The organism is Pseudomonas sp., from assembly GCF_051660785.1.
Lineage (GTDB): Bacteria > Pseudomonadota > Gammaproteobacteria > Pseudomonadales > Pseudomonadaceae > Aquipseudomonas.
Genome location: NZ_JBOFQE010000044.1, coordinates 55,699 through 102,765 on the forward strand (window position 1 = coordinate 55,699; position 47,067 = coordinate 102,765).

The 47,067-nt window shown below is 61.5% G+C and carries 37 protein-coding genes (1 of these 37 only partly in view); 16 read left to right on the plus strand and 21 right to left on the minus strand.

What is annotated here, in order from left to right:
• Both ACRC4F_RS10960 and ACRC4F_RS10965 read right to left on the minus strand, forming a co-directional pair.
• On the minus strand, window positions 1–121 hold the start of the coding sequence (locus ACRC4F_RS10960) for an SDR family oxidoreductase (protein ID WP_438659329.1). The gene continues 764 nt to the left of window position 1, outside the view; only the first 121 of its 885 coding nucleotides appear in the window; the start codon lies at window positions 119–121; its stop codon lies beyond the left edge, outside the window.
• A gap of 12 nt (window positions 122–133) precedes the next feature.
• Window positions 134–1,936 carry an acyclic terpene utilization AtuA family protein gene (locus ACRC4F_RS10965; protein WP_438659330.1) on the minus strand — a complete coding sequence of 601 codons (1,803 nt, stop codon included), beginning with the start codon at window positions 1,934–1,936 and terminating at the stop codon, window positions 134–136.
• 178 nt (window positions 1,937–2,114) lie between these two features.
• Between ACRC4F_RS10965 and ACRC4F_RS10970 the strand changes: the two genes are divergently transcribed.
• From ACRC4F_RS10970 to ACRC4F_RS10980, 3 genes are all read left to right on the plus strand, one after another.
• Window positions 2,115–2,741: a TetR/AcrR family transcriptional regulator gene (locus ACRC4F_RS10970; RefSeq protein WP_438659331.1), complete on the plus strand. Its 627-nt coding sequence runs from the start codon at window positions 2,115–2,117 to the stop codon at window positions 2,739–2,741.
• Between the two features lie 91 nt (window positions 2,742–2,832).
• The gene (locus ACRC4F_RS10975) at window positions 2,833–3,627 is read left to right on the plus strand and encodes a substrate-binding periplasmic protein (protein WP_438659332.1); all 795 of its coding nucleotides are present in this window, start codon (window positions 2,833–2,835) and stop codon (window positions 3,625–3,627) included.
• Between the two features lie 99 nt (window positions 3,628–3,726).
• Window positions 3,727–4,740, plus strand: coding sequence for a GNAT family N-acetyltransferase (locus ACRC4F_RS10980; protein ID WP_438659333.1), 1,014 nt, complete (start codon window positions 3,727–3,729; stop codon window positions 4,738–4,740).
• A 153-nt stretch (window positions 4,741–4,893) separates the two neighbouring features.
• Here the strand turns inward: ACRC4F_RS10980 and ACRC4F_RS10985 are convergent, their stop codons facing one another.
• Window positions 4,894–5,442, minus strand: a complete 549-nt coding sequence (locus tag ACRC4F_RS10985; protein WP_010461205.1) for an RNA polymerase factor sigma-70 — start codon at window positions 5,440–5,442, stop codon at window positions 4,894–4,896.
• Between the two features lie 367 nt (window positions 5,443–5,809).
• On the opposite strand from ACRC4F_RS10985, the gene ACRC4F_RS10990 reads away from it, so the two are divergent.
• Together ACRC4F_RS10990 and ACRC4F_RS10995 are read left to right on the plus strand one after the other, a co-directional pair.
• Complete coding sequence (locus ACRC4F_RS10990; RefSeq protein ID WP_438659334.1) at window positions 5,810–18,793, plus strand: non-ribosomal peptide synthetase; 12,984 nt, start codon at window positions 5,810–5,812, stop codon at window positions 18,791–18,793.
• A 200-nt stretch (window positions 18,794–18,993) separates the two neighbouring features.
• Window positions 18,994–19,806, plus strand: coding sequence for an alpha/beta fold hydrolase (locus ACRC4F_RS10995; RefSeq protein WP_438659335.1), 813 nt, complete (start codon window positions 18,994–18,996; stop codon window positions 19,804–19,806).
• A gap of 114 nt (window positions 19,807–19,920) precedes the next feature.
• On the opposite strand, the gene dsbG is transcribed toward ACRC4F_RS10995, so the two are convergent.
• The 4 genes from dsbG to ACRC4F_RS11015 all read right to left on the minus strand — a co-directional run bounded on the left by dsbG (window position 19,921) and on the right by ACRC4F_RS11015 (window position 24,071).
• Complete coding sequence (dsbG, locus tag ACRC4F_RS11000; RefSeq protein WP_438659336.1) at window positions 19,921–20,691, minus strand: thiol:disulfide interchange protein DsbG; 771 nt, start codon at window positions 20,689–20,691, stop codon at window positions 19,921–19,923.
• Window positions 20,667–21,533 carry a prolipoprotein diacylglyceryl transferase family protein gene (locus ACRC4F_RS11005; RefSeq protein WP_438659337.1) on the minus strand — a complete coding sequence of 289 codons (867 nt, stop codon included), beginning with the start codon at window positions 21,531–21,533 and terminating at the stop codon, window positions 20,667–20,669. Before ACRC4F_RS11005 ends, dsbG begins: the two co-directional genes overlap by 25 nt.
• Window positions 21,533–23,266 (minus strand): protein-disulfide reductase DsbD, encoded by a 1,734-nt coding sequence (dsbD, locus tag ACRC4F_RS11010; RefSeq protein ID WP_438659338.1) that lies wholly within the window; start codon window positions 23,264–23,266, stop codon window positions 21,533–21,535. The genes ACRC4F_RS11005 and dsbD overlap by 1 nt, the downstream gene beginning before the upstream one ends.
• Window positions 23,267–23,393: 127 nt before the next feature.
• Window positions 23,394–24,071 (minus strand): hypothetical protein, encoded by a 678-nt coding sequence (locus ACRC4F_RS11015; protein ID WP_438659339.1) that lies wholly within the window; start codon window positions 24,069–24,071, stop codon window positions 23,394–23,396.
• 335 nt (window positions 24,072–24,406) lie between these two features.
• Between ACRC4F_RS11015 and ACRC4F_RS11020 the strand changes: the two genes are divergently transcribed.
• The 5 genes from ACRC4F_RS11020 (at window position 24,407) to ACRC4F_RS11040 (ending at window position 29,101) form a co-directional block, all read left to right on the plus strand.
• Window positions 24,407–25,090, plus strand: a complete 684-nt coding sequence (locus tag ACRC4F_RS11020; RefSeq protein ID WP_438659340.1) for a response regulator — start codon at window positions 24,407–24,409, stop codon at window positions 25,088–25,090.
• Window positions 25,087–26,412, plus strand: a complete 1,326-nt coding sequence (locus tag ACRC4F_RS11025) for an ATP-binding protein (protein WP_438659341.1) — start codon at window positions 25,087–25,089, stop codon at window positions 26,410–26,412. The genes ACRC4F_RS11020 and ACRC4F_RS11025 overlap by 4 nt, the downstream gene beginning before the upstream one ends.
• A 404-nt stretch (window positions 26,413–26,816) precedes the next feature.
• Entirely contained in the window at window positions 26,817–27,302 is a 486-nt protein-coding gene (locus ACRC4F_RS11030; protein ID WP_438659342.1) for a GNAT family N-acetyltransferase, read from the plus strand.
• Between the two features lie 77 nt (window positions 27,303–27,379).
• Window positions 27,380–28,792, plus strand: coding sequence for an aspartate aminotransferase family protein (locus ACRC4F_RS11035; RefSeq protein ID WP_438659343.1), 1,413 nt, complete (start codon window positions 27,380–27,382; stop codon window positions 28,790–28,792).
• Window positions 28,793–28,873: 81 nt separating this feature from the next.
• Complete coding sequence (locus tag ACRC4F_RS11040) at window positions 28,874–29,101, plus strand: MbtH family protein (RefSeq protein ID WP_010461182.1); 228 nt, start codon at window positions 28,874–28,876, stop codon at window positions 29,099–29,101.
• 203 nt (window positions 29,102–29,304) lie between these two features.
• On the opposite strand, the gene ACRC4F_RS11045 is transcribed toward ACRC4F_RS11040, so the two are convergent.
• From ACRC4F_RS11045 to ACRC4F_RS11080, 8 genes are all read right to left on the minus strand, one after another.
• A complete protein-coding gene (locus tag ACRC4F_RS11045) occupies window positions 29,305–30,204 on the minus strand; it encodes a metal ABC transporter substrate-binding protein (RefSeq protein WP_438659344.1) in 900 nt (299 codons plus the stop codon).
• A complete protein-coding gene (locus ACRC4F_RS11050; RefSeq protein ID WP_003226663.1) occupies window positions 30,205–31,104 on the minus strand; it encodes a metal ABC transporter permease in 900 nt (299 codons plus the stop codon).
• Entirely contained in the window at window positions 31,104–31,862 is a 759-nt protein-coding gene (locus ACRC4F_RS11055) for a metal ABC transporter ATP-binding protein (protein WP_438659365.1), read from the minus strand. Before ACRC4F_RS11055 ends, ACRC4F_RS11050 begins: the two co-directional genes overlap by 1 nt.
• Before the next feature lie 74 nt (window positions 31,863–31,936).
• Window positions 31,937–32,863 carry a metal ABC transporter substrate-binding protein gene (locus tag ACRC4F_RS11060; protein WP_438659345.1) on the minus strand — a complete coding sequence of 309 codons (927 nt, stop codon included), beginning with the start codon at window positions 32,861–32,863 and terminating at the stop codon, window positions 31,937–31,939.
• 35 nt (window positions 32,864–32,898) lie between these two features.
• Complete coding sequence (locus ACRC4F_RS11065; RefSeq protein ID WP_438659346.1) at window positions 32,899–33,471, minus strand: DUF6162 family protein; 573 nt, start codon at window positions 33,469–33,471, stop codon at window positions 32,899–32,901.
• Window positions 33,468–33,791 (minus strand): hypothetical protein, encoded by a 324-nt coding sequence (locus tag ACRC4F_RS11070; protein WP_109633514.1) that lies wholly within the window; start codon window positions 33,789–33,791, stop codon window positions 33,468–33,470. The genes ACRC4F_RS11065 and ACRC4F_RS11070 overlap by 4 nt, the downstream gene beginning before the upstream one ends.
• The gene (locus tag ACRC4F_RS11075) at window positions 33,788–34,330 is read right to left on the minus strand and encodes a thiamine pyrophosphate-binding protein (RefSeq protein ID WP_438659347.1); all 543 of its coding nucleotides are present in this window, start codon (window positions 34,328–34,330) and stop codon (window positions 33,788–33,790) included. The genes ACRC4F_RS11070 and ACRC4F_RS11075 overlap by 4 nt, the downstream gene beginning before the upstream one ends.
• Window positions 34,327–35,523: a PepSY-associated TM helix domain-containing protein gene (locus tag ACRC4F_RS11080; RefSeq protein ID WP_438659348.1), complete on the minus strand. Its 1,197-nt coding sequence runs from the start codon at window positions 35,521–35,523 to the stop codon at window positions 34,327–34,329. The genes ACRC4F_RS11075 and ACRC4F_RS11080 overlap by 4 nt, the downstream gene beginning before the upstream one ends.
• Before the next feature lie 427 nt (window positions 35,524–35,950).
• Here ACRC4F_RS11080 and leuC point away from each other — a divergent pair, with 427 nt between their 5' ends.
• Together leuC and leuD are read left to right on the plus strand one after the other, a co-directional pair.
• On the plus strand, window positions 35,951–37,372 hold the full coding sequence (gene leuC / locus ACRC4F_RS11085) for a 3-isopropylmalate dehydratase large subunit (protein WP_438659349.1): 1,422 nt from the start codon (window positions 35,951–35,953) through the stop codon (window positions 37,370–37,372).
• Window positions 37,369–37,983, plus strand: a complete 615-nt coding sequence (gene leuD, locus ACRC4F_RS11090; RefSeq protein WP_438659350.1) for a 3-isopropylmalate dehydratase small subunit — start codon at window positions 37,369–37,371, stop codon at window positions 37,981–37,983. Before leuC ends, leuD begins: the two co-directional genes overlap by 4 nt.
• Window positions 37,984–38,110: 127 nt before the next feature.
• Here leuD and ACRC4F_RS11095 read toward each other — a convergent pair whose 3' ends face one another.
• The 3 genes from ACRC4F_RS11095 to ACRC4F_RS11105 all read right to left on the minus strand — a co-directional run bounded on the left by ACRC4F_RS11095 (window position 38,111) and on the right by ACRC4F_RS11105 (window position 40,634).
• Window positions 38,111–39,061 (minus strand): LysR substrate-binding domain-containing protein, encoded by a 951-nt coding sequence (locus ACRC4F_RS11095; protein ID WP_438659351.1) that lies wholly within the window; start codon window positions 39,059–39,061, stop codon window positions 38,111–38,113.
• A gap of 18 nt (window positions 39,062–39,079) precedes the next feature.
• A complete protein-coding gene (locus tag ACRC4F_RS11100; protein ID WP_438659352.1) occupies window positions 39,080–39,955 on the minus strand; it encodes an alpha/beta fold hydrolase in 876 nt (291 codons plus the stop codon).
• A 220-nt stretch (window positions 39,956–40,175) separates the two neighbouring features.
• Window positions 40,176–40,634 (minus strand): VOC family protein, encoded by a 459-nt coding sequence (locus ACRC4F_RS11105; protein ID WP_438659353.1) that lies wholly within the window; start codon window positions 40,632–40,634, stop codon window positions 40,176–40,178.
• 254 nt (window positions 40,635–40,888) lie between these two features.
• Here ACRC4F_RS11105 and ACRC4F_RS11110 point away from each other — a divergent pair, with 254 nt between their 5' ends.
• The 3 genes from ACRC4F_RS11110 to ACRC4F_RS11120 all read left to right on the plus strand — a co-directional run bounded on the left by ACRC4F_RS11110 (window position 40,889) and on the right by ACRC4F_RS11120 (window position 43,610).
• Window positions 40,889–42,103, plus strand: coding sequence for an SfnB family sulfur acquisition oxidoreductase (locus ACRC4F_RS11110; protein ID WP_438659354.1), 1,215 nt, complete (start codon window positions 40,889–40,891; stop codon window positions 42,101–42,103).
• Between the two features lie 3 nt (window positions 42,104–42,106).
• Window positions 42,107–42,772 carry a methionine ABC transporter permease gene (locus ACRC4F_RS11115; protein WP_438659355.1) on the plus strand — a complete coding sequence of 222 codons (666 nt, stop codon included), beginning with the start codon at window positions 42,107–42,109 and terminating at the stop codon, window positions 42,770–42,772.
• 67 nt (window positions 42,773–42,839) lie between these two features.
• Window positions 42,840–43,610, plus strand: coding sequence for a MetQ/NlpA family ABC transporter substrate-binding protein (locus ACRC4F_RS11120; protein ID WP_438659356.1), 771 nt, complete (start codon window positions 42,840–42,842; stop codon window positions 43,608–43,610).
• Between the two features lie 112 nt (window positions 43,611–43,722).
• On the opposite strand, the gene soxR is transcribed toward ACRC4F_RS11120, so the two are convergent.
• On the minus strand, window positions 43,723–44,178 hold the full coding sequence (gene soxR, locus ACRC4F_RS11125) for a redox-sensitive transcriptional activator SoxR (RefSeq protein ID WP_438659357.1): 456 nt from the start codon (window positions 44,176–44,178) through the stop codon (window positions 43,723–43,725).
• A gap of 95 nt (window positions 44,179–44,273) precedes the next feature.
• On the opposite strand from soxR, the gene ACRC4F_RS11130 reads away from it, so the two are divergent.
• Window positions 44,274–44,639 (plus strand): antibiotic biosynthesis monooxygenase, encoded by a 366-nt coding sequence (locus ACRC4F_RS11130; protein WP_438659358.1) that lies wholly within the window; start codon window positions 44,274–44,276, stop codon window positions 44,637–44,639.
• Here ACRC4F_RS11130 and ACRC4F_RS11135 read toward each other — a convergent pair.
• Window positions 44,636–45,739 (minus strand): sigma-54 interaction domain-containing protein, encoded by a 1,104-nt coding sequence (locus ACRC4F_RS11135; RefSeq protein WP_438659359.1) that lies wholly within the window; start codon window positions 45,737–45,739, stop codon window positions 44,636–44,638. The two genes, ACRC4F_RS11130 and ACRC4F_RS11135, sit on opposite strands and share 4 nt — an antisense overlap.
• A gap of 24 nt (window positions 45,740–45,763) precedes the next feature.
• Complete coding sequence (locus ACRC4F_RS11140; RefSeq protein ID WP_438659360.1) at window positions 45,764–46,951, minus strand: acyl-CoA dehydrogenase family protein; 1,188 nt, start codon at window positions 46,949–46,951, stop codon at window positions 45,764–45,766.
• Window positions 46,952–47,067: the final 116 nt, after the last annotated feature.

Here is a 47,067-nt window from a genome sequence, read left to right on the forward strand (position 1 = left end):
CATGGGCACCGAGTGCCGCCAGTTCATGGGCGGTGCACCGGCCGATGCCGCTGCCGCCACCGGTGACGATGATGTTTTGGCCTGCAAACAGATCGGCTTTGAAAATCGAATCGTACGCCATGGCGACAGTCCTCTAGTTGACCTGGTCGGCGATGCGCTGGGGCACCGGAATCTGGATGTCCAGCAACTGCTGGGCAAAAGCCTTGCCTTGCGGATCGATTCGCAGGCTGGCCACGCCGCCACCACCGAGGGCGTTCTCCAGGAGAAAATTGAAGCTGTGAGTACCGGGCAAATACCAACGCTCGACACGTCCATGAACCGGGTCGAGGACGTGGCTCATCCAGTCGACCATCACTTCGGGCGTCAGGGCTTCAGCGATCCATGGCAGGTACTCGGGCTCCCGGGCCATGACGCCGATGTTGCTGTGATTGCCCTTGTCGCCGGAGCGCGCCACGGCGAGTTTGATCAGAGCTACGCTGGCATCGGCGCGGCCGGTGGGTTGCGGTGGATCGTATGGAACCGGCAAGTCGTTTGGGTCGAGTACATCGACGGCGGGCTGGGGGCACGGATGGCGCTGGCCTTTGATATCAATTTCCAGCGTGCAGGCGCTTTTGTCGACGAGGAACGAGAACAGCCGGATCAGCGGATACACCGTCGGCCGTCCGCCGACAATCCCGGTCAGCCCCGGCGCCATGCCGGTGGCGGCCTGGGCGATTTCCCGGGAGAACACGATCAATGCCTGCTTGCTCGGATGGCGCACCGCGAGTTTGATCACCACTTCGCGGCTGTCCTGGCGTTGGCCATGGGGGCCGTAAGTGGCTTCGCTGCCGAGCAATTCGATGTTCACTTCGCTGTAGGGCGCCCAGCCGCGCTGGCTGAAGATGTCCGAGGTCTTGTTGAGGATTGCCTGGCTGACCCGTTCGGCCTTGGCCACCGCATCGATCCCGGCGATCAGGCAACTGGCGGTGCAGCGGAAACCGTCCGGGTACGTGGCGCTGACCTTGTATTGATCGGTCGGCGGCAAGCCTTTGGCGCCATGCACCTGCACCGCGTTTTTACCTTGTTGCACGAGTTTGACCTGGGTGAAATCGCAGACCACGTCAGGCAGCAGATAGGCCTGGGGGTTGCCGATTTCATAGAGCATTTGTTCGCCAACCGTCAGTGGAGTGACCAGGCCGCCGGAGCCTTCTGGTTTGCTGACGATGAACTGGCTGTCGACGCTGACTTCAACGATGGGGAAACCGATGTGTTCGAAATCGGGCACGTCGCGCCAGTCGGTGAAATTGCCGCCGGTGCACTGGGCGCCACATTCGATGATGTGTCCGGCCAATGCGGCCTGGGCCAGTTTGTCGTAGTCATGCCAGGACCAGCCGAACTCATGCACCAGCGCGGCACTGACCACCGCACTGTCGACCACGCGTCCGGTGATGATGATGTCAGCACCCAGGCGAAGGGCTTCGACAATGCCCGGTGCGCCGAGGTAGGCATTGGTCGAGACGCACATCGATGGCAGGGGCGCGCCGCTGAACATTTCATGAATGCTGCGGCTGCTCAACTGTTTGAACTGCGGTTGCAGGTCGTCGCCCAGCAGCACGGCGATCTTCAGCGAGACGCCAGCCTTGTCGCACGCCGCTTGCAGGGCTGCGGCGCAGGCCTGTGGATTGACCCCGCCGGCGTTGCTGATGACCCGGATTTTCTGTTCGGCGAGTTGCCCCAGCAGTGGGCTGAGGACTTCGATGAAGTCGCCCGCATAGCCCGCCTGAGGATCTTTCATCCGTGCGCCGGCCATGATCGACATTGTGATTTCGGCAAGATAATCGAAGACCAGATAGTCCAGGCGTCCGCCGTCCACCAGTTGCGCGGCGGCGGTCGAGGTGTCGCCCCAGAACGCGCTGGCGCATCCGATGCGGATTGTTTCAGGCGCAGCCAATTCCATAACTACCTCCGACAGAAGTGCATCGAGACTACCAAGCAAGCGCTTGGTTTGTAAACGGCTGAAATATCTTCTTCCCGAGCGCTTGCTTGGTTGCCGTCGCCAGCTTAAATTGCCCGCGCAACCCCGCTGTTTTAGCGGCGGGCGACGCATTTGATTGATCGACTGTAGGAGAGAACGGGTGGACGAGCAAAAAGCCCTGGGGGTCATGCGCGAATTGGTCGACAACGGCCAATTGACCGACCCTGACAGCGCCCGCGGCAAACTGCTGCAAGTGGCGGCTCACCTGTTCCGCAACAAAGGCTATGAACGCACCACCGTGCGCGATCTGGCCGGTGCCGTGGGCATTCAGTCGGGCAGCATTTTTCATCACTTCAAAAGCAAGGACGAGATCCTGCGTGCGGTGATGGAAGAGACCATTCGCTACAACACGGCGTTGATGCGTGCAGCCCTGGCCGAGGCCGGCAACGTACGCGAGCGGGTGCTGGCGCTGATTCGCTGCGAATTGCAGTCAATCATGGGCGGCAGCGGCGAGGCCATGGCGGTGCTGGTGTATGAATGGCGTTCGTTGTCCGAAGACGGGCAGGCGCAGGTGCTGGCGCTGCGCGATATCTATGAAGCGCTGTGGCTGCAGGTACTGGGCGAAGCCAAGGACGCCGGTTTTATCCGTGGCGATGTGTTCATCACGCGTCGCTTTCTCACGGGCGCTTTGTCCTGGACCACCACCTGGTTTCGGGCCGGTGGCAGCATGAGCCTTGATCAATTGGCCGATGAAGCCTTGATTCTTGTCCTCGAAGAGAAGCAATAAGCAGGTATGAATCAGCAGGAAACTGGCTAAGTGGCCGAAACCGCCTAGCTTGAATGCATTGATGCGTATTTTTTGGGGAGTGGGTTGTTTGATGTCTTCGCCAATTTGGACGGCCGCGCGGCTTTTGCTGGCGTCGCTCGTGGCAGTCTGGGTGTTGCCGTCCCAGGCTGCGCAACTGGTGCGGGTCGGTGCCGCACATTTCCCGCCGTATACCGTGCGCCCCGAATCCGGTGCCGACACAGGCCTGCTGCCGCAATTAGTGGAAGCCTTGAATCGATTGCAGAGCGACTACCAGTTCGTTTTGGTGCCGACTTCGATTCCCCGACGATTCGGTGATTTCAAGCAAGGTCGGGTCGATATGGCCATTTTCGAGAACCCGGACTGGGGCTGGAAGGACATTCCCCACACCAGCGTCGACATGGGCCTGGAAGACGCCGAGATTTTCGTCGCGCAACGTGCACCCGATCGCCAGCAAACCTATTTTGCCGACCTCACCGGCAAGCGCCTCGCTCTGTTCAGCGGCTACCACTACGAGTTCGCCAACTTCAACGCCGACCCGAAGTTCCTCGCGCAAAACTACGACGCCACGTTGACCTATTCCCATGACAGCAATTTGCTGATGGTGCTGCGCGGGCGGGCAGATGTTGCCCTGGTGACGCGCTCCTACCTGAGTGATTACCTGCTGCGCAACGAGAAGGTCGCGGAGCAGTTGCTGGTGTCCCAGCGCATCGATCAGGTCTATCACCACTACGCGATCCTCAGCCCGAAAGCCCCTATCAGCGGCGAGGCGTTCGGCAAGTTGCTGCAAGGGTTGCGGGACAATGGCCAGATGCTGAAGATTTTCGACCCGTACAAGATTGCGGTGGTGCCTGTGCCCAAACCCTGAAGGACGCCGCAGGTCGCGTCATTCGCGACTTCTCTTAAATTTCCTGCCCCGGCTCACGTCACTTGGTTGAACTGTCGACGATTATCGTGAGCCCGACCCATGCCCAATCTGAATGACCTGACTGCTTTGGCGTTGCCCAACGGAAGCCGTCTTGTAGCTGATGAAACCGAAAATCGCCTGCACCTCAGGCTGGAAGGGCAGCCCCTGATCGAGCTGCGCCTGACTCGCGAACCCGAAATGACGGTGCAGGTACAACAGCGCTTCGACACGTCTGAAAGTCAGGCGCTATGGGCGGCCTGTTACTGGCTGTTTGCCCGTGATCCGGCGTGTCAGCACCTGACGTTCGAACTGCCGCAATCACCTACCGACGCCTTGGCGAGCGGATTGCTGATTCCCACCGACACCACCGGCCAATACCGCTGCGAACGCACGCTGTTCTGGCAGTTGCCTCAGCCGTGGCTCAGCCAGACGCTGACCGCCAGTTATCCGCAGCAAATGGTCATCAGTGGTGGCAAGCGCCATCCTCTGCGCCCGCTAAAACCAAGGGGTGAAGTCTATCGGCGTTTCGATGCGCGACTCGGTGCCTGGATTTCCCTGCGTACGCTGGACATTGATCTGGACGTGGCGCGCTTCAATCGCTGGCAGAACAGTCCGCGGGTCGCCAGTTTCTGGCAGGAGGAAGGCAGCCTCGAACAGCACCGTGAATACCTGGGCAAACTCGAAGCCGACCCGCACACCCTGACGCTGATCGGCTGTTTCGATGATCAGCCGTTTGCCTATTTCGAAGCCTATTGGGCCAAGGAAGATCGCATTGCCCCGTTCTATGACGCCGGCGATTACGACCGCGGTATCCACATGCTGGTGGGCGAAGAAAATCACCGCGGCCCGCACAAGGTGGCGAGCTGGTTATCGGCGTTGACGCATTTCCTGTTTCTCGATGACCCGCGCACTCAGCGCGTGGTGGCCGAGCCTCGCGCCGACAACGGGAAGATGATCGGGTACATGCAGAACCAGGGTTACCACTGCGAGAAAGAATTCGACTTCCCGCACAAGCGCGCGGCGTTGATGGTGTTGGGGCGTGAGCGGTTTTTTGATCGGTGCAAGTTGGCTTGATGCGTAAGGCTCAAGATCTGTTGCGGTTTTGAGTGCCCCATCGCGAGCAGGCTCGCTCCCACAGTTGATCTCGGGTGTTCACAGATTTGTGTTCACTGAAGATCCAGTGTGGGAGCGAGCCTGCTCGCGATTGGGGCGACGCAAATTCCAGATTTAACGACGGGCAAAGGTATCCACACGATTGCCCGACACCTTGCGGCAGTGCACCAGCGCATCGCGAATCATGAAGTTCACCAGGGTCGGCGAAACGCCGAGTTCCTTGGCGATGTCCTTTTGCGGCACGCCGTGCAGGCGGTACATCTCGAAAGCGTAGCGGGTGCGGCTCGGCAACTCCGTCAACGCATCGGCAATGTTTTCCAGGGTCGAGAAATTGATGTGCGAGGTTTCCGGCGAAGCGCCCTGAATCACCACATTCAGACCTTCCTCTTCCGGCCCGGAATACTTCTGCTCCAGCGCCTGTTTGCGATAGTGGTCGATCGCCAGGTTGCGCACGATCTGGAACAGATAACTGAGCTGAGCCTTGAAGGACGACGTGATTTGCGGCGCCGATTGCAGCCGGAAAAACGCATCCTGGACCACGTCTTCAGCACGCGACCGGCAGCCGGTAATCCGCGCTGCAATTTTGACCAGAATCAGTCGGTTGTCGACGAAGGCCTGAAGTAGCGGTGAATCGCACCTGCTTGTGGATACTTGTTCCGTCATGGAAATCACCTTGCTGCCAATAGGTTTGGTGGGAGGCCGAGGGGGTGCCGTCCTACACATCGAGCGACAAATTATGCTGAATGATAATGATTGTCAATTGAGAAAGAGAACTAATGCTCCGCAAAGGTGCAGAGTGAGAACTGCGACACGCTGCCGCATGCCAGCCCCGTTGGCGATCAAGCCTGCCGACTAATTATTTCAAGACGTCATCCGTTCTCATTGGTGAAAGGTGCCGGGTAAATCCCGGCCAAAACCGCATTCCCAATGCCTTGCGCAGTCGGCGAAGACTGCGTCCTGCACGCCCTCCTGTGGGCGTGGCGTAAGAAAACCGATTCCATTTGCAAGCCGAATTCAGGCAGGAAACCTCATGACCGACGCGTTCGAACTCCCAAGCAATCTGGTCCAAGCCCTCCAGCGCCGCGCGGCCCTGACGCCGGATCGGGTGGCCTTGCGGTTTCTCGCCGACACCCCGGATCAGGCTGTGGTCCTCAGTTATCGCGAGCTGGATCAGCGGGCGCGAACCATTGCCGGTGCGTTGCAGGCCGAGGCTGAATTCGGCGATCGCGCCGTGCTGCTGTTCCCCAGTGGCCCGGATTACGTCGCGGCGTTTTTTGGTTGCCTGTATGCCGGGGTGATCGCGGTGCCGGCTTATCCGCCGGAGTCGGCCAAGCGTCATCACCAGGAACGTCTGCTGTCGATCATCAGCGATGCCGAGCCGCGCCTGTTGCTGACCAGCGCCGGCCTGCGCGACGCCTTGCAACAGATTGAAGGTGCGCCACCGCTGTTGTGTGTCGACACTCTCGACGGTGCCTTGGCCGACCGCTGGGTCGCGCCGAACCTGGACGACGACCACATCGCCTTCCTGCAATACACCTCCGGTTCCACCGCGTTGCCCAAAGGCGTGCAAGTCAGCCACGGCAACCTGGTGGCCAACGAGCTGCTGATCCGTCATGGTTTTGGCATCGACCTGAACCCGGACGACGTGATCGTCAGCTGGCTGCCGCTGTACCACGACATGGGCCTGATCGGCGGTCTGTTGCAGCCGATTTTCAGCGGCGTGCCGTGCGTGTTGATGTCGCCGGCGTACTTCCTCGGCCGGCCGTTGCGCTGGCTGGAAGCGATCAGCGAATACGGTGGCACCATCAGCGGCGGGCCGGATTTCGCCTATCGCCTGTGCAGCGAACGCGTCAGTGAATCGGCGCTGGAACGCCTCGACCTGAGCGGCTGGCGCGTGGCGTACTCCGGCTCCGAACCGATACGTCTCGACACTCTGGAGCGCTTCGGCGAGAAGTTCGCGGCGAGTGGTTTCACCACCGACAGCTTCATGGCGTCTTACGGGTTGGCCGAAGCGACTTTGTTCGTCGCCGGAACTCCGCGCGGTCAGGGCATCGGCAACCTGCGCGTGGACGATCAAGCCTTGGCGCAAAACCGTGCGGAAGCCGGCGAAGGCAGCGCGATCATGAGTTGCGGCATCAGTCAGCCGGATCACTCCGTGCTGATTGTCGACCCGGTCGCGCTCAATGAACTCGCCGACAACACGGTCGGCGAAGTCTGGGCCGCCGGGCCGAGCATCGCCCACGGTTACTGGCGCAACCCCGAGGCCAGCGCCAAGACCTTCGTCCAGCACAACGGCCGGACCTGGCTGCGCACTGGCGACCTGGGTTTCATGCGTGACGGTGAGTTGTTCATCACCGGACGCCTTAAGGACATGCTGATCGTTCGCGGCCACAACCTGTACCCGCAAGACATCGAACAGACCGTCGAACGCGAAGTGGAAGTGGTGCGCAAAGGTCGCGTCGCCGCTTTCGCCGTCAACATCGACGGTCAGGAAGGCATCGGCATCGCTGCGGAAATCAGCCGTAGCGTGCAGAAAATCCTCCCGCCCGACGCACTGATCAAAGCCATCCGCCAAGCCGTGGCCGAGGCGTATCAGGAAGCGCCGAGCGTTGTGGTGCTGCTCAATCCGGGCGCGTTGCCCAAGACTTCCAGCGGCAAACTGCAACGTTCGGCCTGCCGCAATCGTCTGGCGGACGGTAGCCTCGACAGCTATGCGCTGTTCCCGGCGGCGGACGTTCAGGGCGAATCCCAAACCGAATCAGCTTCTGAACTGCAAACCCTGATTGGCCAGATCTGGAGCGAGCAACTGCAGGTCAAACAGGTCAATGCCGACGATCACTTCTTCCTGCTCGGTGGCAATTCCATCGCCGCCACCCAAGTGGTTGCACGCCTGCGTGAAGCACTCGGCCTGGAGCTGAACCTGCGCCTGCTGTTCGAAGCGCCAACCCTCGGCGCGTTCACCGCTGCGGTCGCCCGCTTGCAACAGGACGGTGGCCTGGCCCAAGGTGCGATCAGCACGCTGTCGCGCAACCAACCGATGCCGCAATCCCTGGCGCAAAACCGCCTCTGGATCACCTGGCAACTCGACCCGCAGAGCGGCGCCTACAACATTCCCGGCGGGTTGCGCCTGCGCGGCGAACTGGACGAAGACGCCTTGCGCGCCAGTTTCCAGCAACTGATCGAGCGTCATGAATCCCTGCGCACACGCTTCTTCGAACGTGACGGCGTGGCGCTGCAACAGGTTGATGCGGCGGGCAAATTCAACCTGCAACTGATCGACATCAGCGACCTGCCCGCCGCCGAGCGTGAAGCCCGTGCGCTGCAAATCCGTGAGGACGAGGCGCGTACTCAGTTCGATCTGGAGAAAGGCCCGCTGCTCTGGGTGACGTTGGTGCGCCTCGACGATGAGGACCATCAGCTGCTGGTGACGATGCACCACATCATCGCCGATGGCTGGTCGCTGAATGTGCTGATCGACGAGTTCTCGCGCTTATATGCCGCAGCTTCCCAGGGACAGACCGCGACGCTGCCAGCATTGCCGACTCAATACGCCGACTACGGCAGCTGGCAGCGTCAATGGCTGGCGCAAGGGGAGGGCGAACGTCAACTGGTGTACTGGAAAGCGCAGTTGGGTGAAGAGCATCCGACGCTGAACCTGGCCACCGATCACCCCCGGTCAGCCCAGCACATTCACAGCGCTGCTCGCCATTCCATAAAGCTGGACGCGACCTTGAGCGATGCCATTCGCCAGACCGCCCAGGCGCATGAATCGACACCGTTCATGCTGTTGCTCGCCGCGTTCCAGAGCCTGTTGCACCGCTACAGCGGTCAGCGAGACATTCGCATCGGCGTGCCGAACGCCAACCGTCCGCGCCTGGAAACCCAAGGGCTGATCGGTTTCTTCATCAACACTCAGGTGCTGCGTGCCGAGGTGGATTCGCGTCTGCCATTCGTTGAGCTGTTGGCGCGAACCCGCGAGGCCGCGTTGGGCGCACAAGCGCATCAGGATCTGCCGTTCGAACAATTACTGGAAGCGTTCCCGCAGGCTCGCGAACAAGGCTTGTTCCAGGTGATGTTCAACCATCAGCAACGGGATTTGAGCGCACTGCGCCGCCTGCCTGGACTGCTCGCCGAAGAACTGCCATGGCACAGCCGCGAAGCCAAGTTCGACCTGCAACTGCACAGCGAAGAAGACCAGAAAGGTCGCCTGAGCCTGTCCTTCGACTACGCCAGCGAACGGTTCGACGCGACGAGCATCGAGCGCCTGGCCGAGCACTTCAGCAACCTGCTGCGGGCTATTTGCGAGCAACCGTCCACCGCCATCGGCGACCTGCAACTGCTGACCCCGGGTGAACACGGCCAACACACCGACTGGAGCGCCGCACCGTGCGCGCCGGCCAGCCGATGGCTACCGGAGTTGCTCAACGAACAAGCGCGCCTGACCCCGGAACGCACCGCGTTGATGTGGGACGGCGGCAGCCTCGATTTCGCCGAGCTGCACACCCAGTCCAACCGCCTGGCCCATTACCTGCGCGACAAAGGCGTTGGCCCGGACGTCTGCGTGGCCATCGCCGCCGAGCGTTCGCCGCAGTTGCTGATCGGCCTGCTGGCGATCATCAAGGCCGGTGGCGCCTACGTTCCGCTGGACCCGGATTACCCGGCCGAGCGCCTGGCCTACATGCTCAGCGACAGCGGCGTCGAATTGCTGCTGACCCAAACCCAATTGCTGGATCGCCTGCCGGCCACCGACGGCGTCAGCGTGATCGCCATGGATGCGCTGCATCTGGAGAACTGGCCAAGCCAGGCGCCGGGCCTGCACCTGCATGGCGACAACCTGGCCTATGTGATTTACACCTCGGGTTCCACCGGCCAACCGAAGGGCGTCGGCAACACCCACGCGGCGCTTGCCGAGCGCCTGCAGTGGATGCAGAACACTTACGGTTTGAACGAAACCGACGTGCTGATGCAAAAGGCCCCGATCAGTTTCGACGTGTCAGTGTGGGAGTGCTTCTGGCCGCTGATCACCGGCGCACGCTTGCTGGTCGCCGCCCCCGGCGAGCACCGCGACCCGCATCGCATCGCGCAGCTGGTCCAGCAATTCGGCGTGACCACGCTGCACTTCGTACCGCCGCTGCTTTCGCTGTTCATCGATGAGCCGCTGACGGCCGAATGCACCAGCCTGCGCCGGGTGTTTTCCGGTGGCGAAGCCTTGCCCGCCGAACTGCGCAACCGCGTGCTGGAACAGCTGCCGGCCGTGCAACTGCACAACCGCTACGGCCCGACCGAAACCGCGATCAACGTCACCCATTGGCATTGCACCCACGCCGATGGCGAGCGATCGCCGATTGGCCGTCCGTTGGGCAACGTGGTCTGCCGTGTGCTCGACAGCGACCTCAATCCGCTGCCGGCCGGTGTGCCGGGTGAACTGTGCATCAGCGGCATCGGCCTGGCCCGTGGCTATCTGGGCCGTCCGGGCCTGACTGCCGAACGGTTTGTCGTTGATCCACTGGGCGAGCAGGGCGCGCGTCTTTACCGCACCGGCGACCGTGCGCGCTGGACCGCTGACGGCGTGATCGAATACCTCGGTCGCCTCGATCAGCAGGTCAAACTGCGTGGCTTCCGTGTCGAGCCGGAAGAAATCGAAGCCCGTCTGCTGGCCCAGGAGGGCGTTGCCCAAGCCGTGGTGCTGGTGCGCGAAACCGCTGCCGGTGGCCAGTTGATCGGTTACTACACTGCCACCGAAACCACCGAAACCGAAGACATGCAAACCGTGCGCCTGAAAACCGCACTGGCGGCTGAACTGCCGGAATACATGGTCCCGGCGCAGCTGATGCGCCTGGACGAAATGCCCCTGAGCCCGAGCGGAAAACTCGACCGTCGTGCCTTGCCCGAGCCGCAATGGCAAGTGCGCGAGCACGTCGAACCGGTGACGGCACTGGAGCAACAAATCGCCGGCATCTGGCGTGAAGTGCTAGGCCAAAAACAGATCGGCCTGCGCGATGATTTCTTCGCCCTCGGCGGTCATTCGTTGCTGGCCACGCAGATCATTTCCCGCACCCGTCAGGCCTGCGACGTCGAATTGCCGCTGCGTGCGCTGTTCGAAAACAGCGAACTGGGCGCCTTCGCCGAGCAGGTGCAACTGATCCAGGCCAGCGGCAAAACCAACCAGCAACCGCCGATCGAGAAAATCGACCGCAGCCAAGCGGTGCCGCTGTCCTATTCCCAGCAGCGCATGTGGTTCCTCTGGCAGATGGAACCGGACAGCCCGGCCTACAACGTCGGCGGCATGGCCCGCTTGCGTGGCGTGCTGGACGTCGGGCGTTTTGAAGCGGCGTTGCAAGCGCTGATCATGCGTCACGAAACCCTGCGCACCACGTTCCCGAGCATCGACGGTGTGGCCCGTCAGCAGGTGCATGCCGAGACGGGCGTGCGCATGGACTGGAAGGATTTTTCGACACTGGCCGCTGACATCCGCGAGGAGCGTGTACAGCTGCTGGCGGACGATGAAGCACACCTGCCGTTCGATCTGGAAACCGGCCCGCTGCTGCGTGCCTGCCTGGTCAAGACCGCCGAGCAGGAGCACTACTTTGTGCTGACCCTGCACCACATCGTCACCGAAGGCTGGGCGATGGACATCTTCGCCCGGGAACTGAGCGCGCTGTACGAAGCCTTCGTCGACGACCGCGAATCTCCGCTGGCGCCGCTGCCGGTGCAATACCTCGATTACAGCGTCTGGCAGCGTCAGTGGCTGGAGTCCGGCGAACGCCAACGCCAACTCGACTACTGGACCGCGCAACTGGGCCGCGAACATCCGCTGCTGGAATTGCCCGCCGACCGCCCGCGTCCGCCGGTGCAAAGCCACCAGGGTGAATTGTTCCGTTTCGACCTGAACGATGACCTTGCCGCACGGGTACGCGCCTTCAACGCGCAACACGGTCTGACCCTGTTCATGACCATGACCGCCGCGCTGGCCGTGCTGCTTTACCGCTACAGCGGCCAGACTGACCTGCGCATCGGCGCGCCGGTGGCCAACCGGATTCGTCCGGAAAGCGAAGGGCTAATCGGTGCGTTCCTCAACACCCAGGTGCTGCGTTGCCAGCTCGACGGGCAGATGTCCGTCGGCGAATTGTTCGAGCAGGTGCGGCACACGGTGATCGAAGGCCAGTCCCATCAGGACTTGCCGTTCGATCACTTGGTCGAAGCGTTGCAGCCACCGCGCAGCGCCGCGTACAACCCATTGTTCCAGGTGATGTGCAACGTGCAGCGCTGGGAATTCCAGCAGAGCCGCACCCTGGCCGGCATGACCGTCGAGTACCTGGCCAACGATGCCCGCGCGACCAAGTTCGACCTCAACCTGGAAGTCACCGACCTCGATCACCGACTGGGTTGCTGCCTGACTTACAGCACCGATTTGTTCGATGAACCGCGCATTGCGCGCATGGCCGGGCACTGGCGCAATCTGCTGGAAGCGCTGCTGGCCAATCCGCAACAGCGCCTCAGCGAACTGCCGTTGCTGGAAGCCACGGAACAGCAAAACCTGCTCGATAGCCTTGGTGTCGAGCCGGGCGAACATCGCCTCGATCAGTGCATTCATCACCTGTTCAGCGAGCAGGCACTGGTGCGCCAAGACGCCCCGGCACTGACGTTTGCGGGTCAAACCCTGAGCTACGCCGAACTCGACAGCCGCGCCAATCGCCTGGCCTGGATGCTTCGCGAGCGCGGTGTCGGCCCGCAGGTACGCGTCGGCCTGGCGCTTGAGCGTTCGCTGGAAATGGTCATCGGCTTGCTGGCGATCCTCAAGGCCGGCGGCGCCTATGTGCCGCTGGACCCGGAATACCCGCTCGATCGCCTGCATTACATGATCGAAGACAGCGGCATCGGTTTGCTACTCAGCGATGCGGCGATGTTCGCCGCGCTCGGAGAACTACCGGCCACCGTCGCTCGCTGGTGCCTCGAAGAGGACGCCGCCGCACTGGCGAATTACCCTGCCACCGAGCTACCATTTATCAGCCTGCCGCAGCATCAGGCATACCTGATTTACACCTCGGGCTCCACCGGCAAGCCAAAAGGCGTGGTGGTGTCCCACGGCGAAATCGCCATGCATTGCCGCGCCGTGATCAAGCGTTTCGGCATGCGCCCGGACGACTGCGAGCTGCATTTTTATTCGATCAACTTCGACGCCGCGACCGAGCGTTTGCTGGTGCCGCTGTTGAGCGGTGCGCAAGTGGTTTTGCGCGCCCAAGGCCAGTGGGACGCGGAAGAAATCTGCGGCCTGATCCGTCGCCACCACATCAATATCCTCGGCTTCACCCCAAGCTACGGCAGCCAATTGGCGCAGTGGCTGGCGACCCAGGGCGAAACCCTGCCGGTGCGCATGTGCATCACCGGCGGCGAAGCCCTGACCGGCGAACACCTGGCGCGAATCCGCGCAGCGTTCAAACCGAGCCTGTTCTTCAACGCCTATGGTCCGACCGAAACCGTAGTTATGCCGCTGGCCAGTCTCGCGCCGGAACAACTGGAAGAAGGCTTGGGCAGTGTGCCGATCGGCAGCGTAATTGGCGCACGAGTGGCGTACATCCTCGACCCGGACCTGGCCTTGGTACCGCAAGGCGCAACCGGCGAGTTGTTCGTCGGCGGTGCCGGTCTGGCGCAGGGATATCACGAGCGTCCGGGCATGACCGCCGAGCGGTTTGTGGCTGATCCGTTCGCCGCCGATGGCGGACGTCTGTACCGCACCGGCGATCTGGTGCGCCAGCGTGCCGATGGCTTGGTGGAGTACCTCGGGCGCATCGATCATCAAGTGAAGATTCGCGGTTTCCGCATCGAGTTGGGCGAAATCGAAACCCGTCTGCTGGAGCATGAATCGATCCGCGAAGCCGTGGTCCTGGCCCTTGACGCACCGAGCGGTAAACAACTGGTCGGCTATCTGGTGACCGACGTCGCCGAGCAGGACGAAACGCAACAAGCGACATTGCGTGAAGCGCTGAAAAATCACCTCAAATCCCAGTTGCCGGATTACATGGTGCCGACGCACCTGATCCTGCTGGACAGCATGCCGCTGACTGCCAACGGCAAACTCGACCGTCGCGCCTTGCCGGCGCCGGACCCGGAACTGAACCGTCAGCATTACGTGGCGCCGAGCAACGAGCTGGAACTGACCTTGGCCAGCATCTGGTGCGAAGTGCTGAACGTCGAGCAAGTGGGCCTCAACGACAACTTTTTCGAACTGGGCGGCGATTCGATTCTGTCGATCCAGGTGGTCAGCCGTGCGCGGCAGCAGGGCATTCATTTCAGTCCGCGTGACCTGTTCCAGCATCAGACGGTGCAGACCCTGGCCGCCGTGGCGACCCGCACCGAGCAAGTCACCGCCGAGCAGGGCTTGCTCACCGGTGAATCGCGGTTGACGCCGATCCAGCACTGGTTCTTCGACACCGACATCCCTGAGCGTCAGCACTGGAACCAGGCGTTGCTGCTGGAACCAACCGTGGCGCTGGAACCCCATCGCCTGGAGCAAGCGCTGCTGGCGGTGATCGAGCAGCACGACGCCTTGCGCCTGCGCTTCAGCCAGACCGACGCGCAATGGCGCGCCGAGCATCAGGCGATTTCCGACGTGCCGGTGCTGTGGCAAGTGCGTGTTTCGTCCATGGACAAATGCGCCGCGCTGTTTGCCGATGCCCAGCGCAGCCTCGACCTCGAACAGGGTCCGCTGATACGCGTGCTGCTGGTCGATGGCCCCGAGGGCGAACAACGGCTGTTCATCGCCATTCACCACTTGGTGGTGGACGGTGTTTCGTGGCGGGTTCTGCTGGACGATCTGCAAACCGTTTACCGTCAACTGAAGGCTGAGCAGTCGGTGAGCCTGCCGGCGAAAACCAGTGCGTTCAAGGATTGGTCCGCCCGATTGCAGGCGTATGCCGGCAGCGAATCCCTGCGTGAAGAACTGAGCTGGTGGCAATCGCAACTGGCCGGGCCGAGCGCTGAACTGCCGTGTGATCGTCCGCAAGGTGGCCGGCAGAATCGTCATGCACAAACCGTCAGTGTGCGGTTGGATGCCGAGCGTACACGCCAGTTGCTGCAACAGGCCCCGAGCGCCTATCGCACCCAGGTCAACGATCTGCTGCTGACAGCGTTGGCTCGCGTACTGTGCAATTGGAGCGGACAGGAATCGGCGCTGATGCAACTCGAAGGCCACGGTCGCGAAACCCTGTTCGACGAAATCGACCTGACCCGCACCGTTGGCTGGTTCACCAGCGCTTACCCATTGCGCCTCGTACCGGCGAACGGGCAGGGCGCCTCGATCAAGGCGATCAAGGAACAACTGCGCGCCGTGCCGCACAAGGGTCTGGGTTATGGCGTGCTGCGTTATCTGGCCGATGACCTGAGTCGCCAGACCCTGGCCGCGTTGCCGGTGGCGCCGATCACCTTCAACTACCTCGGCCAGTTCGACCAGAGTTTCGGTGCGGATGCCTTGTTCCGTCCGCTGGACGAGCCCGTCGGCGCGGCCCACGATCCGCACGCGCCGCTGCCCAATGAGCTGAGCGTCGACAGTCAGGTGTATGGCGGTGAACTGGTGCTGCGCTGGACCTTCAGCGCCGAACGCCACGATCCTAAAACTATCACCGACCTGGCGAACGCTTACCTGGGTGAGCTGCAAAGCCTGATCGAGCATTGTTTGCAGGACGATGCCGGCGGCCTGACGCCGTCCGACTTCCCGCTGGCCAAGTTGAGTCAGCCACAGCTTGATGCGCTACCGATTCCGGCCGGCGTCATCGAAGACGTCTACCCGCTGACCCCGATGCAGGAAGGCATGCTGCTGCACACCTTGCTGGAGCCGGGCACCGGTCTCTACTACATGCAGGACCGCTACCGCATCAACAGCGAGCTCGACACGCAGCGATTCGCCCAGGCCTGGCAAGCGGTGATCGCCCGCCACGAAGCCCTGCGTGCCTCGTTCTGCTGGAACGTCGGCGAAGACATGCTGCAGGTTATTCACAAGCCCGGCAGCACGCCTATCGAGGTCCTCGACTGGACCGCGATTGCCGAAGCCGAGCAGGAGCCGAGGCTGCAAGCGCTGCTTAAAAGCGAGCGCGAAGCCGGGTTCGATCTGCTCAATCAGGCTCCGTTCCACCTGCGTTTGATCAAGGTCGGCGCAGCGCGTTACTGGTTCATGATGAGCAACCATCATATCCTCATCGATGCCTGGTGCCGCTCGCTGTTGATGAACGATTTCTTCGAAATCTACACCGCCCTCGGCGAAGGCCGCGAAGCGCAACTGGCCGTGCCGCCGCGTTATCGCGATTACATCGGCTGGCTGCAACGCCAAAGCCTGGCCGAGGCGCGCCAGTGGTGGAAAACCAACCTGCAAGGTTTCGAGCGGACCACACCGATCCCGAGCGACCGGCCGTTCCTGCGTGAACATGCCGGTGAAAGCGGCGGCATGATTGTTGGCGATCGCTACACAAGGCTTGATGCTCGCGACGGTGCGCAACTGCGCGAATTGGCGCAGGCGCATCAGCTGACCATCAACACGTTCGCCCAGGCGGCGTGGGCTTTGGTACTGCGGCGCTTGAGCGGTGATCGCGACGTGCTGTTCGGTGTCACGGTGGCTGGGCGTCCGGTAGAAATGCCGGAGATGCAACGCACGGTCGGGCTGTTCATCAACAGCATCGCGCTGCGGGTGAAAATGCCGGAAGACGATCAGCGTTGCAGCGTTCGCCAGTGGTTGAGCGGCTTGCTCGACAGCAACATGCAACTGCGTGAGTACGAATACCTGCCGCTGGTGAGCATTCAGGAAAACAGCGAACTGCCCAAGGGCCAGCCGCTGTTCGACAGCCTGTTCGTGTTCGAAAACGCCCCGGTGGAAGTCTCGGTGCTGGACCGTGCGCAAAGCCTCAACGCGACGTCGGATTCGGGCCGCACCCACACCAACTTCCCGCTGACGGCTGTCTGCTATCCGGGAGATGACCTGGGGCTGCACCTGTCTTACGACCAGCGTTATTTCGATGAATCGATGGTCGAGCGCATGCTCGCTGAGTTCAAGCGTTTGCTGCTGGCGCTGGTCAACGGTTTCCATGGCGACATGGCCGATCTGCCGCTGCTGGGCGCCGAGGAACAGGACTTCCTGATCCACGGCTGCAACCAGAGCGAGCACGATTACCCGCTGGAGCAGAGCTATGTCGCGTTGTTCGAAGCGCAAGTCGCCCGGCATCCGCAACGGATTGCCGCGAGTTGCCTGGACCAGCAACACAGTTATGTCGAGCTGAACCAGCGCAGTAACCGACTCGGTCATGGGTTGATCGCGGCCGGTGTCGGGCTGGATCAACCGGTGGCGTTGCTGGCTGAACGTAACCTCGATCTGCTCGGCATGATCATCGGCAGCTTCAAGGCCGGCGCGGGTTATTTGCCGCTGGACCCGGGGCTGCCGAGTCAGCGCCTGAGCCGGATCATCGACCTGAGCCGCACGCCGTTGCTGGTCTGCACTGAGGCCTGTCGTGAACAGGCCGTCGCGCTGCTGGAGGAATTCAGTTGCGCCAATCGGCCGAAATTACTGGTGTGGGAAGAGGTGCAGGCGAGCGATGCATCGGTGGCGAATCCGGGTGTTTACAGCGGCCCGGACAATCTTGCCTATGTGATTTACACCTCGGGTTCCACCGGTTTGCCGAAAGGCGTGATGGTCGAGCAGCGCGGCATGCTCAACAACCAGTTGAGCAAGGTTCCGTACCTGAATTTGAGCGACGCCGACGTGATCGCCCAGACCGCTTCGCAAAGTTTCGACATCTCGGTGTGGCAGTTCCTCGCCGCGCCATTGTTCGGTGCGCGGGTCGACATTGTGCCGAACACCATCGCCCACGATCCGCAAGGCTTGCTGGCGCATGTGTCGACTCAAGGCATCACGGTACTGGAAAGCGTGCCGTCGCTGATTCAAGGCATGCTCGCCCAAGAACGCATGGGTCTCGATGGCCTGCGCTGGATGTTGCCGACCGGCGAAGCGATGCCGCCGGAACTCGCCCATCAATGGCTGCTGCGCTACCCGGATATCGGGCTGGTGAACGCTTATGGCCCGGCGGAATGCTCGGACGACGTGGCGTTCTTCCGCGTGGACATGGCCTCGACCCGTGGCAGTTATCTGCCGATCGGTACGCCGACCGACAACAACCGTTTGTACCTGCTCGATGGCGCGCTGGAACTGGTGCCGTTGGGTGCGGTGGGCGAGTTGTGCGTCGCCGGCACCGGGGTCGGGCGCGGTTACGTCAGCGATCCGCTGCGCACCGCTCAGGTGTTTGTGCCGGACCCGTTCGGCGCGCCGGGGGATCGTCTGTATCGCACCGGCGACCTCGCCCGACGTCGCAGTGACGGCGTGCTGGAATACGTCGGGCGTATCGACCATCAAGTGAAGATTCGCGGTTACCGCATTGAGCTGGGTGAAATCGAAGCGCGTCTGCATGAACAACCGGAAGTCCGCGAAGCGGCGGTCGGCGTGCAGGAAGGTGTGAACGGCAAGCATCTGGTCGGCTACCTGGTGGCGGCTGACTCGGCGCTGAACCCGAGCGAACGCCTGGAGCGCATCAAGCAACGTCTGCGCGCCGAGCTCCCGGAGTACATGGTGCCGCTGCACTGGTTGTGGCTGGAGCGGATGCCGCTCAATGCCAACGGCAAACTCGACCGCAAGGCGCTGCCGGCGCTGGAGATCGGGCAGTTGCAGAGTCAGGACTACCAGGCGCCGCGCAATCAGCTGGAGCAGACGTTGGCGGATATCTGGGCTGAGGTGCTGAAGGTCGAGCAGGTCGGTGTTGAGGACAACTTCTTCGAGCTGGGCGGGCATTCGTTGCTGGCGACGCAAATTGCTTCGCGGGTGCAAAAAGCCCTGCAGCGTGATGTGCCATTGCGGGCGATGTTCGAGTGCAGCACGGTGGCGGAGTTGGCCGAGTACATCGACGGTTTGGCGGCGAATGAAATCACCGAGGAGAAGGTGGATCGCCTCAATGACCTGATGGCGGAGCTGGAGGGGTTTTGATTCTCTCTGTCTGCGCGGGCCCCTTCGCCAGCAGGCTGGCTCCCACATTTGACCTGTGTTCGCAGGACTAATGTGGGAGCCAGCCTGCTGGCGATGGCGTCATCGAAATTTGCGCGAATTTGCGCGTTGACTGCTGCTTCGGACCGGCTCAGGCTGCCTCTGCTTTTTTTGTTGAATTCCCTTCACAAAGGAGACAGTCAATGCCCTTCGTAACGATTGACGGACAACCCCTTCACTACATCGATCAAGGCAACGGCCCGGCAGTATTGCTGGCCGGCAGCTACCTGTGGGACCAGGCTATGTGGACACCGCAGATTACTGCGTTGTCGCAACACCACCGGGTCATTGCCTTGGACTTGTGGGGCCACGGTGAATCAGGCGCACTTCCTGAAGGTACAGAATCGCTGGATGACATCGCCCGTCAGGCCGTGGCGCTGCTCGATCATCTGGACATCGATCGGGTCACGCTGGTCGGTCTGTCGGTGGGTGGCATGTGGGGCGCTCGACTGGCGCTGTCGGAACCACAGCGGATCAACGGCCTGGTGCTGATGGACACCTACGTCGGTGTCGAGCCGGAGCCGACTCGCCAATACTATTTCTCGCTGTTCAAGCAGATCGAAGACACCGGCGTGATTGCGCCACAGCTGCTCGACATTGTGGTGCCGATTTTCTTCCGTCCGGGGATCGATCCGCAGTCGGCGCTGTATCAGGATTTTCGCGCCAAACTGGCTGCGTTGCCGTCCGAACGCCTGCGCGAAAGCATTGTGCCGATGGGGCGGATTACGTTTGGTCGGGATGATCTGTTGCCGCGCCTGGGTGAGTTGAACGCTGAAACGACGCTGGTGATGTGCGGCGATCAGGACAAACCGCGGCCGCCGTCGGAAACGAAGGAAATGGCTGAGTTAATTGGTTGCCCGTACGTGCTGGTGCCGGAGGCGGGGCATATCTCCAATCTGGAGAATCCGCAGTTTGTGACTGAGGCGTTGTTGGAGTTTTTGGCTGAGAGAAATTAGTCGGTCTTACTGGCCCCATCGCGAGCAGGCTCACTCCCACAGGGAATGCATTCCAATGTGGGAGTGAGCTTGCTCGCGATGGGGGCGGTGCGGTCACTGAGTCTCTGAAGCGAACTACTTAGGCCCGAGAATCTTCACCAACTTGTCCGGCGAAGGCGCGCCTTGCTGTTGCTGCAGCTCGCCCTTGTCGTCCATGTAGAAAATCGCCGGGGTGGCCTGCAATTCCAGGTCTTCCATCAGCTGCATGTTCGCCGCCAGTTTCGCCTGAATCGCCGGTGGCACGTCTTTCAAGGCTTTCAGCGAACTGCTTTTGCCGGACTTCTCGTGATCTTCCAGCGCCTTGCTCGGGTCCTTGGCGGCCAGCAGCGCGGCGGATTTGCCCGGGCTGTCTTCACGAATGATCCCGACCATAATGTGCCGCAGCTGCACCTTGCCAGCCTTGACCCATGGCCGCGCCTGTTCCCAGAACATGTTGCAGTAAGGGCAGTTCGGATCGCTGAATAGATAGACGACGCGCGGTGCGTCCTTGTTGCCGTCGCCGATCCAGTTGCTGGCTTCCATCTTGCCCCAGACTTCCTTGGACATCGGTGCGTAGACCAGCTTCTGCAACGGCGCGCTGCTCAGGTCATTGCCCTCGGCGTCGTACAGATTGCCGAGCAACACATGCTTGCCGTCCGGGGTCAGGTACAGCGCCATGCCGCGATTCTGGTACTGCGCGGCATACCCGCGCAGACCGTCGGGAGCGTCGAACTGACCGACGATCCTGGCGCCCTTGGCTTCGATCTTTTTGATCGCCTCAGGCAATTCTTCGGCGGCCTGCACCGACGGCAGGTGCAGCAACGCTGCGCCCAGGGTCAGGGTCAGCAGGTGGCGGAGGCGGGGCATGGCAGTTTCCTTGAAGAGGTGGCCGGTACGGCAGGAGAAGGGGTGTCAAAGTTTTCCAGGGCGCGGGCCAGGCTGGCGTCCGAGAGTTCGCCCAGATGGCTGCCCAGCAATTGACCATCGGGGCTATAGAACAGCGTAGTCGGCAACGCCATGGAACCCACGGCCTGACCCAATCGCCCACTGCCGTCGAACAGCACGTTGGTCAGGCTCAGGCCCTGGGTTTCGAGGAAGGTGCTGACGCTTTGCATGCTTTCGGCCTGATTGACGAACAGGAAGGTCAGGTCCGGGCGCTGCTGCTGGGCGTTTTCCAGCACCGGCATTTCCCGGCGGCACGGCGGGCACCAGGTGGCCCAGAGGTTGATCACCAGTGGCCCGCCTTTATAATCCGCCAGTTGCACGGTTTCCCCGGCGGCATTGCGCAGGGCAATCTCCGGCAGGCGCGTGCCTTGTTCGTAAATACTCAGGGAGAAGGTCGCCAGCAACCAGAACGCCAACCCGCTGGCCACCCCGAAACCCAGCGGGCGGCGCAAACCGGGTCGACGCCAACCGCGGTACAGCGCGGTGAGCACCAGCACAATGACCCCGGGCCAGGCAAGGAAGCCGCCATCGCGCAGGTCGATGATCTGCCACGGATCGTTGCGGTAGTGGGCCCAGTAGGCGATCACGAACCCGACCCGCGCCGCCAGCATGCCCAGCAAAAACAGGCTGAACAGCGCCGACTCCGGGTTTTCGCCACCGCGCTTGGCCACCCGCCAGCCGACAAACGTCGCCAGCGCCAGGGCACTGATCAGCAGCAAATGGTTAAGCGCGATGGCAAAGGTGCCGAGGGTAAAGGTCAGCATTAACGGGCGTCTCGGGTGGTGGTCCAGCGTTGCAGGAAGGTGTCGGCATCGACCTCGCCGGTGATGCGCTGGCCGCGACGCTCCTGGCCGTCTGCACCGATCCACAGAAAACTCGGTGGCCCCGGCACTTTATAACGGCCGAGCAGTTCGCGGCTGGCGGCATTGTCGGCGGTCACGTCCAGCCGTAGCAAGCGCACATCACTCAGCGCTTCCATCACTTTGGCCTTGCCGAAGACCTGCTTTTCCATGACCTTGCACGACACGCACCAGTCAGCGTAGTAGTCCAGCAGCACCCACTGGCCCTGAGCCTGGGCGGCGTCCAGTTCCCGTTGCAGCGCGGCGGGGTCATTGATGGTGGTGAACGCCTCATGGCCGGTCGGGCGAGCGGCATTGCCGGCAGCCGAGGCGCTGTAGACCTGCAACGGTTTGATCAAATCATCACTGCCACCGGCGGCGCCGATCATCAGCAAGCTGCCCCAGATCCCGAGCAATAGCGCACTGGCGCCGAACAAATGGGCGACGCGGCCGAAACCTTCTGACTGTTTCCAGGCACTGTAGGCGGCGATCAGCAACAAGGCGCCACACAAACCGATCCACAGCGATTGATCCAGTACCGGCCGCAGCATCAGCAGGGCGGTGGCTAGGAACAGGAAACCGAAGACGCCTTTAAGCAGGTTCATCCAGGCGCCGGGTTTGGGCAGGAAGCGATTGCCCACGGTCACCAGCAACAGCAGCGGCACACCAATGCCAATGCCCATGGCGAATAGAATCAGCCCGCCATGCAGCGCATTGCCGCTTTGCGCGATGTAGAGCAGGGCGCCGGCCAAGGGCGCGGTCATGCACGGGCCGACCAGCAGCCCCGACAAGGCCCCTAGCACACCGGCACCGATCAGACTGCCGCCACGCTGATTGCGCGAGACATTTTCCAGCCGATCACGCACGGCCACCGGCAGTTGCAGCTCGAAGAAACCGAACATTGGCAACGCCAGCAGGATAAATATCGCCGCGAAACTGCCCAGCAACCACGGGTTCTGCAATAGCGCCTGAAGGTTCGCCCCGAGCAACGCAGCCAGCACGCCCATCGCCGCATACACTAGCGCCATGCTCACCACATAACTGGTCGCCAGGGCGAAACCGCGTTTGGGCGTGGCGCCGCTGCCGACGATCAACCCGGCCAGAATCGGCAGCATCGGCAACGAGCAAGGGGTGAAGGCCAGCAACAGGCCCAGACCGAAGAACACCAGCACGCTCCAGCCCAGCGCCCGTTGTTGCAGGCTGCTGGCCAGGACTTGATCCGGTGCTTCGTTGGTTGCGACTGCGATATTGCCGCCCAGATCCACAACCTGAGTCTGCGGCGGATAACACAAGCCGGCATCGGCACAGCCCTGGAAGCCGACCTTGATCTGACCGGTGGCACCCGCCGGAATCTTCAGCTCCAGGCCTTGGCGATAAACCGGCTGTTCGCCGAAAAACTCATCGCTGTGCACTTCGCCTTCAGGCAACACCGGATGCTGCTCCGGGGGCAAACCCTCGAATTTCAGGCGCTTCTGATAAAGATAGTAACCGTCGGTTATCTGCCAATAGAGCTGTGTTTCACCCGATGCAAGTCGCTCGGAAGTAAAGACAAAGGCCTTTTCCACCGGCAGGAATTCAGGTTTGGTATCGAACGGATTGGTCCCTGCCTGGGCCACACCCGAGATCAAGAGAACAAAAAACAGAAACAGTCGACGCATGGGTAGGCCTTATCCCTGTGCAAGTGAGGGTCACAGTGGCGGGCTGCGATTAACCAATGATTAACCGCAGACCTGCGTGGTGACCGAGGCGATTGATATCCGGTTTCCACTTCACCCTGATGTGTCTTCAATCGTGCAGCAAACCGGGCCAAGTGGTGTTATCCACTTTGCGCGGGCCTTGTATCAATTTATTGAGCTGAATGTTGTATACCAGGTACTCATTGTTGGTCAGGAAGATGTACCAGTAACTGTCTACAAAAGTTCGGTCATACTGGGCGGCTGTTATGAATCGATCTTTGTAGTGCTCCATGCCCGACGGCAAGAGGTACGCGGTCAGTTGATTCTTTTTGTAGTCAAAACTTAGATAGCGGCCATCGTTCAGGAGAAAGGTGAACAGGAAGGGAAAGCCGGAAACTTCTCGCCATGTTCCTGCAACGATTTTAGAAAAGTAAGGCAGCAGGGGGGCCCAAAGCGAATTGGCGACGGTGTCAGTCCCGGCCACGGAGTCGTCATCCTGATCGTACTTGCACACCATGGGGGTGCCGCCGTCGTAATAGAAGAGCCATAGAACGTCCGAGTCTGTGCTAGGGTTCCAACCCAGCGAAGTGGTAGTGAAGCCGAATCGCAAGTCTTCAAAATGATCGAAAGTACCCCAGCGGCCGTGGGTCGCAGTGGGATAGCCTGGCGCGACTTTGTTATCTGCGATATCAAAGCGTGAATAGGTGTCGCTGTTCTTGAAAAAGAAATAGATGCGATCGTGGCCCGCGCGCCAATCGACGGCTACACAGTTGTTCATTGTTGTCATAGTCTGAATCCTTTCAGTTTGATTAAATCGCGTTGTATTGATAGGCGCGATTATATGAGTTGTCCGACTGTGTTGAAGTTGCTGTTTGGTGTTGTTAGTGGCCTGAGATTAATCTGCGCTGTTTGTAAATGAAACGGCGTTGAATGTTTTGTATGTTTCGGCGTGTTTTGTTTTAGCTGCAGTGAACAATGAATAGATCGGGCGGCCGTTTCATTCTTTAATGACTGACACTGCAGACCCACCTTGCGAATGTGCTTCTCGTCTGCCGCCTCGCTCGCCATAATTCAGGCTTAATCCCCACCTGCTTGACTCGCTTTTTTGCTCAGGGAGCTCCCATGCACGTACTGGTTTGCGAAGACGATGAGCTGATCGCCAGCGGCATAGTCGCCGGCCTTACGGCCCAGGGCCTGACGGTGGAACATGTCGCCACTGCGTCGGCTGCGCGGGCGATGCTCAAGGTGGCAGAGTTCGATGTCATGGTGCTCGACCTTGGCCTGCCCGATGAGGACGGCCTGAAGCTGTTGCAGCAGTTGCGTCACAATGGCCTGGAGATTCCGGTGCTGATCCTCACCGCCCGGGACTCGGTCACCGATCGCGTCGACGGGTTACAGGCCGGCGCCGACGATTACCTGCTCAAGCCATTCGACCTGCGTGAGCTCGCCGCGCGCCTGCACACCTTGTTGCGACGCGTGGCGGGACGCAGCGTCAACCTGATCGAACACGGCCGTCTGACCTACGACCCGAGCAGCCGCGAAACCATGCTCGGCGGTCAGCCCGTCGACCTTTCGCGGCGTGAACAGTCGCTGTTGCAGGCCTTGCTGCATAACCGTGGCCGGGTGCTGTCCACTGAGCAATTGAAAGACAGCGTTTATGGGTTTAACGATGAGCTGGAAAGCAACGCCCTCAACGTGCATATCCATCACCTGCGGCGCAAACTCGGCAACGGGATTGTCGAGACGGTGCGCGGCCTGGGTTATCGCCTGGGGCCGGCTGATGGTGCAGAGGAATTGAAAAAGTGATGAGCCTGCGATTGCGCCTGAGCCTGACGCTCGGCGCCGCTTTTGCGCTGATCTGGGCCCTGGCGGCGGCCTGGATGCTCAGCGACCTGCGCAACCAGATGATGTTCTCCCTCGACCAGCGACTGGTGGCGTCGGCGCGCATGGTCGCCGGTCTGATGGAGCAGTTGCCGGCATTACCGAGCAAGGGCGAGGGCACGCATTTCAGTGCTGAACAGCTCAATATTCCTGGGGGTATGGCCTGCCAGGTCAGCTCGTTGCGCGGCGAAATCCTCGCCCGCAGTCACACCGATCCGCAACAAACCCTCGAAGCCGAGAAAATGGGCTTTCACGATCAGATGATCGACGGTGCGCCATGGCGCAGTTTCACCCTGGCCCGCGGTGATTTGCGCATCACCACGGCTGACCGGCAAATCGAACGCGAAGCACTGAACATGTCGATCCTGCTCGCCGCTTCGGTGCCGGTGGGCGTGGCGTTGCTCGGCTGCCTGTGCCTGTTGTGGCTGGGGATCGGCCAGGGACTCGCACCGCTGAACCGGATGCGCGATGCCTTGATGCGCCGTAGTGCTGACTCTTTGGAACCGTTACAGATCCAACCGCTGCCCAGCGAACTTCAGCCGTTGCTGGACACCCAGAATCAGCTGTTCCAGCGCATCGGCAAGACCATCGAACGCGAGCGCCGCCTGACGGGCGACGCGGCCCACGAACTGCGCAGCCCGCTGACGGCAATCAAAACCCACCTGCAAGTGGCGCGCATGACCGACGGCGCGGCGCGCGATCAATCCCTGGCTCGGGCCGAAGAGGGCGCCGACCGCATGCACCGCACGCTGGAACAATTACTGTTGCTGGCGCGGGTCGAGGGCAGTCTGTCGTTTGATGACGGCGTGCAATGCAGCGCCGAGCAAGTGGCTAAACTGGCGATTCAGGATGCCGCCAGCGGTGATCGTCGGCGAATCAAGCTGCAAATGCCGGCCAAATTCTCCGATGCGCCGGTGCAGATGCCTGCGGTGCTGTCGATCGCCGCATTGCGCAATCTGCTGGATAACGCCCTGCGCCATACCCCGGGCGACGGGGCGGTAGAGCTGAGCCTGGAAACCACCGGCAGTCGTGCGCGCTTTCTGGTTCGCGACCACGGGCCGGGCATTGCCGAAGACGACCTGCAACACCTGACCCAACGCTTCTGGCGCAACGGCCAGAGCACCGGCTGCGGACTGGGCCTGGCGATTGTCCAGGCGATTGTCCAGCGCTGCGGTTGCACCCTGCATTTCGACAGCCGCCCGGATGGGTTGCGGGTTGAGTTGACGATGCCTTTGCAGCCGGTGTGAACTTCAAAATCCACCCCTCACCCCAGCCCTCCCGAAACGTCGGACCGCCCCACGGGGGAGAGGGGAAAGGGAGCAGATCTTTATCGTTTTTCAGAGCCTGAGTTCGACTCAGGACGTTCAGGTCGCAGCATGTCAAATAAACACCACAGTCAGTCCCCTCTCCCCACGGGGGAGAGGGAGCAGATCTTTATCGTTTTTCAGAGCCTGAGTTCGACTCAGGACGTTCAGGTCGCAGTATTTCAAATAAACACCACGGTCAGTCCCCTCGCCCCTTGGGGAGAGGGTTAGGGTGAGGGGGAATTCTGCAGGCACACCAAATGTAACGTCTCTCCATTAGCCACCCACCCGCCACCAGCGCTATCGTCCCCGGCAGCTTTTTCTCAATGGATTGAGGTAACAGCGCCATGGATGCATCGATTCACATCAGCAAGGCAACCCCCGCCGACGCCGGCATCATCAGCCGGATCGTCGAGCGCTCCATTCGTGTCGGTTGTGCACTCGACCACCGCAACGACCCGCGAACCGTTGCCACCTGGACCCACAACAAAACCATCGAACACGTGCAACCCTGGCTGACCGACCAACGGTTGTACCTCAACATCGCCCTGTTGCAGGACAAACCGGTCGGTGTCGCCATGGCTGCGATCAGTGGCAAGGTCGCGTTCTGCTACGTACAGCCGGAATGGTTTCGTCGCGGAGCCGGAGAGGCGCTGGTTCACGACCTCGAAGGCTGGCTGATCAATCAGGGGCTGGCCCACGCACGGCTCAACAGCACCCGTACCAGCGAGGCTTTTTACCGTCATTTGGGCTACCGGCCCTGCGCCGAAATCTTCACCGTCGCCGGGCTCCACGCCATTCCCATGCACAAGGCATTGACGCCGCCTTCATAGAAAGCTGATCGAGGGTCTAAATCCTCGGCGCCCTGATGCGTTTCCAGAACAGGAAAACCTTATTGAGGGGTCGAGAGATGTCAGTCGCTACCAGCCTTATGGAAGATCAGTCGGCCCGGATCACTCCGGCGCCGGCCGAGACGCTTTATCAGTTCAACGAATCGCCGCTGCTGGCCCGTCAAAACCAGCAGGAGTCGAATGCCCGCAGCTACCCGCGGCGCATTCCCCTGGCGCTCAAACGCGCCAAGGGCATTTATGTCGAAGACGTCGAAGGCCGCCGTTTCATCGACTGCCTGGCCGGCGCAGGGACATTGGCCCTGGGGCACAACCATCCGGTGGTGATCGAAGCGATCCAGCAAGTGCTGACCGATGAATTGCCTTTGCACACTCTCGACCTGACCACGCCGGTCAAGGATCAGTTCGTCCAGGACCTGTTCGGTCTGCTGCCACCGGCCTTGGCCGCGCAAGCGAAGATCCAGTTCTGCGGCCCGACCGGCACCGACGCGGTGGAAGCCGCGCTGAAACTGGTACGCACCGCCACCGGACGCAGCACTGTGCTGTCGTTCCAGGGCGGTTATCACGGCATGAGCCAGGGCGCGTTGAGCCTGATGGGCAGCCTGGGGCCGAAAAAGCCGTTGGGTGCCTTGCTCAGCAACGGCGTGCAATTCATGCCGTATCCCTACGATTACCGTTGCCCGTTCGGGCTCGGCGGCGCGCAAGGGGTGAAGGTCAACCTGAGCTACCTGGAAAACCTGCTGAATGATCCCGAGGCTGGCGTGCAATTGCCGGCGGCGGTGATCGTCGAAGCGGTGCAGGGCGAGGGCGGGGTGATCCCGGCCGATCTGGATTGGCTGCGCGGCCTGCGACGCATCACCGAACAGGCCGGCGTGGCGCTGATCGTCGATGAGATCCAGAGCGGTTTCGCCCGCACCGGCAAGATGTTCGCCTTCGAGCACGCCGGGATCATTCCGGACGTTGTGGTGATGTCCAAAGCCATTGGCGGCAGCCTGCCGCTGGCGGTGGTGGTCTATCGCGACTGGCTCGACACCTGGCTGCCGGGCGCCCACGCGGGGACATTCCGCGGCAACCAGATGGCCATGGCCGCGGGTTCTGCGGTGATGCGTTACCTGACCGAGCACAAGGTCTGCGAGCACGCCGCTGCCATGGGCGAACGCTTGAGCGAACACCTGCGCATCCTGCAGCGGGACTTCCCGCAACTGGGCGATATTCGTGGTCGCGGCTTGATGATCGGCGTTGAACTGGTCGATCCGACGGGCACGCCCGATGCATTGGGTCATCCGCCGATCTTCGGCCGCCTGGCGCCGCTGGTGCAGCGTGAATGCCTCAAGCGCGGGCTGATTCTTGAGCTGGGCGGGCGTCATGGCGGCGTGGTGCGTTTCCTGCCGCCGCTGGTGATTACCGCAGCGGAAATCGATCGGGTGGCCGAGATATTCGGCCGGGCCATGGCCGCTGCCACCGCCAGCCTCTAAATTTTTCGAGCGGCAGAACGTTCCTTCTACATACCGGCTGCGCGTGCAGTGCAGCCCACCCTACAGCGATGGAGACACACCATGACGTCAGTATTCGACCGCGAGGACATCCTCTTTCAGGTCGTGGTCAACCACGAAGAGCAATACTCGATCTGGCCCGACTACAAAGCCGTGCCAGCCGGCTGGCGCACCGTGGGCAAGAGCGGCCTGAAAAAGGAATGCCTGGCCTACATCGAAGAAACCTGGACCGATATGCGTCCGTTGAGCTTGCGTCAGAAGATGGATGAGCAGGCGGCAGTGGCTAATTAAGGCACGGCGCAAAAAGAAGCCCGCTGAACTGTTAACAGTCAGCGGGCTTTTTCATGTCTGGAATTTGTATCGCCTTTCAGGCCGCCATCGCGAGCAGGCTCGCTCCCACATTGGATCTGCGGTGTTCACAAATAATGTGTTCGCTGGAGATCCATGTGGGAGCGAGCCTGCTCGCGATGAACGATGACACGGACTAACTGAGGTTACGCCCCACTCAACCCCTTGATCAGCAAATCCACATTTCCTTCCAGCTCGGCCACCGGATCCGCCGCGTCCACGCTCAACACCACCAACCGACTGCCAGCCTCGGCAATCACCGCTTTCACCGCCTCCGACGGCTGGCGATGATGCAACACCACCGCCACGTCATTGTCCTTCAGCGTCGCACCCAATTGCTTCAGCGCTTCAGGGGTCCACTCGGTATCCGGCCGTGCATCGAGGCCGATCAGCTCCAGATTCAGCCCGCCGATCAAGTAGCCAAAGTGATCGCTAAGGCTCATCACACTGAGGTTATCGGCGCTGGCCAACCGCGCTTCGCTGTCCGCACTGAGCTTGAGCAAACGCTGCTTCAGCGTCGCCAGGTTTGCCTCGATCGCAGGTTTTGCCGCGGGCGCCAGACGCACCAAATCAGCCGCCATCACATCCGCCATCCGCCCCATGTTGTTGCTGGAAAACCACGGCTGGCTGTTCAACCCGTCGACCTTGTTACCCGGCTGCACGGCGATGCCGGGGAGGGCGCCATCCACCGGGCGCGCGGCGTCGACTTCGATAATGCGAATGTTGCTGCGCCGCGAGATCGGGTACAGCGGATCATCCGCCCACAGTGAGCGCAAACCGATTACCGCATCGGCGTCGGTCGCCAGTTTGGCCAGCGCCGGAGCGCCGCGACCGGTGAAGTACGCAGTCTGACGGCTGCCCGGCAGGTTCGCCGGCGCGGCACGCTCGAGGCTGACGTTGGTGCCCTTGAGCAGGACTTCGCCCAGCCCGTAGGTGATCGGCAAGGACGCCAGCACGCGCAGTGGTTTTGTGTCCGCTGCAAAGGTTGTATTGACCAGCCCGCAGAGGGCAACGGCCAGGGTCAATTGACGCAGAGAAAAAGACATTTATCCGAGGTTCCCTTTCAGGCTTGGGACGACGCCACGCGCAATGGCTGCGAGGGCGAAGGCGATACCGGCCACCAGAATGATCGCGGCACCGGACGGAATAGGCAGGTCGAAGACAATCGGCGCGAGGATCCCGCACAGCGTGCTGACCGTGGCGATCAGCACCGAGCACCAGAAGAACCCCTTCAGCGACTGGCTGAGCAGGCGCGCCGCCGCAGCCGGAATCACCAGCAGCGCACCGACCAGAATCGCGCCGATGACTTTCACCGCAGCCACGGTGATCAGGGTCACCAGAATCACAAACAGATAATCCAGGGTCTTCACTGCCACACCGCGTACCGCCGCCAGTTGCGGGTTGAAACTGGCGAGCATGATGCGGTTGTACAGCGGCAAGGCCAGTGCCATGACCAGCGAGCCGACGATGGCCAGCACCAGCAGGTCATTACCGTTGACCGTCAGCACCGAACCGAACAGTACGTTTTCGAGGATGTGCACGTTGATCTTGCCCGCCAGGATCAGCAGCAGGCTCGCGCCCAGCGCCAACGACACCGAGAGAAACACGCCGATCAGCGTATCCGGCGCCAGTCCCGTGCGGTTGCGCAGGTAGTTGAGCAGGATGCCGAACAGCAGGCAGTAACCAAACAGGCTGCCGTAAGGCCCGGTGTACGGTTCGCCGAGCAGGATGCCGATGGCCACGCCGGTCAATGCCGCGTGGCCCACCGCCTCGGAGAAAAACGCGAAACGTTTGACCACCACCAGCGTGCCCAGGCCGCCCAGCACCGGGCCGATCAGCAAACCGGCGAGCAGCGCGTTGACCACAAATCCATAGGCCAACGCTTCGGGCAGGTAACCCGAGGACGCCCAGCCCTGGACCATCAAACGAAAGGCTTCATAACTCATCAGGCAGCGCTCCGTGGATGGGTCGAGAACAGGGTCAGCAAGCGTTCTGGAGTCAGTGCTTGCTGGGGCGTGGCATCGAACAGCACCCGGCGATTGAGCCCGGTGACGCGATCCGCCAGACGTCCGACCGCTTCCAGATCATGCTCGATCCACAGTACGGTGATGCCGCTCTGGCGCCAGTCGCCGAGCAGCCGTTCGAACACCTGGATACCGGCCTCATCAAGGGCCGACATCGGTTCGTCGAGTACCAGCAACTGCGGCGCCGGGATCAACCCTTGAGCGAGCAACACGCGCTGACGCTCACCGCCGGACAGCGCACCCATGCGCCGCTTGCGTTTGTCCTGCATGCCGACCCGTTCCAGCGCTTCACCAATGGCTGCCGCGTAATGCTTGCTCAACCCGAGGAACGCCGGCCGACGCTGACACATCGCGGCCATGAAATCGTCGACGGTCATTGGCAGGCCGCGGTCGAATTCCAGCGCCTGGGGCACGTAACCGATGGTCCCGGGTGTGCCCGGCCATTGCAGGCTCAAGCGGCCCTGATGCGGCATCTGTCCGAGCAGGGTCTTGATCAACGAGCTCTTGCCACCACCGTTCGGGCCCACCAGCGCGTGCACGCTGCCGGGCTGGACCTGGAAGGTCACGTTGTCGAGGATCGTCGTGCGGCCCAGCGTCAAACTGACCTGCGCAAAATCCAAGGTTGGCCCCGAAACTTGTGGGAGCGAGCCTGCTCGCGATAGCGGTGGGTCAGTCAACATCGATATCGGCTGACTCGACGCCTTCGCGAGCAGGCTCGCTCCTACAGGGGATTCGCTGAGTGTTTCTTTAGCCGTCATTTTCCCGACTCCTGAATCGCCCGGACCACGGTGTTGAGGTTGCCGGTCATTTCCTTTTCATACTTGTCGGCGGTGTATTCGCCATAGGAAATGTGCGACAGCGGGTACAGCTTCACCCCGGATTCACGCTGGATGGTCTCGACGTAGGTAGACGGGAAATCCATCTCCGAGAAAATCACCTTCACGTCCAGTTCACGCAGTTGATCGATGGTCTTTTTCAGCTGGCTCGGGCTCGGCTCGATGCCGTGAGCCGGCTCGACCACAGCCGTCACTTCCAAGCCGAATTCACGCAGCAGGTAGTCATACGCCGCATGCACCGTGGCCACCCGCAGTTCGGCGTTCGGCGCCTGGGTCAGTTTCGCCAGGGCATCGGCGCGCATCTGCCGCAGGCGTTTGCCGTAGGCGCGGGCGTTCTGGGTGTAGGTCTTGGCGTTGGCCGGGTCGAGCTTGCCCAGCTCCCGGGCGATGTTGTTGACCTGGGCAATCGAGGCGCTGATCGACAGGAAGGTGTGCGGATTCACCACCTTGCCGGCACCGCGTGCGGCGACCCCGGTGGCGGCCAGCAGCGGTACGTTTTCGTTGGCTTCGATCACCGGGACGTTCGGCGTTTCGCTGGCGGCGATCATGCGGTCGGCGAAGTCGTCATGACCGACGCCGTTGAGCACGATCACGTCGAGCCCGCTGATGCGCTTGATGTCTTCGGCGCGGGGCTCGTAGGCGTGCGGGTTGAAACCGGCCGGAATCAGCGGAACCACCTCGGCCTTGTCACCGACGATGTTGGCCACATAGCTGTAATAAGGGTGCAGGGTGATGCCGATGCGCAGGCGCTTGGCTTCGTCGGCGCTGGCCAGTGGCGTCAGCAGCAAGGCCAGCAGGCCGATCAGCAGCGGGCGCAGGAAAGAGCGTTGAGATGAACTAGGCATGGGAAAGCGGTCTTCTCTCGGGTGAAGGCGAGGGTTCAGTGCCGGTGCTGGCGGGTCACGCCGGCATCGAATTGCGCGACGATCTGCTGCCAGCCGGCGCTTTCGAGCGCGGCATCAGTGAGATCGGCCGGGGCCGCGAGGGCTTTGCCGCGGTTGAGCCAGACGTCCGGCGCATCGTCGCCGGCAGTCAGGCGCATCAGAAACGAACCGGCCACCGCAGGCGTCTGGCTCTGACCGAAGTAGGCCTTGGTGTCGAGCAACTGCCAGGCATGGCCGCCACGGCTGACGGAACTGGCGTCCTGGGCAAACGGTGCAAAACCTTCATCGGCAAGCGTTGCCGGTGTCGGCAGCGCTTGCTGTTCCTGGCGTAGCAGATGGATCTCGTCCAGCGTCACCCGCAGGTCGGCGTAGATCCCTTGCTCGGATGCGCTCAGATCGCGACGGGCATCCAGCTGATGGCTGTTAACGCTGCTGACTTCCTGAGACTCATGGCGCCAGGCAACCACTGAACCGGCCACCGCCAGAATCATCAGGCACAACAGCAACACATACAGGGTTTCATGGCCGGCACCGGCCGGGCGAACAACGTGCGTAGTCGGCGTACTCATGGGGCTTCGATGTCCGCTTGGTCGATCTCGACGACGTGGCCGGGGCCGGCGTCGAACAGTACGTAGAATTCGGCGCCGGGCTTCTTGAAGGTCAGCGTCGAATCGGCGCCGAGCTTGCCCGGCACGAGGATGGTTTCGTCATAGCCGATCACATCCAGCGTCACGCCGGGCGCGCCGCTGCCGTCGGAAAAACCGCCGGTGCATTTGATTTGTTCGGCGTCGATGGCTTTGCATTCGCACATCGGGTTGTGGGCCAGGGCGCTGGCGCTGAAACCGGCGCAGAGCACCAGCAGAGCCGCATTCAGAGAACGTAGCGTCATGGTTTGCCTCCTTGTTTGGTCAGCCACGCGAGGGTGGCGGGGGATGCCTGGCTCAGGGGGATCGACGCTTGGTGCATTGCGCCGTCCCAGCCTTCCATGGTGATCCACAGTTCGGCGTCGGCCTTGGTCTTGTCGGGGATCGGCAACATGGCGCCCATGCGGTACGGCGTGCCGAAGAAAATCACTCCGGCGGCGCGCAGGCTGCGCGGTTTGCCGATGCGCAGGTAAGTGGCCTTGACCTGATCGCGGCAGCTGTCGCACAGCGCCGCGCTGAAGCTCTTCATGTGTCCGGCCGGGCCATCGAGGGTCGGGGCTTCGTTGCGCAGTTCGGCGAGGCGCAGGCTCCAGGGCCCGACCTGCACTTCACCGATTTCTCGTTCACCGAGCCCGGTATCACCGCGAAACAGCGCCGCGTCAGCAAAGTATTTGGGCATGAAGCCCAGAGGCACCAGCAACAGCAGGACGTTGATGTGGAAGCGCCATTTGTGCCAGAAGCGGCTCAGTTTCGAGGCGGGTTTGTCAGCGATGAACAGGCTCATTGGCTGGCCTCCGTGGTTTCACGGCTGGTGACGGCGGCAGCGGTGCGCGGACGTTTGTCTTTGCGCTTGAGGGCGTTGGCCGTGGCCAGGGCGGTGCGCTTGGTCCAGATCAGCAGGCCGCTCAGCACCATCATGCTCAGGATCAAACCGAAGAAGAACCAGATCAGCTTGATCCAGAGGCCGCCGAAATCACCGGTGTGCAACGGCCGCATGGATTCGGTGACCAACTCCAGGCCGGAACGGTCCGACAGCAGGCGGGTGGCGGCGACATCACCGGTGTACGGGTTGATTTCGGCGGTCTGGAACATCAACGGATACCAACTGCGTCCACCCACCGTCAGGTAGCTGTAGGCATTGGCGGGCATGCTGACGAAGCTGTCTTCCAGGCCGGGAATGCGTTCCTTGGCCTGGGCAATCGCGGCTTCCATGCTGATCATCGGCGCCGGCGAGCCATCGGTGCTCACCGGTACGCTCTCACGCGGAACCACCAAGGCTACCGGCGCGGTGGAAATCGACACCTGGTTATCGAACATGAAGGCCTGGATCAGGAACCACGTGCTGGTGATGGAAATCACCGCGATGAACCAGATCGACCAGATGCCGCTCAGGCGGTGAAAGTCGCCCCAGAAAATCCGCGCGCCATGACGGATGCGCAACGTCGGCCGGAAGAAGCCTTTCCAGAAGCGCTTGTAGACCACCAGCCCGGTCACCAGTGACGCCAGCAAAGGCAGACTCAGGAACGACACCAGGTACCAGCCCCAGCTGTAACCGTTGGTGAACGGCACCAGCCACCAGCCATGCAACGCACGGGTGAAGGCCTGGAAATTGAATGGCGGGGCGGTGCCCTGGATCACGCCGCTGTACGGATTGACGTAAACCTTGACCGAGCGCCCGTCGGGGTAGCTGACATCGACATCCAGCGCGAAGTGCGACTCGTCGGGCCGGCTGATGCCCTCGACCAGGGTGTTCGGTTCGGCCTTCTTGATGGCGGCGATGATCTGGTCGTAACTGAGCAGCGGCGCATCGTCCGTGGGCTGGCTGGCGCGCATTTGCGGGTTGGCCAGCCAGACGATTTCCTGGCTGACCACCGCCAGCGTGCCGGTGACACAGACGATCAGTACAAAAAACCAGATCGGCAAGGCCAGCCAGCTGTGGACCAGAAACCAGAGTTTGGAGCGGGATTTCTTCGACATGATTAAGGTCTTGTATCGATGAGAAGGCCTCTGCTGCGGGCTTCCCAGCGATGAGGTCCATGAAAGGCCGGCCCGTGGCTTTTGCCTACGCGGACTGACTGCATCTATATAGGACGGATGAGGAACGGAAATCCCGAACGACAATGTGAAAGTAAATGTTTCGCGTTCCACGAACACAGCGTCCCCTGTGGGAGCGGGCTTGCCCGCGATAGCGTCCTGTCATTCAACATCCACGTAGGCTGACCCACCGCAATCGCGGGCAAGCCCGCTCCCACAGGGAACCAGTGTTCAGTTCAAACTGGAACATTTCCTCGATCCAACACGAACCATGGTTCACGGGATCACTCTCCGGCCATTGATGGCCATGGCCCACTCCCTAAGATGGAGCCCAGACGCCTTTCACCCGCGAGCCTGAGCGAGCCTCTCCATGACTCCAGCAAGAACCCTCTACGACAAACACATCGATTCCCACACGGTGTGTCGCCTCGATGACCAGGGCCACGTCCTGTTGTACATCGATCGCCAGGTCATCAACGAGTACACCAGTCCCCAGGCGTTCAGCGGTTTGCGCGAGGCCGGGCGCGGAGTCTGGCGTGCCGGAACCGCGCTGGCCGTGGTCGATCACGTCAACCCCACCGCCCCGGTGCGCATCGCCGCCATGCCCGACCCCGGTGGCGCGCGGCAGGTGTCGTACCTGGCGCAAAACTGCCGGGACTTCGGTATCGAGTTGCTCGACATCCTCAACAAACGCCAGGGCATCGAACACGTCATCGCGCCGGAGCAGGGGTTCATTCTGCCGGGCATGGTGATCGCCGCGGGCGACAGCCACACCACCACTTATGGTGCCCTCGGGGCGTTCGGCTTCGGTATCGGCACTTCCGAAATCGAGCACCTGCTGGCGTCCCAGACCCTGGTCTACAAACGCCTGAAAAGCATGCGCGTGACAGTTGATGGCGAGTTGGCGCCGGGGTTGACGTCCAAGGACGTGATCATGGCGCTGATCGGCCAGATTGGTGCGTCGGGCGCGACCGGCTACGCCATCGAGTTTTGCGGTTCGACCATCGATGCCTTGAGCGTCGAAGCACGCATGACCATCTGCAACATGGCCGTCGAGGCTGGGGCGCGGGGCGCGTTCATGGCGCCGGACGAGAAAGTCTTCGCCTATCTCAAGGGCAAGCCCCGTGCGCCCAAAGGCGAGTTGTGGGAGCAAGCAGTCGAGAAATGGCGCGCACTGCACAGCGATGCGCACGCGCACTTCGACCGTGAAGTCCGGGTCGACGCCAGCACCCTGGAGCCGATGGTCACGTGGGGCACCAGCCCGGACCAGGCGTCACCGATTGGCGCGTGCGTGCCTGACCCGCAAGACGTCAGCGATCTGATCCTGCGTCAGGACATGCGCCGGGCGCTGAATTACATGGGGCTCGAAGCGGGCATGCCGCTGAGCGAGATCGTCATCAGCCACGCCTTTATAGGTTCCTGCACCAACGCGCGCATCGAAGACCTGCGCGATGCCGCCAGCGTCGTGCGGGGCAAACACGTTGCCGGACACGTGCGCGCAATGATCGTGCCGGGCTCCACCGAAGTGCGCAATCAGGCGGAAGCCGAAGGTCTGGCGGCGATCTTTATCGAGGCCGGGTTTGAGTGGCGCCAATCCGGCTGCTCGATGTGCCTGGCGATGAACGACGACGTGCTGTCGCCGGGCGACCGCTGCGCCTCCAGCACCAACCGCAATTTCGAAGGCCGTCAGGGCGCGGGCGCACGCACTCACCTGATGAGCCCGGCGATGGTCGCCGCCGCGGCGATCACCGGCCGCCTGACCGACATCCGTCACTTTGGAGACCGCGCATGAACCTGCAACCTTTCACTCGGGTCACCGGCAAGGCGGCGCCGATGCTCGCGGCCAACATCGACACCGACGTGATCATGCCCAAACAGTTTCTCAAGGGCATCGACCGGGCCGGGCTGGATCGGGGGTTGTTTTTTGACCTGCGGTTTAGGCCGGACGGTTCGCTGAATACTGAGTTTGTGCTGAACAAACCGGCATGGAAGGGTGCAAGCTTCATGGTGGTCGGGCCGAACTTTGGCTGCGGGTCGAGCCGGGAACATGCGGTCTGGGGCTTGAAGCAGATGGGGATTCGGGCGCTGATCGGCAGCAGCTTTGCCGGGATTTTCTATGACAACTGCCAGCGTAACGGGGTGTTGTTGATTACCCTCGATGAGGCCGTTTCACAGCAGCTTGGGCAAGTGGTCAGTGAGCCGGACAGCGCGCTGATCAATGTCGATCTGGAAGATCAGGAGATTCGCCTCCACGACGGTCGGGTCATTCCGTTCGAGATCGACACGTTGCGTAAAACAGCATTGCTGCTGGGCCTCGACGCCATCGGCAGCACTTTGCAGCGCAGCGAGCAAATCAAAGCCTTCGAACGCAAACACCTGGCCGCCAACCCCTGGCTAAGCTGAAATACAAATCCAATTGTGGGAGCGAGCCTGCTCGCGATAGCGGCGTGACAGTCAACATAGATGTTGAATGTAATGGCCTCATCGCGAGCAGGCTCGCTCCCACATTTTTGACCTGTATTTACCCGGGCTACACCGACAACCCCTTGAAATGCTCCTGCAAAAACTCCACACACGCCCGCAGCTTCCCCGAATACGCCAGTCGCGTCGGGTACACCGCCCAGACGTTGGCGCTCTGGCTGTATTCGGGCAGCAGCTGCACCAGCCGCCCTTGCTCCAGTAACGGTTTCACATCCCACAACGACCGTAGCACAACGCCGCGCCCGTCCAGCGCCCACTGCAAGACAATCTCGCCGTTATTGGACGACAGCGGCCCGCTGACCCGCACGCTTTCTTGAACCCCGTTGCGTTCCAGGTTCCAGATGCCGAAGGCGTTGTCGCGCTCCTTGATCACCAGGCAATGATGCTGCTCCAGTTCGCTCAACGTTTGCGGCACGCCCTGACGTTGCAGGTAACCGGGCGCCGCGCAGACGACCCGTCGATTACTCACCAACCGGCGGCCGATGTGCTGGCCGGGAATGTCATCGCCGACCCGGATCTCCAGATCGAAGCCTTCATTGACGATGTCCACCACTCGGTCGAACAGGTCGAGGCGAATTTCCAGGTCGGGATAACGCTCGGCCAGCAACGAAAGGGCCGGCGCCACGTGATGGCGGCCGAAACCGAAACTGCTGCACAAATGCAGGCGTCCGCGAGGGCTGTCGTGGGCGTCGGAGAGTTCGTCGTGCAGTTGCTGGAAGTCATCGAGAATACGCAGCGCCCAGCGCTGGACCCGTTCACCGTCCTCGGTCAGGGCGATGCGGCGGCTGGTGCGATGCAGCAGGCGCGTGCCGAGGGTGGTTTCGAGAATCTGGATGCGCTTGCTGACGTAGGCGGGCGACAGGCCCAGCTCATCGGCAGCGGCGGCGAAACCGCTCTTGCGGATCACGGTGAGGAGTACACGCAGGTCTTCGGGTAAGGGCACGTTGTCTTTCTTGGTGGTCATGGCAGAACGAACACTGGCGGCATGAGCCGCCAGCATAGCAGCGAGATGCCGCGATCAGCGCAGGAAACCCAGCACTTCGGCGAGCAGCAGTTTGGGTGCTTCTTCTGCAATGTAGTGGCCGGCTGGCAGGGCTTTGCCACGGACGTCGGTGGCCACGTGTTGCCATTCCTTGAGCGGCTCGAAACAGCGCCCGACCGTCCCTTCGGCGCCCCACAGGACCAGCAACGGCAGGTGCAGATAATGCCCGGACTTGATATCGGCGCGGTCATGTTCCAGGTCGATGCTGGCGCTGGCGCGGTAGTCCTCGCAGATACCGCATGCTGTGCCCGGCAGTTTCAGGCATCGCAGGTATTCGCTGAAGGCCTCGGGCGTGAACGGTTTGAGCCCGGCGCTGCGGCTGCCCATCACGCTGCGCAGGTAAGATTCAGGGTCAGCTTCGATCAGTGTTTCCGGCAACGGCGCGGGACGGATCAGGAAGAACCAGTGCCAGTAGGCGCGGGCAAAGGCTTCGTTGGTTTGCGCATACATCGACAGGGTCGGGGCGATGTCCAGCAGCATCGTGCGTTGCACGGTGTCGGGATGATCCAGCGCCAGGCGATGGGCCACGCGGGCGCCACGGTCGTGGGCCAGCACCGAAAACTGGTCGAAGCCCAGGGACTTCATCAGCTCGACACTGTCCTTGGCCATTTCTCGTTTGGAATAGTTTGTGTGGTGATCGTTGGCCGGCGGTTTGCCGCTGTCGCCGTAACCGCGCAGGTCGGCGGCGACCACGGTGAAGTGCGCGGCCAGTTGTTCAGCGACCTTGTGCCAGATGACGTGGGTTTGCGGGTGGCCGTGCAGCAACAGCAGGCCCGGCCCGCTGCCGCCGATGCGATAGGCAATGTCCACACCGTTGACGTGGCGCTGGTCTTTCAGGAATCCGGCGAACATGAGCGAGTCCTTGTTGTAGTTGCCTGCATCCTGAAAGTGTTGCGCGCCGGGGGCAAGGCGCAAAGCGTGGTGCGCTTGTTCATGAAGTGTGTGGTGTTGCTGATGGCCCCATCGTCGGAACGCCGCCCGGAGCCGGCTCGCTCCCACAATGGATTTGTGTACACGGTTCAATGTGGGAGCGAGCCTGCTCGCGATGAGGGCTTAACATTCACTACAAAACTCAACCCTGCTGAAACATCTCCTTCGCCCGCTGCTCAATCTGCTCCTGAGTCAAATCCTCCTTGCGCGTCGCCAGGAACCACAGATGCCCATAGGGATCCCTCAAGGTCCCCGAACGATCGCCATAAAACTGATCCTTGACCTCGGACACCACTGTGCCGCCCGCCGCAATCGCCTGTTTATAAGACTTGTCCACATCGTTCACATACAAATGCAGCCCCACGGACGGCGAATTGTCCGGATTGCTCAATGGTCCCTGATCGCACGGCGTGCCGAGCATGATCGGGCAATCGCCGATGCGCAGTTCGGCGTGGCCAATCCCGCCATCCGGCATAGCCAGGCGCATGACTTCGGTGGCGCCAAAGGCCTTCTTGTAAAACTCGATCGCTTCGGCCGCTTTCTGAATGCCCAGATAAGGCGTGATGCTGTGATAACCCTCTGGAATGGGTTTGACGCTCATGACGGTTCTCCCTTGTTGTTGTGAATTGAAGGTGTTCCTTCGCCGATTTCCGGTCGGATAACTATAGGTCAGCGCTTTTTGCGCAACCGAGTGCCCGACGAGCAGCAGCGCCACTGTTCAGCCATCAACAGCGCAGCAGCAGATTGCCCGGGTTTATCCATTTTTAATCGACAAGACCCCCGAAAACACGGGACGAAGTGGTCGGCACAGAAGCTGCAATGTCCTCTTGAAAACATCAGTACCGAGAGACTTGTATGCCTGAATCTGCCGTTTATCCGATCAATCCTCCGGCCGCCCATCGGATCGCCGACGAAGCCGAAGCCTTGCGCGTTGCCGAGCGCGTAGCAGCGGTTTTGCTGGAGCAGGACGCCGAGCGCGACCGTACCTGCCAGGTGCCTGCCGAGATCGTCGACCTCTATTCCAACAGTGGTTTGTGGGGCATCAGCGTGCCGAAAGCGTTTGGCGGCGCGCAGGTGTCGTACGCAGTACTGGCGCAGGTCATCGCGATCATCTCGGCGGCAGACCCGTCTCTGGGGCAGATCCCGCAAAACCACTATTGCCTGCTGGAAGACATTCGGCTGCAAGGCACACCGGAGCAACAGGCGCATTTCTTCGAGCTGGCGCTGCTAGGCCATCGCTTTGCCAATGCCTTGTCGGAAACCGGTGGCAAGAATGTGCAGGACATTCAGGCGACTGTTCGCCGCTACGGCGACGGTCATGTGATCAATGGGCGCAAGGGTTACTGCACCGGTTCGCTGTACGCCCACTGGCTGGCGGTGCTGGCGCTGGATGAAGAGCAGAAGGGCCAGTTGGCGTTCGTCGAGCGCGGCACGAAAGGGCTGGTGATCGTCGACGACTGGGACAGTATCGGCCAGCGCACCACGTCCAGCGGCACGGTGCTGGCGGAGGACTTGCGCGTGTCGGCGTTCAATCTGTTCCCGACCTATCGCTCCTATGAATCGCCGACCCTGGCCGGCCCGTTCGCGCAGTTGACCACCGCAGCCATCGACGCCGGCATTGCCCGCGCAGCACTGCGCGACACCATTGCGTTCGTCCAGCAATTCGCCCGGCCATGGATCGACGCCGGGGTGGAAAAGGCCAGTGAAGATCCGCTCACCATCATTCAGGTCGGTGGCCTGGAGATTCGCCTGGAAGCCGCTGAAGCCTTGCTGGAACGGGCGGGACGAGCGCTGGATGCGGCGCGTCCGTCACCCGACGAAGACAACGTCGCCCAGGCGTCACTGGCGGTAGCCAGGGCCAAGGTGCTGACCACTGAAATCGCGATTGAGGCAACCAACAAACTCTTCGAACTCGGCGGCACCCGCTCGACCCTGAAGAAGCACAATTTTGACCGTCATTGGCGCAACGCTCGGGTCCACACCCTGCACGACCCGGTGCGCTGGAAATACCACGTGGTCGGCAACTGGCTGCTCAACGGTGTGAAACCACCGCGCCACGACTGGTCGTGACCCGTGGCCGAACTGCTGAAAAACATTTATTGGGCCGACATCGCCCAAGCCTGCCTCGACACCCTTAGCATGCTCGTTGCTGCCCTGGGTTTTACCGTGCTGCTGGGATTGCCGTTGGGCGTGATCCTGTTTCTCACCGGCAAGCGCCAATTGCATGAAGCGGTCGGGGTTTACCGGGTGCTGTCGGTGATCGTGAATATGCTGCGTTCGCTGCCGTTCATCATTTTGCTGATTGTGCTGATTCCCCTGACCACGCTGTTGGTCGGCACTTCGCTCGGCGTACCGGGGACCATTCCGCCGCTGGTGGTCGGCTGCACACCGTTCTTCGCACGGCTGGTGGAAACCGCGTTGCGCGAAGTCGATCGCGGGGTGGTGGAAGCGACCCAGGCCATGGGCGGTACCACCTGGCAAATCATCCGCCACACCTTGTTGCCGGAAGCACGGGGCGGGTTGCTGGCGGCGGTCACGGTGACCGCGATTGTGCTGGTGGATTACACGGCGATGGCCGGCGTGATCGGCGGCGGCGGACTGGGCGACCTGGCAATCCGCTACGGCTATCAACGGTTTCAGACGGATGTGATGGTGGTCACCGTGGTGCTGTTGCTGATCCTCGTTCAGGCACTGCAAATGACCGGCGACCGGTTGGTGGCACGCTACAGCCGACGTTAAACGTTCAACTAAAAACAGGCCCCACGTCCACCCCACGACGGCCACTCAATCTGCCTAGGAGCACACCATGAAAAAGACCCTGGCCATTCTGGCTGCCCTCGTGTCGTTGAGCATTCACGCCAACGAAAAACTCACCGTCGGCGCCACCCCGGTGCCGCACGCGGAAATCCTCGAATTCATCAAACCGACCCTGGCCAAGGAAGGTGTGGACCTGGACATCAAAGTCTTCACCGACTTCATCCAGCCCAACCAACAGTTGGCGTTGAAGAACCTCGACGCCAACTATTATCAGTACCGGCCGTTCCTCGATGATTTCAACAAGACCCGCCACACCGATCTGGTGCCGGTGGTCGGTGTGCACATCGAACCGTTTGGGGCCTATTCAACCAGGATCAAAAACATCGCCGAGCTGAAGGACGGCTCCACCGTGTCGATCCCCAACGACCCGGTGAACACTGGTCGTGCACTCGTGCTGCTGCACGAAGCCGGGCTGATCAAACTCAAGGACCCGAGCAACACCCTGGCGACCCCGCGCGACATTATCGAAAATCCGAAACACCTGAAGATTCGTGAACTGGAAGGCGCGTTGCTGGCGCGCTCGGTAAGCCAGGTGGACCTGGCGTTTGTGTTTGCCAACTACGCGCTGGAAGCGGGGATCGATACCAACAGCGCGCTGATCGTCGAGAAGGGCAAGAACCTGTACATCGAATTCCTCGTGGCGCGGCCGGACAACATCAATGATCCGGGTGTGCAGAAACTGGCCAAGGCGCTGAACTCCGATGAGGTGCGGCAGTTCATTCTGACCCGCTACAAAGGACAGATTGCGCCGGGGTTCTAAACGCAAGCATTGTGGCGAGGGGATTTATCCCCGTTGGACTGCGCAGCAGGCCTTTTTTTGGGGGCCGCTTCGCAGCCCAACGGGGATAAATCCCCTCGCCACAGGTAGATAATCAACTCGATTCCAGCAACTGTGCCCCCGACCCCTGTTCCCCCAACACATCGCCAAAATTACGCAACGGACACGCCTCCATCGACAAACACCCACAGCCGATACAGCCATTGAGCTTGTCCCGCAGCAAGGTCAGTTGATTGATCCGCTCGTCCAGGTCCCGGCTCCACTGCGCCGACATCACCTTCCAGTCCGCCGCCGTCGGCGCGCGGTTATCCGGCAAGGCTTTCAGCGCCTCGCCAATCTCCGCCAACGGAATCCCCAACCGCTGTGCCACTTTGATCAATGCCACCCGCCGCAACACTTCCCGCGGATAGCGCCGCTGGTTGCCCTGATTGCGATTGCTTTTGATCAAACCCTTGGATTCATAAAAGTGCAGCGCTGTGACCGCCACGCCACTGCGCGCAGCCAATTGGCCGACAGTGAGTTCTTTATGCAGATGCTCCGGGGTGATCATTTGGAAAATGCCTCTTGACCTCTAGTTAACTCGAGGTTTTACCCTGCAGGCCTTCGGATCGCAAGGTCCGGCTTTCACGTCAGTGGGGACTCTTCATGCAAGCGCCAGAGAAAAATCGCAGCTTCACCCAATTGATCGAATTCGAGATCGAACCCCATCAGCAACCCGCTTTGGTGTCGGCACTGTCGAAGCAGACCGAGCGCCTGGCCCAAGGCTACAGCGGATTTTTGAGTGCGAGCATCCAGGCCAGCGACGACGGCCGGCGGGTGCTCAATTACCTGCAATGGCAAACTCGCGAGGCGGGGGAAGCCGCGTTTCAGAGCTTTGAAAGCGGCGAGCAGGATTTCTGGCAGCTGATCCGCGCGCATCAGGCGAAGACCGTGACGTTCGGCTCGTTCCAGGTGCTGCACAGTCTGGAACGTAGCCGCGACGACGCGCTGCACTGCAACCTGGTGGGTTAAATCGACAACTGCATCAAGCGCTCACCCTGAACGTTTTCCGTGGGCCGGCGCTTGTTCACGGCCAGTTCGCCGATCTTGATCAGTCGCGTGCGCGTGACGTTGCGGCTCAAGCCCAGCAGGGCGGCGGTGTGCACTTGGTTGTAATGGCTGAAGCGATAAGCCGCCCGCAATAAGGCGTCTTCGACTTTCTCGTGGAGCGCACCGGCCTGTTCCTCGAAGAGTTTTTGAAAGGCCCGCTCGAGCAAGGCTTCCGGTGAGTCGTCGAAACCCGCGTGATGATCGTCCTGACGTTCGATGCGCATGTTCGACAGGCGCAGGTCATCGCGTTCGATCACGCCGTTGCGGCAGATCAGCAGGGTGTGGTGAATCACGTTTTCCAGTTCGCGGATATTGCCCGGCCAGCTGTAGCTGCGCAGTTTCAGTTCGGCCTCTTGGCTGATGGTGATGGTGCCGTAACCCAGGCGCTGGCTGTCGGCTTCGACGAAGTGGCGGGTCAGCGGCAGGATGTCGCCGGGACGGTCGCGCAGCGGGCTCAGTTCCAGGCTGACTACGTCGAGGCGGTAGTACAAATCCTCGCGGAAATGCCCGGCGTTGATGGCTTTCTCGAGCTGCACGTTGGTCGCCGCCAGCACCCGCACGTCGATGGGAATGCTCTTGCGTGAACCGAGGCGCACCACTTCGCGCTCTTGCAGCACGCGCAGCAACTTGACCTGAATCGCCATCGGCAAATCACCGATTTCATCGAGGAACAAGGTGCCGCCATCGGCCTCTTCGAACCAGCCGGCCTTGGCGCTCAGGGCACCGGTGAATGCACCTTTCTCATGGCCGAACAGCTCGGCTTCCACCAGGGATTCGGAGAATGCACCGCAGTTCACTGCCACGAACGGCCGATTACGCCGGGCGCTGAGGTTATGGATATGCCGCGCCACCAGCTCCTTGCCGGTGCCGGTTTCGCCGATGATCAGCACGCTGGCCTCACTCGGAGCGACTTGTTGAATGTGCGCGAGCAAGGCCTGGGATTTCGGGTCTTCGAACACCTGTGCGGTGGCGCGGATCGAAGTGGCCAGGGCGGGCGAGGGCGGTAGGGTCAGAAGTTGCATCAGGCAGGCTCCCTGAATAGAAGGCTATGAATAGAAAGTCGGGATCGGCAGGGACTGGTTCAGCGCCCAGTCGCCCAGTTCATGGAGTTTGTAATCCACCGGGTCGTGCAGCGTTTGCGTGCGCAGGTTGCGCCAGTGGCGGTCCAGTCGCAGGGAGGCATGGGTCGAACGCGCGCCAGTGACTTCGAACAAACGGCTACAGATGTCCAGGCCATTGCGCGTGGCCGCGACTTTCGCGGTGGCGATGGCCGTGGCGAGCTGTCCGCGTTCCTCGGCACTGAGGTTCGGGCCTTTGGTCCACGCCTTGTCGAGCAACCCGGCGGCACGTTCCACCAGCAATCGAACGCCTTCGAGGGCGACCCAGAATTCGCCGTAATGGCCGAGCACATAAGGATCCTGACGCACATCCTGCGCGCTGGATTTGTGCCACGGACGGGTTTCGGTGAGCGTGTACTGCCGTGCTTCTTCGAAAGCCCCTTCGGCAATGCCGAGGAACATGTGGGTGAAGGTCAGTTGCGCAATTAAGGGCCGCAGGCAGGCGAATGGTGTGCTCAGCGGACCCGGATCGAGCAGCAGTTCCGATTCCTCGACCCGCACCCGTTCGAACGTCGCGCTGCCGCTGTCGGTCTGGCGCTGGCCCATGTTGTTCCAGTCGTTGTGCAGGGTGATGCCACTGCGACCGCTGGGTATGGCGGCGATCAACAGTTTGCCGCCGGCACTTTCATCAACGGCCGAGGCGATGAGCATTTCCGAGTCGCTGGCGCCGGAGCAGAAGCTTTTCTTGCCGGAGAACTCGCGCCAGCCACCGAGGTTTTTCACCACGGTGCGGGTGTCCAGCGGGTTGAGAGCGTTGCCCCAGAACCAGTTCTTGCGTGCGGTCTGTTCAAACCACGGTTGCCATTGCTCGGGCCTGGCGAACAGGCGCACGGTGGCGAGCATCAGGTGATGGAAGCCGAAGACATGGGCGATCGAACTGTCGACCTTGGCGAACTCGCGCACGATGTTCAGGGTGTCACTCCAGCTGGCGCCGAGGCCGCCGTACTGGACGGGAATGCTTAACGCGAGCAGACCACTGTGGCGCAGCGCGTCACGCTCGGCCTTGGGCGTACCGCCACGCTCGTCGCGCTCGACGGCGGTCAAGGCAAACCCGGCGGCCAACTGGCGGGCGGTCTGCAAGGGGGACAACAGGGCGCTTTGCGGCTTGGCAGTCACGCGGGGTTCCTCTTTTGAAATCGAAGCAAATCCCCTGTGGGAGCGAGCCTGCTCGCGATAGCGGTAGATCAATCAACATTTATCTCGACTGAGACACCGCTATCGCGAGCAGGCTC

What these genes read in the sequence shown, in the direction of transcription:
- ACRC4F_RS10965 (WP_438659330.1), bottom strand. Translation starts at nt 1,936, where the DNA reads ATGGAATTGGCTGCGCCTGAAACAATCCGCATCGGATGCGCCAGCGCG.
- ACRC4F_RS10975 (WP_438659332.1), top strand. Translation starts at nt 2,833, where the DNA reads ATGTCTTCGCCAATTTGGACGGCCGCGCGGCTTTTGCTGGCGTCGCTC.
- ACRC4F_RS10980 (WP_438659333.1), top strand. Translation starts at nt 3,727, where the DNA reads ATGCCCAATCTGAATGACCTGACTGCTTTGGCGTTGCCCAACGGAAGC.
- ACRC4F_RS10985 (WP_010461205.1), bottom strand. Translation starts at nt 5,442, where the DNA reads ATGACGGAACAAGTATCCACAAGCAGGTGCGATTCACCGCTACTTCAG.
- ACRC4F_RS10990 (WP_438659334.1), top strand. Translation starts at nt 5,810, where the DNA reads ATGACCGACGCGTTCGAACTCCCAAGCAATCTGGTCCAAGCCCTCCAG.
- ACRC4F_RS10995 (WP_438659335.1), top strand. Translation starts at nt 18,994, where the DNA reads ATGCCCTTCGTAACGATTGACGGACAACCCCTTCACTACATCGATCAA.
- dsbG (WP_438659336.1), bottom strand. Translation starts at nt 20,691, where the DNA reads ATGCCCCGCCTCCGCCACCTGCTGACCCTGACCCTGGGCGCAGCGTTG.
- ACRC4F_RS11005 (WP_438659337.1), bottom strand. Translation starts at nt 21,533, where the DNA reads ATGCTGACCTTTACCCTCGGCACCTTTGCCATCGCGCTTAACCATTTG.
- dsbD (WP_438659338.1), bottom strand. Translation starts at nt 23,266, where the DNA reads ATGCGTCGACTGTTTCTGTTTTTTGTTCTCTTGATCTCGGGTGTGGCC.
- ACRC4F_RS11015 (WP_438659339.1), bottom strand. Translation starts at nt 24,071, where the DNA reads ATGACAACAATGAACAACTGTGTAGCCGTCGATTGGCGCGCGGGCCAC.
- ACRC4F_RS11020 (WP_438659340.1), top strand. Translation starts at nt 24,407, where the DNA reads ATGCACGTACTGGTTTGCGAAGACGATGAGCTGATCGCCAGCGGCATA.
- ACRC4F_RS11030 (WP_438659342.1), top strand. Translation starts at nt 26,817, where the DNA reads ATGGATGCATCGATTCACATCAGCAAGGCAACCCCCGCCGACGCCGGC.
- ACRC4F_RS11035 (WP_438659343.1), top strand. Translation starts at nt 27,380, where the DNA reads ATGTCAGTCGCTACCAGCCTTATGGAAGATCAGTCGGCCCGGATCACT.
- ACRC4F_RS11040 (WP_010461182.1), top strand. Translation starts at nt 28,874, where the DNA reads ATGACGTCAGTATTCGACCGCGAGGACATCCTCTTTCAGGTCGTGGTC.
- ACRC4F_RS11045 (WP_438659344.1), bottom strand. Translation starts at nt 30,204, where the DNA reads ATGTCTTTTTCTCTGCGTCAATTGACCCTGGCCGTTGCCCTCTGCGGG.
- ACRC4F_RS11050 (WP_003226663.1), bottom strand. Translation starts at nt 31,104, where the DNA reads ATGAGTTATGAAGCCTTTCGTTTGATGGTCCAGGGCTGGGCGTCCTCG.
- ACRC4F_RS11055 (WP_438659365.1), bottom strand. Translation starts at nt 31,862, where the DNA reads ATGTTGACTGACCCACCGCTATCGCGAGCAGGCTCGCTCCCACAAGTT.
- ACRC4F_RS11060 (WP_438659345.1), bottom strand. Translation starts at nt 32,863, where the DNA reads ATGCCTAGTTCATCTCAACGCTCTTTCCTGCGCCCGCTGCTGATCGGC.
- ACRC4F_RS11065 (WP_438659346.1), bottom strand. Translation starts at nt 33,471, where the DNA reads ATGAGTACGCCGACTACGCACGTTGTTCGCCCGGCCGGTGCCGGCCAT.
- ACRC4F_RS11070 (WP_109633514.1), bottom strand. Translation starts at nt 33,791, where the DNA reads ATGACGCTACGTTCTCTGAATGCGGCTCTGCTGGTGCTCTGCGCCGGT.
- ACRC4F_RS11075 (WP_438659347.1), bottom strand. Translation starts at nt 34,330, where the DNA reads ATGAGCCTGTTCATCGCTGACAAACCCGCCTCGAAACTGAGCCGCTTC.
- ACRC4F_RS11080 (WP_438659348.1), bottom strand. Translation starts at nt 35,523, where the DNA reads ATGTCGAAGAAATCCCGCTCCAAACTCTGGTTTCTGGTCCACAGCTGG.
- leuC (WP_438659349.1), top strand. Translation starts at nt 35,951, where the DNA reads ATGACTCCAGCAAGAACCCTCTACGACAAACACATCGATTCCCACACG.
- leuD (WP_438659350.1), top strand. Translation starts at nt 37,369, where the DNA reads ATGAACCTGCAACCTTTCACTCGGGTCACCGGCAAGGCGGCGCCGATG.
- ACRC4F_RS11095 (WP_438659351.1), bottom strand. Translation starts at nt 39,061, where the DNA reads ATGCTGGCGGCTCATGCCGCCAGTGTTCGTTCTGCCATGACCACCAAG.
- ACRC4F_RS11100 (WP_438659352.1), bottom strand. Translation starts at nt 39,955, where the DNA reads ATGTTCGCCGGATTCCTGAAAGACCAGCGCCACGTCAACGGTGTGGAC.
- ACRC4F_RS11105 (WP_438659353.1), bottom strand. Translation starts at nt 40,634, where the DNA reads ATGAGCGTCAAACCCATTCCAGAGGGTTATCACAGCATCACGCCTTAT.
- ACRC4F_RS11110 (WP_438659354.1), top strand. Translation starts at nt 40,889, where the DNA reads ATGCCTGAATCTGCCGTTTATCCGATCAATCCTCCGGCCGCCCATCGG.
- ACRC4F_RS11120 (WP_438659356.1), top strand. Translation starts at nt 42,840, where the DNA reads ATGAAAAAGACCCTGGCCATTCTGGCTGCCCTCGTGTCGTTGAGCATT.
- soxR (WP_438659357.1), bottom strand. Translation starts at nt 44,178, where the DNA reads ATGATCACCCCGGAGCATCTGCATAAAGAACTCACTGTCGGCCAATTG.
- ACRC4F_RS11130 (WP_438659358.1), top strand. Translation starts at nt 44,274, where the DNA reads ATGCAAGCGCCAGAGAAAAATCGCAGCTTCACCCAATTGATCGAATTC.
- ACRC4F_RS11135 (WP_438659359.1), bottom strand. Translation starts at nt 45,739, where the DNA reads ATGCAACTTCTGACCCTACCGCCCTCGCCCGCCCTGGCCACTTCGATC.